This is a genomic window from Phytoamicus setariae (genome assembly GCF_016722925.1).
Classification (GTDB): Bacteria; Pseudomonadota; Alphaproteobacteria; order Rhizobiales; family Rhizobiaceae; genus Rhizobium_E; species Rhizobium_E setariae.
In genome coordinates, this window is sequence record NZ_JAEQNC010000008.1 from 227,304 (window position 1) to 271,156 (window position 43,853).

At 60.2% G+C, this 43,853-nt stretch carries 42 protein-coding genes; 22 read left to right on the forward strand and 20 right to left on the reverse strand.

What is annotated here, in order from left to right; genetic code table 11:
• Nucleotides 1-15 precede the first annotated feature (15 nt).
• Entirely contained in the window at nucleotides 16-1,206 is a 1,191-nt protein-coding gene (locus tag JJB09_RS16140) for an NAD(P)/FAD-dependent oxidoreductase (protein ID WP_201660187.1), read from the reverse strand.
• A 487-nt stretch (nucleotides 1,207-1,693) separates the two neighbouring features.
• Between JJB09_RS16140 and JJB09_RS16145 the strand changes: the two genes are divergently transcribed.
• Both JJB09_RS16145 and JJB09_RS16150 read left to right on the forward strand, forming a co-directional pair.
• A complete protein-coding gene (locus tag JJB09_RS16145) occupies nucleotides 1,694-2,374 on the forward strand; it encodes a hypothetical protein (RefSeq protein WP_201660189.1) in 681 nt (226 codons plus the stop codon).
• A gap of 241 nt (nucleotides 2,375-2,615) precedes the next feature.
• Nucleotides 2,616-3,383, forward strand: coding sequence for a pyrroline-5-carboxylate reductase (locus tag JJB09_RS16150; protein ID WP_201660192.1), 768 nt, complete (start codon nucleotides 2,616-2,618; stop codon nucleotides 3,381-3,383).
• A gap of 57 nt (nucleotides 3,384-3,440) precedes the next feature.
• Here JJB09_RS16150 and JJB09_RS16155 read toward each other — a convergent pair whose 3' ends face one another.
• The 3 genes from JJB09_RS16155 to JJB09_RS16165 all read right to left on the reverse strand — a co-directional run bounded on the left by JJB09_RS16155 (nucleotide 3,441) and on the right by JJB09_RS16165 (nucleotide 4,863).
• Nucleotides 3,441-3,887 (reverse strand): pseudoazurin, encoded by a 447-nt coding sequence (locus tag JJB09_RS16155; RefSeq protein ID WP_201660195.1) that lies wholly within the window; start codon nucleotides 3,885-3,887, stop codon nucleotides 3,441-3,443.
• Nucleotides 3,888-3,992: 105 nt separating this feature from the next.
• Nucleotides 3,993-4,679 carry an NnrU family protein gene (locus tag JJB09_RS16160; protein ID WP_201660198.1) on the reverse strand — a complete coding sequence of 229 codons (687 nt, stop codon included), beginning with the start codon at nucleotides 4,677-4,679 and terminating at the stop codon, nucleotides 3,993-3,995.
• Between the two features lie 22 nt (nucleotides 4,680-4,701).
• On the reverse strand, nucleotides 4,702-4,863 hold the full coding sequence (locus tag JJB09_RS16165; protein ID WP_201660365.1) for a hypothetical protein: 162 nt from the start codon (nucleotides 4,861-4,863) through the stop codon (nucleotides 4,702-4,704).
• A 109-nt stretch (nucleotides 4,864-4,972) separates the two neighbouring features.
• On the opposite strand from JJB09_RS16165, the gene JJB09_RS16170 reads away from it, so the two are divergent.
• The 6 genes from JJB09_RS16170 (at nucleotide 4,973) to JJB09_RS16195 (ending at nucleotide 10,549) form a co-directional block, all read left to right on the forward strand.
• On the forward strand, nucleotides 4,973-5,518 hold the full coding sequence (locus JJB09_RS16170; RefSeq protein WP_201660201.1) for a cytochrome c oxidase subunit 3: 546 nt from the start codon (nucleotides 4,973-4,975) through the stop codon (nucleotides 5,516-5,518).
• Nucleotides 5,519-5,521: 3 nt separating this feature from the next.
• Nucleotides 5,522-5,803 carry a cytochrome C oxidase subunit IV family protein gene (locus tag JJB09_RS16175; protein WP_201660204.1) on the forward strand — a complete coding sequence of 94 codons (282 nt, stop codon included), beginning with the start codon at nucleotides 5,522-5,524 and terminating at the stop codon, nucleotides 5,801-5,803.
• A 149-nt stretch (nucleotides 5,804-5,952) separates the two neighbouring features.
• Nucleotides 5,953-6,405 (forward strand): c-type cytochrome, encoded by a 453-nt coding sequence (locus JJB09_RS16180; protein WP_201660207.1) that lies wholly within the window; start codon nucleotides 5,953-5,955, stop codon nucleotides 6,403-6,405.
• 24 nt (nucleotides 6,406-6,429) lie between these two features.
• A complete protein-coding gene (locus tag JJB09_RS16185; protein WP_201660210.1) occupies nucleotides 6,430-7,773 on the forward strand; it encodes a nitric-oxide reductase large subunit in 1,344 nt (447 codons plus the stop codon).
• 60 nt (nucleotides 7,774-7,833) lie between these two features.
• A complete protein-coding gene (locus tag JJB09_RS16190) occupies nucleotides 7,834-8,646 on the forward strand; it encodes a CbbQ/NirQ/NorQ/GpvN family protein (RefSeq protein ID WP_201660211.1) in 813 nt (270 codons plus the stop codon).
• A 7-nt stretch (nucleotides 8,647-8,653) separates the two neighbouring features.
• The gene (locus JJB09_RS16195) at nucleotides 8,654-10,549 is read left to right on the forward strand and encodes a nitric oxide reductase activation protein NorD (RefSeq protein ID WP_201660214.1); all 1,896 of its coding nucleotides are present in this window, start codon (nucleotides 8,654-8,656) and stop codon (nucleotides 10,547-10,549) included.
• A gap of 81 nt (nucleotides 10,550-10,630) precedes the next feature.
• Here the strand turns inward: JJB09_RS16195 and JJB09_RS16200 are convergent, their stop codons facing one another.
• Nucleotides 10,631-11,122 carry a cupredoxin domain-containing protein gene (locus JJB09_RS16200; RefSeq protein WP_201660216.1) on the reverse strand — a complete coding sequence of 164 codons (492 nt, stop codon included), beginning with the start codon at nucleotides 11,120-11,122 and terminating at the stop codon, nucleotides 10,631-10,633.
• 44 nt (nucleotides 11,123-11,166) lie between these two features.
• Nucleotides 11,167-12,516 (reverse strand): oxygen-independent coproporphyrinogen III oxidase, encoded by a 1,350-nt coding sequence (gene hemN / locus JJB09_RS16205; protein ID WP_201660219.1) that lies wholly within the window; start codon nucleotides 12,514-12,516, stop codon nucleotides 11,167-11,169.
• A 189-nt stretch (nucleotides 12,517-12,705) separates the two neighbouring features.
• On the opposite strand from hemN, the gene JJB09_RS16210 reads away from it, so the two are divergent.
• Genes JJB09_RS16210 through JJB09_RS16225 form a run of 4 tightly spaced genes read left to right on the forward strand, consistent with a single transcriptional unit; the run spans nucleotide 12,706 to nucleotide 15,150 of the window.
• Complete coding sequence (locus tag JJB09_RS16210; RefSeq protein WP_201660222.1) at nucleotides 12,706-12,978, forward strand: DUF2249 domain-containing protein; 273 nt, start codon at nucleotides 12,706-12,708, stop codon at nucleotides 12,976-12,978.
• A gap of 43 nt (nucleotides 12,979-13,021) precedes the next feature.
• Nucleotides 13,022-14,347 carry a hypothetical protein gene (locus JJB09_RS16215; protein ID WP_201660224.1) on the forward strand — a complete coding sequence of 442 codons (1,326 nt, stop codon included), beginning with the start codon at nucleotides 13,022-13,024 and terminating at the stop codon, nucleotides 14,345-14,347.
• Between the two features lie 3 nt (nucleotides 14,348-14,350).
• A complete protein-coding gene (locus JJB09_RS16220; protein ID WP_201660228.1) occupies nucleotides 14,351-14,863 on the forward strand; it encodes a DUF2249 domain-containing protein in 513 nt (170 codons plus the stop codon).
• Nucleotides 14,863-15,150 (forward strand): metal-sulfur cluster assembly factor, encoded by a 288-nt coding sequence (locus tag JJB09_RS16225; protein WP_201660363.1) that lies wholly within the window; start codon nucleotides 14,863-14,865, stop codon nucleotides 15,148-15,150. The genes JJB09_RS16220 and JJB09_RS16225 overlap by 1 nt, the downstream gene beginning before the upstream one ends.
• Before the next feature lie 193 nt (nucleotides 15,151-15,343).
• Here the strand turns inward: JJB09_RS16225 and JJB09_RS16230 are convergent, their stop codons facing one another.
• The gene (locus tag JJB09_RS16230) at nucleotides 15,344-16,570 is read right to left on the reverse strand and encodes an NnrS family protein (RefSeq protein ID WP_201660231.1); all 1,227 of its coding nucleotides are present in this window, start codon (nucleotides 16,568-16,570) and stop codon (nucleotides 15,344-15,346) included.
• Nucleotides 16,571-16,757: 187 nt separating this feature from the next.
• Between JJB09_RS16230 and nirK the strand changes: the two genes are divergently transcribed.
• The 3 genes from nirK to JJB09_RS16245 all read left to right on the forward strand — a co-directional run bounded on the left by nirK (nucleotide 16,758) and on the right by JJB09_RS16245 (nucleotide 19,644).
• Entirely contained in the window at nucleotides 16,758-17,894 is a 1,137-nt protein-coding gene (gene nirK, locus JJB09_RS16235) for a copper-containing nitrite reductase (RefSeq protein WP_201660234.1), read from the forward strand.
• A 70-nt stretch (nucleotides 17,895-17,964) separates the two neighbouring features.
• Nucleotides 17,965-18,873, forward strand: coding sequence for an SUMF1/EgtB/PvdO family nonheme iron enzyme (locus JJB09_RS16240; RefSeq protein WP_201660237.1), 909 nt, complete (start codon nucleotides 17,965-17,967; stop codon nucleotides 18,871-18,873).
• Nucleotides 18,874-18,948: 75 nt separating this feature from the next.
• Nucleotides 18,949-19,644, forward strand: a complete 696-nt coding sequence (locus JJB09_RS16245; RefSeq protein WP_201660240.1) for a Crp/Fnr family transcriptional regulator — start codon at nucleotides 18,949-18,951, stop codon at nucleotides 19,642-19,644.
• A gap of 102 nt (nucleotides 19,645-19,746) precedes the next feature.
• Here JJB09_RS16245 and JJB09_RS16250 read toward each other — a convergent pair whose 3' ends face one another.
• The 12 genes from JJB09_RS16250 to JJB09_RS16305 form a co-directional block, all read right to left on the reverse strand.
• The gene (locus JJB09_RS16250; protein ID WP_201660243.1) at nucleotides 19,747-20,658 is read right to left on the reverse strand and encodes an ABC transporter permease; all 912 of its coding nucleotides are present in this window, start codon (nucleotides 20,656-20,658) and stop codon (nucleotides 19,747-19,749) included.
• On the reverse strand, nucleotides 20,655-21,755 hold the full coding sequence (locus JJB09_RS16255; RefSeq protein WP_201660246.1) for an ABC transporter permease: 1,101 nt from the start codon (nucleotides 21,753-21,755) through the stop codon (nucleotides 20,655-20,657). Before JJB09_RS16255 ends, JJB09_RS16250 begins: the two co-directional genes overlap by 4 nt.
• On the reverse strand, nucleotides 21,752-23,275 hold the full coding sequence (locus tag JJB09_RS16260; protein ID WP_201660249.1) for an ABC transporter ATP-binding protein: 1,524 nt from the start codon (nucleotides 23,273-23,275) through the stop codon (nucleotides 21,752-21,754). The genes JJB09_RS16255 and JJB09_RS16260 overlap by 4 nt, the downstream gene beginning before the upstream one ends.
• A 3-nt stretch (nucleotides 23,276-23,278) precedes the next feature.
• The gene (locus JJB09_RS16265; RefSeq protein WP_201660251.1) at nucleotides 23,279-24,379 is read right to left on the reverse strand and encodes a BMP family ABC transporter substrate-binding protein; all 1,101 of its coding nucleotides are present in this window, start codon (nucleotides 24,377-24,379) and stop codon (nucleotides 23,279-23,281) included.
• A 21-nt stretch (nucleotides 24,380-24,400) separates the two neighbouring features.
• Nucleotides 24,401-25,780, reverse strand: coding sequence for an amidohydrolase (locus tag JJB09_RS16270; protein ID WP_201660254.1), 1,380 nt, complete (start codon nucleotides 25,778-25,780; stop codon nucleotides 24,401-24,403).
• Entirely contained in the window at nucleotides 25,780-26,439 is a 660-nt protein-coding gene (locus tag JJB09_RS16275; protein ID WP_201660257.1) for a glutathione S-transferase family protein, read from the reverse strand. The genes JJB09_RS16270 and JJB09_RS16275 overlap by 1 nt, the downstream gene beginning before the upstream one ends.
• Nucleotides 26,436-27,275: an aromatic ring-hydroxylating oxygenase subunit alpha gene (locus tag JJB09_RS16280; protein WP_201660260.1), complete on the reverse strand. Its 840-nt coding sequence runs from the start codon at nucleotides 27,273-27,275 to the stop codon at nucleotides 26,436-26,438. Before JJB09_RS16280 ends, JJB09_RS16275 begins: the two co-directional genes overlap by 4 nt.
• A complete protein-coding gene (locus JJB09_RS16285) occupies nucleotides 27,272-27,922 on the reverse strand; it encodes a Rieske 2Fe-2S domain-containing protein (protein ID WP_201660262.1) in 651 nt (216 codons plus the stop codon). The genes JJB09_RS16280 and JJB09_RS16285 overlap by 4 nt, the downstream gene beginning before the upstream one ends.
• A 168-nt stretch (nucleotides 27,923-28,090) precedes the next feature.
• Complete coding sequence (locus JJB09_RS16290) at nucleotides 28,091-28,360, reverse strand: acylphosphatase (RefSeq protein WP_201660265.1); 270 nt, start codon at nucleotides 28,358-28,360, stop codon at nucleotides 28,091-28,093.
• A 195-nt stretch (nucleotides 28,361-28,555) separates the two neighbouring features.
• Nucleotides 28,556-31,015, reverse strand: coding sequence for a phosphoketolase family protein (locus JJB09_RS16295; protein ID WP_201660268.1), 2,460 nt, complete (start codon nucleotides 31,013-31,015; stop codon nucleotides 28,556-28,558).
• 157 nt (nucleotides 31,016-31,172) lie between these two features.
• The gene (locus JJB09_RS16300) at nucleotides 31,173-33,674 is read right to left on the reverse strand and encodes a glycogen/starch/alpha-glucan phosphorylase (protein ID WP_201660270.1); all 2,502 of its coding nucleotides are present in this window, start codon (nucleotides 33,672-33,674) and stop codon (nucleotides 31,173-31,175) included.
• Between the two features lie 90 nt (nucleotides 33,675-33,764).
• Entirely contained in the window at nucleotides 33,765-34,433 is a 669-nt protein-coding gene (locus tag JJB09_RS16305; RefSeq protein ID WP_201660273.1) for a CBS domain-containing protein, read from the reverse strand.
• A gap of 336 nt (nucleotides 34,434-34,769) precedes the next feature.
• Here JJB09_RS16305 and JJB09_RS16310 point away from each other — a divergent pair, with 336 nt between their 5' ends.
• From JJB09_RS16310 to JJB09_RS16340, 7 genes are all read left to right on the forward strand, one after another.
• Nucleotides 34,770-37,013, forward strand: a complete 2,244-nt coding sequence (locus JJB09_RS16310; RefSeq protein WP_201660276.1) for a DUF3141 domain-containing protein — start codon at nucleotides 34,770-34,772, stop codon at nucleotides 37,011-37,013.
• A 90-nt stretch (nucleotides 37,014-37,103) separates the two neighbouring features.
• Nucleotides 37,104-38,069 carry a phosphate acetyltransferase gene (locus JJB09_RS16315; protein ID WP_201660279.1) on the forward strand — a complete coding sequence of 322 codons (966 nt, stop codon included), beginning with the start codon at nucleotides 37,104-37,106 and terminating at the stop codon, nucleotides 38,067-38,069.
• 4 nt (nucleotides 38,070-38,073) lie between these two features.
• Nucleotides 38,074-39,264, forward strand: coding sequence for an acetate/propionate family kinase (locus JJB09_RS16320; RefSeq protein WP_201660282.1), 1,191 nt, complete (start codon nucleotides 38,074-38,076; stop codon nucleotides 39,262-39,264).
• A gap of 58 nt (nucleotides 39,265-39,322) precedes the next feature.
• A complete protein-coding gene (fabI, locus tag JJB09_RS16325) occupies nucleotides 39,323-40,105 on the forward strand; it encodes an enoyl-ACP reductase FabI (protein ID WP_201660285.1) in 783 nt (260 codons plus the stop codon).
• Nucleotides 40,106-40,278: 173 nt separating this feature from the next.
• Entirely contained in the window at nucleotides 40,279-41,214 is a 936-nt protein-coding gene (locus tag JJB09_RS16330) for a LysR substrate-binding domain-containing protein (protein WP_201660287.1), read from the forward strand.
• 92 nt (nucleotides 41,215-41,306) lie between these two features.
• A complete protein-coding gene (locus tag JJB09_RS16335; protein WP_201660290.1) occupies nucleotides 41,307-42,470 on the forward strand; it encodes an adenosylhomocysteinase in 1,164 nt (387 codons plus the stop codon).
• 20 nt (nucleotides 42,471-42,490) lie between these two features.
• Complete coding sequence (locus JJB09_RS16340) at nucleotides 42,491-43,486, forward strand: Gfo/Idh/MocA family protein (RefSeq protein WP_201660293.1); 996 nt, start codon at nucleotides 42,491-42,493, stop codon at nucleotides 43,484-43,486.
• Between the two features lie 27 nt (nucleotides 43,487-43,513).
• Here the strand turns inward: JJB09_RS16340 and JJB09_RS26520 are convergent.
• A partial coding sequence (locus JJB09_RS26520; protein WP_210341752.1) for a hypothetical protein occupies nucleotides 43,514-43,853 on the reverse strand: 340 nt, incomplete at its 5' end.

Sequence of the window (43,853 nt, forward strand, 5' to 3'; positions counted from 1 at the left end):
TTTTGGATTGTTGAGTCATGTATCTCCTTCCGCTTGAACTCCAGATGGGGATGCTGCCGGCGTTGAGATGTGCTGGCGATCATTGCAATTCGCCAGCCGACACGCATAGTTTGCGATCGCAAGTGAAGCGGTGATGCCCGGTGATTCGATACCGAAGAGATTGATGAGCCCAGGGGCGCCGTATTCCTCGCCCGACTGGATCATGAAATCTGCCGCTGGCGTGCCCTGGCCGTGAAGCTTCGGCCTGACTCCGCTATAGTCCGGTGCCAGTGCATTCGATGGTAGGCCCGGCCAGTAGGTGCGTATTGCATCTTCGAATAGCGGCAGGCGTGTTTCGTCGACGCGATAGTCGATGTCTTCCACCCATTGCACATCCGGCCCAAAGCGGGCACGCCCGGCAAGATCGAGCGTCAGGTGAATCCCCAAGCCGCCATTGGATGGCATCGGATAGACCAGATGCTTGAACGGTGGGCGGGGCGCAAGTTTGAAATAATTCCCCTTTGCCAGATACTGGCGCGGGATCGCTTTGGCCGCATAGCCCTCGATCGAGGAGGCCACCTTTTGCGCAGACAGTCCTGCGCAGTTGACGACCGTGCGGCAGGACAGCACCGATTGACCATTCTGGTCTATCAGCAGCGAGACGCCGCGATCCGTTACCTTGCCGGCAACAACCGTGGCACCCAGAATCAGCATGCCGCCCGTGTTCTCCAGATCGCCCTGATAGCTGAGCATCAGTTCATGCACGTCGACGATCCCCGTCGATGGGGAAAGCAAGGCAGCATGACATTTCAGTTCAGGCTCCAGTTCTTTGGCCTCCGCACGCGAGAGCATGACAAGATCGGTTACACCGGCACCGATCGCATTCTCGCTGATCTGGTGAAGCTTGGCGATCTGATCCTCATCGCTGGCGACCAATAGCTTTCCCGGCTGCGCATGGCCGATGCCGCGCTCGCGGCAATAGTCATAAAGGGCGGACTTTCCTTCTACGCAAAGCTGCGCCTTCAATGACTTGGGCGGATAGTAGATGCCTGCATGAATGACTTCGGAGTTTCGCGAGCTTGTTGCGGAACCGATGATTTTCTCAGCTTCCATTACAATGACTTCGCGCCCGGACAGCGAAAGCGCGCGGGCCACCGCAAGCCCCACGACGCCGGCACCGATGACCACGGCGTCGACACGATCTTCGCTATTCGCATTCCATTCCATGTGAAAATTACCCCTCCGCAGGATGATTTCTACACAATAAGGGATTGTCGACAAGTAACCCCGCGGACGGCTTGGCGATGGCGTCGCTCGAACCAGCACATAGGCGCTACCGGCATAGTACCTTTGAATGACCGAGCAATCCTATCCCTCGGCAGTCCTAACTTCGCGTATGGAAACATGTGTGCAGCCGTCCGAATTTTGGGCACATCTCGGCGCGTATGTTACCGTTACGTACTTGCAGTTGTTTAGCATTGTGCAAAGCTTGGTATCCGACCTGAAAGTAAGAGCGTGCCAATGCCATAATCGAGGCGCTCACAACGGCTTTTACCATCGCCTCGGGCCGTCACGTTGCGATCGGTGTGGACGAGGAGCGGTTCGTCGATCCCGCCAACCCGCAGGCCGCCGGCAATCGGCGGATTCAGCTCGTGTACATTGGACTGTTGAAGTAACGAAACGCCCGCAGGCGGGCAAACCGGGAGTGTTCCTCATGGTTCGGAAGTTCAATATTCGCATCCTTGCATTCGCAACAGGCCTGCTGTCCTGCACCGGAGTGGTGCTGGCCCAAGACGCGATCAGCACGCCAGGGCAGAAGACCATTGGCGCGACCCAAACGAAAATGATTCCCTCGCTGGCCGTTCTCAACTCGGGAGGCGCGACACTCGCCAACGGCAAGCTGACAATGACCAGCATGTCGGCCAACACAATCGTGTTTGCCGACCGCCCGGTGAGAGCGGCCGGGCATGTGCTGACCTCCGATTTCATCAAGCAGTGGGACGAGGGCAAGGACAGCTTCGCAACCGACCCGCCCAACGCAACCATCTCGGTACTGAACAGCGATGGAAAAGCGATCGAGGATGCCGTCGTCGTTTTGAACAAGCCGAAGCTTGAGGGCGGCACCCTGACATTCGACGTTGAGGTTCTGGAAGGTGAACTCACCAGCGCCAACGGCCCGGCTTCGCTCTTTATCGACTGGTTTGCAGCCCGCGGCGGAATGGGACGCGTCGGGTTCGTCGGGGGCGTCCGTGCTCCAGTGTGGCGTGGGGGCTGGTACGCGCATCCTGCCGCGGGCTACGGCGCGGCGGTGGCGGCAGGCGCCGTTATCGGAGCGGCGGCACGGCCCTACTATCCCCCGGCATGCGGTTATTATCCGTATCCGCCATGCTATTGAAACGGTGTGACCGCGATGCCGCTGGTTTGTAGCCAGGCTTCGTAGAAGTGGGAAGAAGGTGGCGGCAACCTCTGCCGCCGCCTCCGCTGATCTGAGAGGCGATGATCCGGTCGATACCTCGCAGAGCGATATCAATCCGCTGATGTTCAATGCCACGCGCACTGCCTCGTGTCTTGCGCCAGCGGACGCGCGAGTTTACTGAACTGTTGTTACATCACTCGCGTTTGCATCGGAGACGAGTTTGAAACTTGGTTTTGTAGGTACCGGTGCTATCACCGAAGCAATCATTCGCGGAGCTTTGGCGTCGGAGCTTTCCATTGAGACAATTCACATCTCGCCGCGCAATGCCGAGGTTGCCGGGCGATTGGCGCAGTGCTCAGCGCTTGTCCATGTCGGGACTGACAACCAGGCAGTCGTGGACGCCGCGGAAATCGTCTTTCTAGCAATCCGCCCGCAGATCGCCCGCGAAGTCATCGAGGCGTTGCAGTTCCGACCTGGCCAAAAAGTGGTCAGTCTGATTGCTGCCGTTGAGATCGACACGCTCCATGAGTGGATTGGTGTGCCTTTGTCGATCACTCGTGCGATCCCCCTTCCGTTTGTCGCCGACCGCAAAGGCGTAACGGCGGTGTTTCCTCCGGAGAAAGAGGTCGCTGGTTTCTTTGATGCATTGGGGAGTTCTGTCGAGGTCGCGTCCAAGCAAGAATTTGATCTTTTGGGTGCAGCAAGCGCCCTGATGGGGACCTATTTCGGAATCTTGGAAACAACGGCTCGCTGGCTGGAGCAGAAAGGCATGGCGTACGATCAGGCAAAAGCCTATCTCGCGCCACTTTTCGTCAGCCTGTCAGAGGCGGCAAGCAAGCCAGGTTCCCCGACATTCGAGCAACTGCGGCTGGAGTATTCGACCAGCGGTGGCCTTAACGAGCAGGTCCACGAGGATTTCTCTCGAGGTGGCTCTGAAGCGCTGACGACTGCGTTGAACAAGGTTCTGGCCCGCATCGAGGGTCGCTGAGACACGTGTACCCGCGTGTGGCATCACCAGCGGGTACAAAGCCTGATTTGTTCAGGGTCAGATGCCGGCGGCGGCGATGTCCGCATCCATGCGTTCGCGCGCTTTTTTCGGCATCTTGGCAGCCTTGAGGGCGGCAACGTTGGCAGGCGTATCTCCGACCACCACGAGAGCGACCATGCCCATGCCGACGTGCGGGGTGCACTTGATCGCGTATGCGCCCGCGACGTCGAAGGTGAATTTCACGGTTTCATTCATCTTGCCCTTGAATGGTGTCGCACCCTCCGGGATGAGGTCCTTGAAGGTTTCGGCATTGTGCGATTTGTCCGTGGGGATGAACGTGACGGTGTCGCCCTTGGCAACCTTCGTCAGGCTGGGTTCGAACACCATTGCTCCGTCCTTGCCCTTGTTCAGCATGTGCACTTCGAAATCGGCCGCCTGCGCTGCCGTAGCCGTGGCGGCGGCCATCGCTGCGATGCCAATCACGAGTTTCGTCAAACGATTCATTCTCTTGCTCCTTCTAAAGATCCGTACTTGATGGACATCAACTTACGCTCTTCCCGAACCGCTTCTTTGACTTTCCACAAACAAACGGTCGATGTCGGGCGGGCGTCAGATCGCCGACGCCATCAACGGATCGACGCCGAAGAAGGCGAGATGGGCGCCGACCAGCAACCAGATGACCACCGTTAAGGTTGTCAGCAAGCCGACAACGATCGGCACATCCCAGCGAAGGGAGCGCGGATTGCCGAAAACTTTGGCGAACGGTACGATGCTGGTGCCGTCGATGGCCACTGCCCAACGGCTTCTCAGTCGTTTCCTGCTTCTGCGTTCCTGCAGAACGATGCCCGCCAGCGAAAACAGTGCGAAGCCGCCGAACAGGATCAAAGACCGCAAATCGCCGTTCGGAAAGACGTGGCCGAGCGACCAGAAAAAGAAGCCCCACAGCACAGGATGACGGGTGATCCTCACGATCGCGCCAATCTCCTCTCCATCGCGCCTGAGCGTAACTGAAAAGGGGTTCACGCTGAAAAGGCCCGTCAGAACGAAGAACAGTCCCAGCGGCGCGAACACAAAGGTGATCCACGACTGCCAGGCGGATGGTTGCCAAAGTTCGATGTAGTCAGTGTTCATGGCCTCGTGGAAGAGCCAGCCGATCGCCGCCAGTGAAACCAGTGAGTAAGCAGCGAGGTAGGGCCCCCTCCCGAGCAGCCGGATAAGCCCGTTGCGCAGCCGCGGTATCGCCGGGATCGAATGCAACGCCACGAATATCAGGAATGCGAGCAACAAGCCGGACATCGTCATCAACTCCAAATGCCGGCTATTGCTGGAAGAATAGGACGCCTGCGATGACCACGGACGCGGCCACGGCGATGCCTGCGCTATAGCGTTGAAGCACTCCCATCCTGTAAAGCGCGATCGAGAAGCCCACGATGATGGGGGTGGCGACTGCTAGTCCTGTCTGGGCATCGGTCATGAGCATGCTCCTTTTCGATGCCGTTATCACCCGTTGAACCGACACGGTCTTTGTCAAAGCGCAAAGAAGTCTGTCGCGCGCCACCATAATGCTCTGATGAAAAAGGAGACAGCGCATGGCGGTGATAACGGGCGAAGGCGAAGCGAGGGGAGAAAGCGGAGACTTGATCCTGTGGATCCTGGTCTGGAGCGAACTGGCCGCTTTCGGCATCCTGATCGCAGGGTTCATGGTGATGTCCTTTCTTCACCCGGAGAGCTTCTCGATCGCCAAGCTGCACCTCGACGGACGGTTGGCGAGCCTGAACACCATCGTATTGATTGCCAGCGGTTGGTTGGCGGCCGAAGCTGCACGCGCTGTGTCGGAAAAGAAGCGCCGCATCGCCCTTATCGCTTCCGCCACGCTCGGTTTTGTCTTCGCCGCGGTGAAACTCATCGAATACCAGGGGGAGTTGCGGTTCATGGGAGACGCGACTTTCAACGCGTTCTTCGAACTTTATTTCCTGATCACCGGGTTTCATCTGGCGCACGTCGTGTTCCTGGCCCTCGTGATGTTGCTCGTCGCCCGCCGACCGGAGCGGTCCAATGTCACGCTGGTCACCACGGTCTGGCATGTGGTCGACATTGTCTGGCTGGTCATATTTCCCGTTGTCTACTTGGGGTAAGTCATGGAACGTCGTCAAACCTGGCTGCTTGGCAGCGCCATCGGACTCACGCTCGCCGCCTGCGTGGCAGCGCTGATTGCCGCCCAGTGGAAGCACGAAGCTGTGCCGGTCGCTGCGCTCGCGATCATACTGGTCTTGACCGTCGTAAAGTCGCGCATCGTCATCCTGGATTTCATGGGCTTGCGCGGCCTGCGTCCCGGATTGTCGACCGCGCTGCTCGTATGGTCGGCGTTCTTCGCTGTCGCCACCGTGGCGAAAGCGATGGTGCAGCTGTTCGCCGCCTGATGGCCCTGTCCCTTCTTGGATTTGTTTGCATTTTCACAAAGAGGGGCTCCGCGAACTGCGACAAAGCTTGGCCGGCGGCGCATGCGACGCCTTGCATAGCCTGAAACAATTCGACCCCGCCTTTGACACGGGTATCGAGAGGGAAACCAATGTCGGAACACCTGACAAAAACCGGAGCACGGAACGTCTTCTACGGCGGTTCCGCTTTCTTCTTCGCGATCTTCGTCGCGTTGACGGCGCATAGCCACTACTACATCAAAACCACCTCCACGGACGAAACCGCGCTGACGGACGCGGTCGCGCGGGGCAAGCACGTCTGGGAAAAGAACGCCTGCATCAACTGCCACACGCTGCTCGGCGAGGGAGCGTACTTCGCGCCCGAACTTGGCAATGTCTGGACCCGCATGGGCGGCGACGAAGACGTGGAGAGCACCCGCGAAACCTTCAAGGCGTGGATGGCGGCGCAGCCGTCCGGCATCGAGGGACGTCGGCAGATGCCGCAATTCCATCTGACAGGTCAGGAACTCAACGATCTCTCAGAATTCCTGCGGTGGACGAGCAAGATCAAGACCCAGAAGTGGCCGCCGAATGATGCCGGCTGATATCCAGGGGGAAGGACTACCATCATGAAATATCAAACACAGAAGGTCGCGATGCTGTATTTCTACGGCGCGCTTGGCCTTTTCGTCGCCCAAGTCCTGTTCGGCGTCCTTGCGGGCACGATCTACGTATTGCCCAACACGCTTTCCGAGCTCTTGCCGTTCAACATCGTACGCATGATCCACACCAACGCGCTGATCGTCTGGTTGCTCATGGGGTTTATGGGGACGACCTACTATCTGCTTCCTGAAGAAGCCGAGACCGAGCTCTACAGCACCAAGATAGCGATCGCACAGTTCTGGATCTTCCTGATTGCGGCTGCCATTGCCGTGGTCGGCTATCTCTTCCACATTCATGAAGGTCGAGAGTTTCTCGAGCAGCCCTTTGTCATCAAGGTCGGCATCGTCATCGTCGCCCTGATGTTCCTGTTCAACATTACCCTCACTGTCCTCAAGGGACGCAAGACGGTGGTCACGAACATCCTGATTTTCGGACTATGGGGCGTGGCGATCTTCTTCCTGTTCGCGTTCTACAATCCGTCCAATCTCGCACTCGACAAGATGTACTGGTGGTATGTCGTCCATCTCTGGGTCGAGGGCGTCTGGGAGCTGATCATGGCCTCGGTTCTGGCCTTCCTGATGATCAAGCTCAACGGCATCGATCGGGAAGTCGTCGAGAAGTGGCTTTACGTCATCGTCGGTCTGGCGCTGTTCTCGGGTATCCTTGGAACCGGCCACCACTTCTACTGGATCGGTGCGCCGGGCTACTGGCAGTGGATCGGCTCGATCTTCTCCACTCTCGAAGTCGCTCCCTTCTTCACTATGGTCGTCTTCACATTCGTGATGACCTGGAAGGCGGGTCGCAAGCATCCGAACCGTGCCGCCATTCTCTGGTCGATCGGTTGCTCGGTCATGGCTTTCTTCGGCGCGGGCGTCTGGGGCTTCCTGCACACGCTGTCGTCGGTGAACTACTACACCCACGGTACCCAGGTCACCGCAGCCCATGGCCATCTCGCGTTCTTCGGGGCCTATGTCATGCTGAACCTTGCCGCGATGGCCTATGCTGTGCCCGAAATCAGGGGTCGTGCCCCCTACAACCAGATGCTGTCGATGGTGAGCTTCTGGATCATGTGCACGGCGATGTCGGTCATGACTTTCGCGCTAACCTTCGCAGGCGTCCTCCAGGTCCATCTGCAGCGCGTGCTCGGCGAGAGCTACATGGACGTCCAGGACCAGCTGGCCATCTTCTACTGGATCAGGCTCGGTTCGGGCGTTTTCGTCCTGATCTCGACCCTGATGTTCCTCTGGGCTCTGTTCGTGCCGGGCAGGGAGCGAATCCCCAACGTCAGCTCCCTGCACGCGGCCGAATGAGCCCATGGTCCCGCCGGCTCCCGGCGGGACCGCTTTTCAGACATCAGAAGGATTGGAACCATGGCTTTACTTTCAACATCGGCCGGAAGCACCCGCTTCGACGTGCCCCCTTACGTACCCAACGGCAACGAATGCCAGCTGTTTGAAACCGCCTGGACCCGCCAACTGCCATTGCTGCTGAAAGGGCCTACCGGATGCGGCAAGACCCGCTTCGTCAGCCATATGGCGGCACGCCTCGGCTTGCAGCTTTCCACGGTATCCTGCCATGACGATCTTGCCGCGGCCGACCTGACCGGACGCTATCTGCTGAAGGGCGGCGACACCATCTGGGTGGACGGCCCGCTGACACGCGCGGTGCGCGATGGCGGCATCTGCTATCTCGACGAGATCGTCGAGGCCCGGAAGGACGTTGCGGTTGTTCTGCACCCGCTGACGGACGACCGACGGATGCTGCCGCTGGAGCGCACCGGCGAACAGATCGAAGCGCCGCCCGGCTTCATGCTGGTCGTCTCCTACAATCCCGGTTACCAGAACATCCTCAAGGCGCTGAAGCCATCCACCAAGCAGCGCTTCGTGTCCATCGAGTTCGATTTCCTGCCGAAGGCGCAGGAAGTTGCAGTCGTCTCGGTCGAGAGCGGCCTCGACGAGGCGCGGGTGGCGCCTCTCGTGGAACTGGCGAACCGCCTGCGCAAACTCAAGGGCAACGATATCGAGGAAGGTGTTTCCACGCGCCTGCTTGTCTATTGCGCGAGCCTCATCGATAGCGGCATGGACAGGCGCGAGGCTATCCGGGCGGCGATCATCGAGCCTCTCACCGACGACCCCGATGTCAAGACGGCCTTGGCCGAAGTCGCCAACGCCCTGATCGTCTGAGGCGGCCATGTTCGAATTCCTGGAACTCGAAGAAAGCGTCGGAAAATTCTGGCACCGGCTCGTCGGTACGACTTCAAGCATGCCGCGCTATGGCGAGCATCAGGTGACGTTCGAAGAGGTGAAGCCGTTCCTGGCCACCTGCTTTCGCGGTTTCGGCGGAGAGGCCACAGCCCAGCTTGGCCCGGCACATGCAAGAACCGCGACACACCGCCTGAGGCTGCGTCAGCTTGTGGGGCTGGGCGAAGAGAAGGCCGCTTGGGCGGGCAGGGACGGCGGCGCGGTGATGCTGCCGCCCCAGATCGACATCTTCCCGGACCAGGCACTGAACCGGGACCTCTATATCTGGCTCGCCGCCTTCATGGCTGCAATGCCGCTGGTGCCCGTGACGGTGGCCGATCCTCTGAACGCCGATCTCAGGGCGCTCGATGCGGCGAAAGCGAGTGTTCGCGCCGTGTTGAAGGCATTTCCCGGCCTCGACGCCAAATATACAGGCCTTTGCCGGGCGATCCTCAAGGAAAGAACGAGGGGAACTCTACCCCCTGTCGAGCGACTGGTTGAAAACCGGATCGTCGGCATGCTCTCGGAGGGGGCGGGATGGCGCGACGAGAATCCGCCGGCGATCTTCCCGAAAGGCGCCCCGGCCGGATACCAGCGAATGATGATCGTCCCCCTGTGGCCGGGCTACGAACCGCGTTCGGAAGTGTTTTCCGGCGACGGCGACGAGCATCCCGGTGATGCGTCGACAAACGCTCTCGACGGCGCGGGCAAGTTCCGGGCCGATCGTGACACCAGCCGGTCGACGGGCGAGCGCAGTCCGTTCATCCTCAATCGTTTCGAAAAGATCCTGGCGATGGCCGAGATGGTCAATGTCGATCGGCCGACGGATGACAAGGACGACGCCGACAAGGACGCGGCGCGCGATCTCGAGGAAATCAGGCTGGGGCGGAGGAAGGAGCGCCCATCCTCCAAGTTCCGTTTCGATCTCGACCTGCCGCCCGAGGCAGTCGATCCGGCCTCGATCGATGGCGAAACGACCTATCCGGAATGGAATTACCGCAAGGGCGAATACATGCCCTCCTATTGCCGGGTGATTTGCGGCATGGCGGCGATGGAGGTCGCCAGTGTCTCGCATTCGGACGAGGAGAGGGCTCTCATTCGATCTGTGCGCAAACAGTTCGAAATTCTTCGGCCAAAGCAGGAGGTGCTGAAGGGGCAGCTTGACGGCGCGGAGCTGGACCTCGGCGCCGTCGTGAGAATGCGGGCGGACCTGATGGCCGGCGGCGAAGGTTCGGACCGGATCCACATGCTGTCGCGACCCCAGGGCCATGATCTGGCCGTGACCACGCTAGTCGACGTATCCTTGTCCACCGACGCATGGTTCGATGACCACCGCGTGCTTGACGTCGAGAAACAGGCCCTGTCGGTTCTTGCCAATGGTCTGGCGGCCTGCGGAACCAATCATTCGATCCTGACCTTCACCTCGCGCCGTCGCGCCTGGGTGCGGATCGAGACGGTCAAGGCTTTCGGCGAGGAGATGAGCGGCGATGTCGAGCGGCGTATCGCGTCCCTCAAGCCCGGATACTATACCCGGATCGGTACGGCCATCCGCCATGCCGCCGCCGGACTGGCAAAACAGCCCAACCGAACCAAACTGCTGCTGGTGCTGACCGACGGCAAACCCAACGATATCGATCACTACGAGGGCCGCTTTGCCCTGGAGGACTCCCGGAAGGCGGTCATGGAAGCGCGCCGGAACGGCGTGTCCGTCTTCGCCGTGACCGTCGACAAGGATGCAAGGAGCTACCTGCCGTCCATGTTCGGCCGCAATGGCTTTGCGATCGTCGGCGATATTGCCAAGTTGCCGAGAATGCTTCCTTCCATCTATCGCAGTCTGACACGCTAAGGGGTAGAGCGTGCCGGAGAAAGGCCCGGTGGAGGTGGACCACCGGGCCTTTCGTTTTTACATATGGCGAACAGGCAGGATCTACTTTGCGCCGATATCAACCCGCCCATGCATTCCTGCTTCGTAGTGGCCTGGAATGAGGCAAGCGAAGTCAATGCTTCCCGACTGCCCGAACTTCCAGATGATCTCGCCAGAGCTTCCGGGCGCGAGACGTATGGAATTGGCATCTTCATGATGCATATCAGGAAATTCCTTCATCATTTCCCGGTGTTCTTCGAGTTCCTCGGGGCCGGCGAGGATGAATTCGTGATCCGTTTCGCCGTTGTTCCTGAGAAGCAGGCGCAGCGTCTCGCCGGCCTTCGCAGAGACGATGGCGGGCTCGAACAGCATTCCGCCTTCGGGCGTCTCCTTCATGCTGATCACCACTGTTTCGCTGACGTCCGAAGCATCGCCGGGGACCCCAAGCATGACTTCATCCTGCACGGGTGCCACGCCGTGTTGGTGATCGTGAGCGAGAGCGGTTGCGGAGAGCAGTGACAAAGCGAGTGCCGTCGTCCAAAGCTGTTTCAGCATGTCTATTCCCTTCAATTTCGATGTTCGCGATACGCCGATGACACTCAGGCGGCCTTGCTGAAGGTTCGTTGCGTATCGGCCAGATACGCGTCGAACGCAGAGGCCACTGCGCGGATCATGAACCGATTTGCCTCGTCCATCGAGATGACGCCGTCCTTCTCCGTGATGACGCCGTCCTCGACCATGGCGAAGAGTCTGGCGTTGCCTTGCAGCAGGAAATCCGGCTGGAAGCCGTGGAACACGGATATGGCCGGAACGTCGACCGCGAAGTCGCACATCAGCCTTTCGATGACATGGGCGCGCAGCCGGTCCTCGGCGGTGAGCCGATACCCCTTTGCGGTGGCAAGCGATCCCGATGCGACCCGCTTCGCGTAGAGGCCCGGAGGCACTTCGTTCTGGACGTAGCCGTCATGAAGACGCCCGATTGCCGACGCGCCGAACCCCAAAAGATTCTCGCAGTCGTCGGTGGTGTATCCCTGAAAATTCCGGCGCAGCTTCCCGGTATCCGAGGCTCTGGCCAGTTCATCATCAGGCAGCGCGAAGTGGTCGAGGCCAATACGCCGGTAGCCCGCCGCAATCAACGCTTCGGCAATCGCTTCAGCCTGCTCGTTTCGGGCCTCGGCGCCGGGCAGGGCATTCTCGTCGATCAGGCGCTGGTGCTTTTTGAAGGTTGGGATATGCGCGTATCCGAATACGGCGAAGCGGTCCGGCCGCATGACCAGAGACGCCCGGACGGTTTCGACGCAGGAATCCACTGTCTGGTGGGGGAGACCGTAGATGAGGTCGAAATTGATGCGGGCGATGCCGCTGTCGCGCAACAGACGCACGGTAAGGTCAGTGGTCTCCTCGGACTGGATGCGGTTGATTGCCTTTTGGACAACGGGGTCGAAGCTCTGGACACCGAGGCTCGCGCGGGTCACGCCCGATTCCCCCAGGGCGCTGGCCATATCGGCTGTCAAGGTTCGCGGATCGATCTCGACGGAAACGTTTGAATCCGGTCTCACAGCGAATCTCCCTCTCAGCCGTTGCATAAGCGCGGCGAACTCGTGGGGTTTGATGATGGTGGGAGTGCCCCCGCCGAAATGGATTTCCTTGACGTCGAGCGGGGAGGAGGTCGCTTGCGACACCAACTCGATCTCGCGGTGGAGGACATCGAGGTAGTCCAGGATGGGCTGGTCGCGTTCGGTAATCGTGGTATGGCACCCGCAATACCAACACATGGACCGACAGAACGGAATGTGGAGGTAGAGCGATGTGGCGCCGGCCCCAATGCCCTTGATCCAATCGACATATTCCGTCGACCCGATCGTATCCGAGAATTTCGGGGCGGTCGGGTAGCTCGTGTAGCGCGGCAGCCGCGCGTCGCCGTATTTGGTAACGAAGTCGTTTGACATCCGATTCATCCTCTTTTTTCCAGCAGACAGTATCCGTTGACGAGATGTGTCTCTTTGCCTTGGCGCAAACCAGCGCGCTGACAATTTGGAAGGTCTTTGCTCCGCGACAAAGTACCGGATGACGACGTCGCCTACCTTCGACACCATCGGCGCATAGCGCTGCGATGATTAAACGTCACAGGAGACAATATGCTCAATTCCTCCAACATCCCCGAAGTCGACGTGCGGCTGATACCCCCGCCCCATCGCCATCCGACCATATTCGGCGTCCTTACCGCGCTGGCACCGGGCGGTGCGATGCATGTGACGAGCGATCATGATCCCCGGCCGCTGCACTACCAGATCGAGACCAGATATCCCGATGAGTTCGGCTGGCTCTACCTCGAGCAGGGACCCGAGGTGTGGCGCGTGCAGATCACCCGCGCCGACAGCTCCGGCTGCGATTGCTGCTGCGGGCACTGAGGTCAACTTAGAGATGCCCGGGGCTTCGATATCGCGATGGACAATGGCCTATTTCGCGGCCTCGCTCGCCTTCTTCGTGGCGGCGCTGGCGCTGATGGGCTTCGGGTTTGGTATTCCGTTCCCGGTGATCGATGCTCCGGATACTCTCGTCGTCGTCCACTTGATTGCAGTGGGGTGGCTTGGATTGTTGTTCAGCGGTGCGCTGTTGCAATTCGTTCCGGTATTGGCGGCCACCCATTTGCGACTGCCGGGTCTTGCGGTGCCAGCTCTTGTCGCGATCGCAGCTGGACTGTCCTTGCTTCTAGCAGGCTTCCTCGTCCTGGGCGGGCATCTCGATCTCGACCCGGCAGCGATGTTTGTCGGGGGCATTCTTCTCGCCATCGGGTTCCTCTTCCTGATCACCTCGTTTGCGGCGACGATCGTTTCCCAGAAGTCATTCGCCGTCTCCGGCTCGCTTGTGCTCGCGGGGCTTTTCGCCCTTGGCGTCACCGCCGTAATGGGTGTCGTGTTTGCCGGATTGCTGTCGGGCATGGTGGAGGCGCCATTCCTGTCCTCCCTTCTGCCACTTGCCGTGCCATATCATGCCGCATCCGGCACCCTGGGCTGGATGACGCTCGCCGCCATCGGTGTCAGCTACCGTCTGTTTGCCATGTTCATGCTTTCCCCGGAAACCAAGGGTCGGGACAGGTCGATCTTTGTGCTTGCCGCCAGTGCTCTTGCAGCACTCTATCTGTCGCTGGTTGTGGTCGGCCTGGATGAACGGCTTTCGGCCGCAACGATGGCGCTCGCCATCGCCCTGGCGCTCGTGCTGATGGTTCTATATCTTCGGGATGTGGCCCTGATGTTGAAAGCCCGGCGCCGAAGGCAGCTCGAGCTCAACTCCCTGGCAGGGATGGCAGCATTGGTGTTCTTGGGCGTGGGCATGGCGTTGCTTGCGAGCAGCACTCTGTTCGGCGACCACTTGCCCCTGGGTCCGACCGCCTTCTACATACTGGGCCTGGGGTGGCTGTCCGGCCTTGGACTCGCCCAGCTCTACAAGATCGTGCCATTTCTGACATGGCTGGAGACCTATGGTGCCGTGATGGGGAGGTCGCAGGTTCCCAGGGTGCAGGATCTTGTGGATGAAAGAGGCGCAAAAGTGTGGTTCGTCGTTTACTATCTAAGCGTCTGCCTCGGGGGCGCAGCGATCCTGCTAGGGTGGGAACCGGCCTTCCGTGCGGCAAGCTGGCTGCAATGTGGGGCAGTCATAGTCCTCTCGGTAGAATATGTCCGGGCGAGGAGACTCGCCTACGCTCCGAGCCACATCAGGCTGCCCACAGGCACCGTGCGACCGTATCTCATCTGCGCCAAACCCGATTCAAAGGAGTAATCGATGGTAACCGAATTCAAAGAGTTGGATGTTCGCCCGATCCTGGCGAGTGGGGACGAGCCGTTTCAGGCAATCATGGCGGCCGTGGAGGCATTGGCTCCCGGGCAAGGCCTGACCCTTCTTGCTCCCTTCAAGCCGCAGCCGCTGTTCTCGGTCATGGAAAAAAAGGGTTTTGCCCATCAGGTCTCCGAGCTTGAGGGAGGAGACTTCGAGGTCAGGTTCCTGCCGCGCGGCACGGAGGTTCTCGCATCCGAGGATGCGCTGGCGGCCGATGTCTGGCCAGAGCCAATCCGTGAATTCGATTTTTCGGACCTTGATCCGCCGCAGCCGATGGTCCGCATCCTGTCCGAACTTGAGACGATGTCGCCGGGCGAGGTGCTGTTCGTGGTCCTGGCGCGCGAGCCGATCTTCCTTTTTCCGGAGCTGACGAAACGGGGCCACCAATGGGTAGGAAACTACGACAAAAGCGGCGCGGCATTTCGCATGATGGTGAAGCGAGGGAGTGCTGACGCGTGATGCCGGATGATGCAGGACGACTGACGAAAAGCATCCGGGAGGTCTTGCAGGATGTGATCGACCCGGAGATCGGCGGAAGCGTGGTCGACATCGGTCTCATCTACGCTGTCGAAAAGCGGGGTGAAGCCCTCCACGTGCTAATGACGACAACGACCCGTGGCTGTCCCGCCGCGCAATTCCTTGTCGACGCGGTCAAGCAGCGCATTCTTGACGCGGGCCTTGCCGACCGGGTGGAGGTCGAGTTGACCTATGATCCGCCGTGGTCTCCGGACATGATGCGCAAGTGACGGCTGCCTGCCGTTGCCGTTCCAGCCGTGGACACGTTGCTGCCAATTGTCACGTGTCGCGATCCTTCAGATTCCACAGCGTAAGCGTCGTTTTCACCCCACTCCAAGTTCGTCCAACCAATCGGCTTCGCCTCTTGGGGACGAACGATCCTCTCCCACAAGGGGAGAGGTAGGGCCCACGCGAAGCCATGGCTCATTGCGTTCGGGCTGACGGTTTCCGCCGCGCGACCAGCATCGGTCCGTATTCGATCAGGTAAAGGCCGAAGGCAGCGAGCCAAAGAATGCCGGCGACGGCGTAAATGGCTGGCGCATGATCGGGCATGAAAGCCGTCGAGGGTCGCGCAAGGGCGCATGCGAAGATGGCGGCGTAGCTGATGCATGTCGTCACCGACGCGGTGAGCTCCCGCCCGGTGTGACCGCGTGTGGCTCGTGTCATCACCGCCAGCATCATCGACGTAATCGTTCCGACCGTCAGCACGTGCAATACGGCGGTGCTTTCCATCAGGCCAAGGGCTGCGGCCGAAATCGCCGCGAATCCCGCCGGGACCAAGGCATAGGACAGATGCAGGACGACGACCAGAGGTTCCCGCCACGTGGTCCATCCCCGCCATCTCCAGAGCCGCACACCCTGCAGAAGCGCCGCGGACGCAGTGACGCCAGCAGTCAAACTACTCTCGGGCAGCACGATCCAGAGCGCGAACGCCGGAACCGACAGCAGGATCACCGTAAGGTCGAAGCCGTTGTACGGCACCGGGAAATCCGTCCGTCCGGATTTGTTGAGCCAGTTCCTGGTGAAGCTCGGCAGGATGCGTCCGCCGACGATCACGATCATCATCGTATATGCCGCAATTGCAAGCCGTTGGGAATAATCGGGTCCACTGCCTGCCAGGGTCTCATAATGGTAGCAGATGTTCGCGACGGTTAGCGCGCCCAGCCCCGCGATCACCTTCAGGTCGGCCCATTTCCGCCCGGCGACGATCTCCCTGACGCAGACGACGAGGATCGTCGGCAGGAATGCGGCCTCCACCAAAGCGGCTGGCAGGAGCCCGATCAGGTCGGTGGACACCAGGGCCAGCCGTCCCGCAAACCAAAGCAGAAACAGGACGAGGAGGGGAGGCCCGGAAACCGGTAGCCGCCCGGTCCAGTTGGGAACGGCCGTCAGGAGGAAGCCCGTCACAATGGCGGAGCCGAATCCGAAGAGCATTTCGTGGCCGTGCCACGCGCTGGCTCCGTAGTCGCCGCCGATGCCGATGAACCCCATCATCGCCATGATCCACAGGATCATGGCGAGGCAGGCACAAAGCGCGCCGCCGAGAAAAAATGGACGGAAACCATAGGAAAACAGGACCGGCCCAGTTGCGGACAGTCCTCGGGGTATCCCGCCTTTCCTGCGTGTCTGTTGAACTATCGCTTCGGTCATATCGCGCTCCTGTCATTTTGATCGAAGCATAGAGCGCATGCGCATTTTGCTCTTTGCGGAAAGGCAAGCTGCGGGTCGTCGAATTGTGGCGGAATATTGTTTTGGAACAAAGAGGGTCGGCGTCATCAGGCATACCGTCATCCTCAATGGAGCGGAGAGAGCTTCGCTCCCAATAAGGAGAAGTCAAATGACCAAGCAGTTCGAAATCACCAGACGCTCGGTTCTCGCAGGCGCGGCGTTCGCAGGTGCCTTGATGCCAGCTGTTGTCGCCACGGTCGCGAACGCGAACCAGGAAGTTAGCGCCGTCAAGCCAGCTCCAGTCGATCTGGCAGGGCTCCAGCGGGTGAAGCTGGAACTGGTAAAGCCTCCTTTTGTCCACGCGCACACCCAGAAAGCCGTGGGCGGCCCGAAAGTCTATGAAGTCACGCTGACGATCGAGGAAAAGAAGCTCGTTATCGACGACGCAGGAACGGAGGTCCATGCCATGACCTTCGACGGTTCGGTTCCCGGTCCCATGATGGTGGTCCATCAGGACGATTATGTGGAGCTCACCCTCGTCAATCCAGAGACCAACGAACTCCAGCACAATATCGACTTCCACTCGGCTACAGGGGCCCTCGGGGGCGGCGCGTTGACAGTTGTAAACCCCGGCGAAAAGGCGGTCATGCGCTTCAAGGCCACTAAGGCGGGTGTCTTTGTCTACCACTGCGCACCTCCGGGAATGGTTCCCTGGCACGTGACCTCGGGCATGAACGGCGCGATCATGGTGCTGCCGCGCGATGGCCTCAAGGACCACAAGGGCAACGAGCTGGTCTATGATCGGGCCTACTATGTGGGCGAGCAGGACTTCTATGTGCCTCGTGACGAAAAGGGCGAATACAAGAAATACGAGACCGTCGGGGATGCCTATGCCGACACTCTCGAAGTCATGAAAACGCTCACCCCGAGCCATATCGTCTTCAACGGCGCCGTCGGCGCTCTCACAGGCGCCAATGCGCTGAACGCAAAAGTCGGCGAGAAAGTGCTCATCCTGCATTCGCAGGCTAACCGCGACACTCGCCCGCATCTCATCGGCGGACATGGCGACTATGTCTGGGCCACCGGCAAATTCGCCAACCCGCCGGAGCTCGATCAGGAAACCTGGTTCATCCCCGGCGGTGCGGCGGGCGCAGCCTTCTACACGTTCCATCAGCCCGGCATCTATGCCTATGTGAACCACAATCTGATCGAAGCCTTCGAGAAGGGCGCTGCCGGTCATTTCAAGGTCGAGGGCGAATGGAACAATGATCTGATGACTGCGATCGTGTCGCCGAACAGTCATTGACGAACAAGGCCGCCTGCGCGGACACCCGCGCAGGCGGCGAATTTGGAGTTTCGTTTGGAAGGAGGCCGCCATGGCGGCCCATAACGCAAGTACCAACGCGGTATCGCTGTTTTCCTTGATGCTGCCGACAGTCGTGGCCCTCGGCTTCGCATTCGGCATTGCATCGCAACTCGGACTTGTCGGCACACCTGACGTCGACAGCAGCCTCGCTCCGCAGACGATTACCATACCAAGGCATGAGTTCTCCTATAGGGCGGACGGCGAGTTCTACAAGGACGGGTTCGCTGTCGACGCCCCCATGGTTACAGCGCGCGATCTCGGTCCGCTTGTGATCATGAAGTACCAGGTGTCGGAAGCGGAATACGCCCGGTGCGTCAATGAGAGCAAATGCGCTCCGCTGGCAGCCGCCGATGTTCACGGTGACGATAGGCCGGCCACGGGTGTGAGCTATGACGATGCGGTCAAATACGCTCTATGGCTAAGCGAGATGACGGGCGAGGTCTGGACATTACCCCGGCACGAAGAGATCGCGTATGCCGCAGCGGATCGTTTCCTGGATGATGCGCTCGGCGTTGATCCGGACAGCAGGAACCCAGCGCTGCGCTGGCTTGCCGACTACGATCGCGAGACAAGGCGCAAGGCGGAAAGCGACCCGGTGCCGAAGCCGAGGGGGCATTTCGGCGAGAACGAATACGGCTTGGCCGATTTCGCCGGCAATGTCTGGGAATGGACGTCGACCTGCCAGCGGCGGGTGGATCTGGCTGAAGCGGAAGCGCCGGTGTCGTCGGTTTCCACCTGTGGGATCTACGTGACGGTCGGCCAGCACCGCTCTCCGATGAGTTCGTTCGTGCGTGACCCGAAGACGGGCGGTTGTGCAGTCGGCGCACCACCGGCGAATCTTGGTTTCAGATTGGTCCACGACGACCGATGGATTGCCAACATGCTGATGAAGCTGCGGGACCGCGGCATAATATCCTGAGCCTGTTGCGCTAGGTCAAAATGCGGTAATGTACGGTGCGGTAACATTACTTTTGACAACGCACCGGAGGCTGACTTGAAGATCGACAAAAGCGTGGTTCGCCGTTTCTCGCTGTTCGACAAAATGCCGGATTCCGACCTCGAAGCCCTGCTTGCGCAAGCAACGCCTAGGCGGGCTGCCGCAGGGGAGGCGATGTTCGAACAGGGAGCCGAGGCGACCCACTTTTTCCTTCTGATCAACGGGCGTCTCAAGGTCACGCAAGTCACGGCCGATGGGCAACAGATCATCGTCCGCGTCGTCCATCCGGGCGATCTCTTCGGATTTGCAAGGGCCCTGCGGCGGGCTGACTATCCCGGAACGGCGCTGAGCGTGATAGAAAGCCTGGCCTTGACCTGGCCAACCGAGCTCTGGCCGCAGTTTCTCGACCGAAGTCCCTATCTGGCGGTGAGTGCTCTGAACACGATCGGACAACGGCTGGATGAGGCCCATACCCGGATTCGGGAGATGTCGACGCAGGAAGTCGAACGGCGCGTGGCGCATACCGTCTTGCGCTTGAGCCAGCAGGCCGGACGCACGGAAGATAACGGCGTTCGGATCGACTTCCCGATTACGCGTCAGGACATCGCGGAGATGACCGGGACGACACTTCACACGGTGTCCCGGATCTTGAGCGCCTGGGAGTCGAACGGCCTTGTCGAAGGGGGGCGTCAGAAACTGCTGGTACGCGACTCGGTGCGTCTTCAGGCATTGGCGGACAGTTCAGACTCTTGACAGGTGTTTATTAAACTCCTGATTGCGTGCGCCGAGAATTGCCAACATCACTTGCGACGATGCCTTGCCAGTGAACCGCGTGGTGCCGGCCTTGCGTTGTCGCTAACGCTCGAAAGGTTCGCCCAGAGAGGCGACGCCGTTCAGTTTCAGCAGGCGGCGGTCGGCCGAGATGATGCCGAGCACGATGATCGTGACGAGATAGGGCAGGCTCGACAGCAGTTGTGAGGGAACGTCCAGCCCGGTTGCCTGGGCTGCAAGCCCCATCAGTGAGACTGCGCCGAAGAGGCAGGCGCCAAGGAAAATGCGGCCGGTGAGCCACGTCCCGAAGACGACAAGCGCGATGGCGATCCAGCCGCGCCCGGCGATCATTCCGTCGGCCCACAGCGGTGTGTAGACCACTGCCGCGTAGGCGCCGGCAAAGCCTGCCATCGCACCGCCGAATGCGATGGCCAGCACCCGGACGGTGATGACGGAATAGCCGATGGCGTGAGCCGCCTTGGGATTCTCGCCGACGGCCCGTATAACGAGGCCGGTCTTGGTATAGGTAAACATCGCCCAAATGCCGAGGGTCGCGGCGAGCGAAAGCCAAACGACGATGTCCTGGATGAACAGGCCGCCGATGACAGGGATGCTCGAAAGCCCCGGAACAGCGATCTTCGAGATGCCCTGGATGGTGAGGGCCTCGTAAGGCTTGCCGAAAAGCGCGGACAGGCCTTGGCCAAGGATGCCGATCGCAAGGCCTGTCGCCACCTGGTTTGCCCGAAATCCAAGCGCGACAACGGCGAACACGAGGGAAAGGGCGGCGCTGGCAAGGCCGGCGACGACAAAGCCCAGAAGGTGTCCGCCCCCCTGATAGACGACGATAAAGGCGAGGACCGCGCCAAACGCCATCAACCCTTCGACACCGAGGTTGAGAACACCGGCCCGCTCCACCACCAGTTCGCCGAGCGCCGCGAGCAGAAACGGCGTCGCAGCCGCGAGCATGCCGGCAAAGATGAACTCTATGGCGTTCATGATGGGCTCCGATGGGCGGCGTGCGGCCATTCGAGACGGTAGCGCACGAAGGCGATGGCGATGAGGTAGGCGAGCAACAGGCTGCCCTGGAAGACGCGAACCGCGGCGATCGGCAGATTTGCCGAGACCATGGCATTGTCGCCGCCGATGTACAGAGCCGCCATGAACAGGGCGGAGACGACGATGCCGATCGGATGCAGGCCGCCGAGATAGGCGACGATGATGGCTGCATAGCCATAGCCGGTCGGAATCGAACGTTGCAACTGGCCGAGCGGACCTGCGACTTCGGCAGCGCCGGCGAGGCCGGCTGCAAAGCCGCCGATCAGTAGCGAAAGCCAGATCGCCCATCCTTCGTTGAAGCCGGCGTAACCGGCCGCGCGCGGCGCGAGACCGCCGACCTGGAGCTTGTAGCCCATGAAGCTTCGCTGCATGAAGACCCAGGCCACGACCGACAGTACCAGCGCCAGCAGAAGCGAGACGTTGACGCGCGTGCCGGGGATCAAGATCGGAACCATGGCGTCATACTGGAACATCACGGATTGGGGGAAATTGAAGCCGTTCGGGTCCTTCCAGGGGCCGAGCAGCAGGTAGTAGAGGAGTTGCGCCGCCACCAGACTCAGCATCAGCGAAACGAGGATTTCGTTGGCGTTGAGCCTGACGCGCCAGAAGGCGGTCAACGAGGCCCAGAGCGCACCGCCGACTGCGCCAGACAAAAGCATCGCGGGCCAGATCCACTGACCTGTCGCCTGCGGAAACCAGATGGGGATGGCGGAGGCGAAGATCGCGCCGAGAATAAACTGGCCCTCAGCGCCGATGTTGAAGACCTTGGCGCGAAAGCCGATCGCCAGGCCCTGCGCGATGAGGAGAAGCGGGCTCGCCTTCAACAGGACTTCCGAGAAGGACGCCCAGGAAAGGAAGGGCTCGAGAAGCATCGCATAGACGACGGCAACCGGATCGCGGCCCATCAGCATGTACAGCCCGAGATTGAGAATGATGGCCACCGCCAGCGCGACGACTGGCGCGAGCAGCATCGCCGCGAGCGAGGCGCTTTCCCGGCGTACAAGAGTGGGAATAAAGGGGATGGAGGAGGCTCTCATGCGTGGGCTTTCTCAGGCGTAGGATGCGCTCCGATCATGTATCGGCCGATCTCCTCGGGCTTCGTATCCCGCGTCACAAGCGGCGGGCTGAGGCGGCCGTGATACAGCACCTGGATGGAATCACTGAGTTCGAAAAGCTCTTCCAGTTCTTCCGAAATGACGAGGATGGCCATGCCTTCATTGCGCAGCGCGACCAGGCGGTTGCGTACGGCGGATGCGGCGCCGATATCGACACCCCAGGTCGGTTGGGCCACGAACAGCAGTTTTGGGGCCAGCATGATCTCGCGACCGACAATGAACTTCTGGAGATTGCCGCCCGACAGCGTGCCGGCTTCCGCATCCGGGCCGGGCGTGCGGACGTCGTATTGACGGATGCAGTCGTTGGTGAACGCCGTCGCCTTCGCTTTATCCACGAGACCATGCCGCAAGAGGTTGAGCGGATGGGCCGTCAGCAGGCTGTTGAGGACGAGCGACATTTCGGGTACAGCGCCGCGGCCAAGCCGGTCTTCCGGAACAAAGGCAAATCCCAGTTGCCGGCGGGCGGCGGCATCGAGCCTGCCCACGTCCTTTCCCATCATGAGAATCCGGTCGCTCTGTTCACGTCGCAGCACCGTCTCGCCTGAAATCAACGCGGCAAGCTCGCTTTGTCCATTGCCCGAAACCCCGGCTATTCCGAGTATTTCGCCGGCACGCACCTGAAGATTAATGCCGGAGAGCGGCACGGCAAAGGGATCGTCGGGCCGATAGTCGAGACCGATGATCTCCAGCCGCTTTTCCCCGCCGGAGAGCTGCACTGCGGGCATGGGGGGCGGCATGTCGCGGCCAATCATCATGCGGGCAAGGTCATGGGCATCGTGTTCGCGCGGATCCACATCGCCCGTCACACGCCCGCTGCGCAGGATGGTCGCCCGGTCGCAGATCGCCCGAATTTCCTCCAGCTTGTGGGAGATGAACAGGATGGAAACGCCCCCGTCGCGCAGGCGGCGCAAGGTGTCGAAAAGCTTGTCCACCAATTGCGGCGGCAGAACCGAAGTGGGCTCGTCGAGGATCAGCAGCTTCGGATTGGTCATCAGGCATCGGATGATTTCCACCCGCTGCCGCTCGCCGACGGACAGCGTGTGCACATGCGCCAGCGGGTCGACTTCGAGGGCAAACTCCCGTCCGAGAGTTTGGATGCGTTTCTTGAGATCGGCCTTGCTGCCCGGCACGACCAGTTGAATATTTTCCACCACCGTCAGGGTCTCGAACAGCGAGAAGTGCTGGAAAACCATGCCGATCCCCTTGCGCCTGGCCTCCGCGGGGGAGGCAAGGCTCAGGGGTTCTCCTTCCCAGATGACGCTTCCATCGTCCGGTTGCTCGACCCCGTAGATCAGCTTCATAAGTGTCGATTTACCCGCCCCGTTTTCCCCGAGGATGGCATGGATCGACTGGGGAGCGACGTCCAGATCGATTGCCTGATTGGCATGGATCTGGCCGTAGCTTTTCGAGATGCCGCGGAGCGACAGGAGCGGGGCGGTCATGGCTTACTTCGGCAGCGGCGTGGTGATGCCCTTGACATGCCAATCCATCGCAATGATCTCGGCATCGGGCATGGTTGCGCCGGAGGCCACCGCTTCACTACCGTCGGCCTTGCTGATCGGTCCGGCGAACGGCGAAGCGCTGCCGTCGGCGATCTTGGCTTCGACTTCCTTGATCTTCGCCATCGTGTCGGCCGGAATGTTTGGGTTCCAGTCAGCGACGTGGACGACCTTTTCCTTCATGCCGAGGAAGGCATTGGCACCCTTGAACGTGCCGGCGAGATGGGCATCGACCGAAGCCTTGAAGAAAGGCGACCAGTCCGTCGCGGCGCAGCCGAGATAGAACTTCGGAGCGTATTTTTTCATCGAAGAGTTGAGGTTGAGCGAGTAGACCCCAGCTTCCTCGCAGGCCGCGACGACGGACGGCGTGTCCTGCGCGTTGGAGAAGATCACGTCGCAATTCTGTGCGATCAGGGCCTTGGCGGCTTCCTGTTCCTTGGCCGGATCGAACCACGAGTTCACCCATACAACCGACACTTCGGCCTTCGGATTGACCGCCTGGGCACCCAGCGCGAAGGCGTTGACGGAGGCGATCAGTTCCGGAATGGCAAAGGCGGATACAGAACCGAGCTTGCCGGTCTTGGAGACGGCAGCGGCAGCCATGCCGAGCAGGTATGTGCCCTCGAAATTCTTGGCCGCGAAGGGCGAGAAATTCGGAGCGACCTGGTAGCCGGACGCATGCAGCACAGTGACGTTGGGGTTACGGCGGGCGATCTGCAGGGCGCCGTTCTGATAGCCGAAGGAGCCGGCGATCAGGAAGTTGTTCCCGTCTGCGACGGTTTTGGTCATGATGCGGTCGGCATCGGGGCCTTCCATGATGTTCTCGAGGACCGTGACCTTCACCTTGTCGCCGTAGGCGGCCTTGATCGGCTCGAGGCCGGCGCGAAGCGCGTGGCCCCAGCCGACGTCGCCGATCGGCGAAGGCACGACGAGCGTGATTCCGAGTGGCGTGTCGGCGGCGAATGCGGAGCGGCCGCTCATCACGGTGGCGAGGCCGGTGGCGGCAACGCCCTTCATCAGCGTTCTGCGGGTCAGGTCTTTGAGCATTTCAGTTCCCCTGTTGATGTCCTAGAATTCCACGGTTGCGAGAGCGGCTTCGGCATCTGCTGCCAGCTTGGCCTCGTCGAGCCCGACGAATTCGCCCTTCTGCCAGACGATGCGGCCGTTGATCATGGTCAAGTCGGTCGGCATGCCGATACCCACTTTGGCAATGAGGCTGAGCGGATCATGCCGCGTACCGACATAGTCCATGCGGCGCGTGTCGATGGCGAAAAGGTCGGCAGCCATGCCGGGCGCGAGCCGGCCGATGTCGCTGCGGCCGAGAAGGCTCGCGCCGCCCGTCGTCGCATAGCCCAGGAAATCGACCGGAGGCGGGACCGGGTAGTCGCGCGTCGAGGAAACGAGGCACTGCAACATGTAGGCGGAGTGGATGCAATGCATCAGGTTCGAATTGTCATTCGAGGCGGCGCCGTCGCAGCCAAGACCGACGCGCAGGCCGAAAGCCGACATCGCCGGGATATCGGTCACCTCGGCACCGACCAGATAGACCGGCTCCGGGCAATGCGAGACGCCGGTACCGCTTGCGGCCATCTTGCGCAATTCGTCGTGGGTAAGTTCCCAGCAATGGGCGTAAAAGGCATCGGGGCCAGCAAAGCCCAGTTCTTCGAGATAGTCCACCGTCCGCATGCCATGACGGGCCTCGATGACAGGGCTTTCGCCCTCTCCGACATGGGTATGCATCTGCACGCCGCGATCGCGCGCCAGCGCCACCGACTCCACGAACGTCTCGCGATAGCAGTTGACAGGCTGACAAGGCGCGACCACGACCTGGCGCATGCTGTAGCGGTCCTTGTCGTGGTAGGTGTCGATCAGGCGGGCGCAATCGGCAATGAATTCGTCGGTCGTTTCCAGCATCTCGTCCGGTATGGTCGAGCCTTCCGACTTGGGCAGCGTATTGCCGCCACGACCGGCATGGAAGCGCATGCCGAAGAGATCGGCCGCCTCGAACTGACGGTCGATCAGCCGTTTGCCCGCATGCCGGGGGAAATTGTACTGGTGATCGAAGGCCGTGGTGCAGCCGTGCTTGATCATCTCGGCCATCGCCGTGACCGAGGAATGGTAGAAGCAATCCTCCGTCAGCCGCGAGAAGATCGGATAGATCCGGTCGAGCCATTCGATGACCGACAGCTTTGTCCAGTCGAGATCCGCGCGGTTGCGCACGAAACACTGGAAGAAGTGATGGTGGGTGTTGACGAGGCCGGGATAAACGAACCAGCCGGTGGCATCCTGAATGATGGTTCCGGCCGGCAGTGCGCCAAGGTGAAGATTGTTGCCGATGGCCGCGATCGCCGGCCCGTTCGTTAGCAGGTCGACGTTGCGATGAACTGATGGACCCATGCCATCGTCAACGATAACGGCGGCACAATTCCTGAGCAGGTAGCCCGTCATTACGCCTCGCCCGCTTCTATAACAGGTTCGGGCTTCAACTCATGCAGGCGGTGGATGCCTGGCATCTCGATGAAGCTATCGAGGCTGCGAAGTGCACGCGACCAGAGCCGGATCGCGGGGTAGGGGTCGAGCGATACGCCGCCGTCCGGTGCGAGTGCCACGTAGGGGAAGCAGGCAATGTCGGCGATCGTCGGCCGGTCCGACGCAAGGAACCGCATGCCAAGCAATCCCTGTTCGACCAGACCCGCCTCCAGCTCGCGGAGGGCCGCGATGCCCTGGGCCTGCAGTGCGCCGATGTTGCCGGGACGCAGCAGCATCTCATGAAGCCGCGCGCCGCCGAGGCTGGCGGTCAGACGGCCCGAGAACGAGAGCCATTGCTGTATCCGCGCCGTTTCTTCCGCCGAGCCGCTGCCAAGCCACTCCGGCGCGGCCTTGGCGGCGAGATAGGCGAGAATGGCCGAGGATTCGGTCAGGATCAGATCGCCATCCTCCAGGATCGGGATGGAACCCGCCGGATTGAGCGCCAGGAGCTCGGGGCCGCGATGTTCGAGACCGGGATGGAAATCCACCGGCCTTGTGTCCAGCTTCACGCCGGTCAGTGCCGCCATCAGGCGCACCTTGTAGCAGCTGGGCGAAAGAATGTAATCGTAGAGCTTCATTGTGCCACCAACTGCGCGCCATAGGTATAGTTGTGGCGTTTCAGCCAGCGTCTGTAGGCGATCGAGGTCATATCGGCCTTCGTGGGGATTTCCATGCCGGGATCAAGCGGCAGCAGCCGGGGAAGCTGGTTTTCAAGGATCGACCGGTCCTGAAGAAAGATTGTCTGCTGAAAATGGATGAGGTCGGTCATGGGCGATTCATCGTCGAACAGCGCCATCCACGGCCAAACGTCGCACAAATCTTCCGCGAGCGGCTGGACGAAGAGCGTGATGACGTCCCATTCGCTGGGGCGCGGTGGGCACGTCTTGTAGAGGACGGAGCAGGTCGGTGCCGGCACGCGGTACATATATTCCGTCGTGATGCCGCCGCTTGCCGATTTTGCCGCTTGCGGCTGATAGAACTTCACCTGCGTTGCCCAGACCTCGTCATCGCGGATCTCGGCTTTGTAGTTCTGAACCTCGGTGTGCGGTTCCGCCCCAAGGATATCCGTGTGCACGAAAGGAAAATGCGCGATATCGAGGAAGTTCTCCACGGCGCGTAATGGCGAGCAGCGCACCCGGACCACGCCGACATCGACGTACCGGCGGCCGGGCTGATCAGCCTCGGGGATTGCAAAGAGCGGCTTCTGCGGGGTGCCGAGAGAGGACCAGACGTGACCGTAGCGGACACACACGGGCAGGGCGCGCCCGTCTGCGCCTGTCACGATCGCATTGCCCCCGGCATCGCATGCGACGTCGATTGGTTCACCCATCAGGGCCGTTCTGCGTCCGTCGGTGTCGAGCTGGCTGAAGAGGCCGACCGGATACCACTCGTCGATCATCGCATTGGGCGTCATGGCGCGATCCCTTTCGCCTGAAGGTTTTCGGCCAGCCGCCGCAACGTTTCGGCAGCGCGCGAGGCAGCGATGCGCTCGGACGGGTCACATTTGCCGTCCATAAGAACATGCACCAGCGTCTGATCGTCTCCCTGCGGGTAAAGCAGTAGCCGGACCTGCGGATTGTCGGCTGGCGCCACAACACCGTCGGTATCAGCCTTGGCGCCGGCGGCAGCCTCGATGGTCGCAACACCGGCCTCAGCCAGCAAAGAGCGTAGGGGAACGAGACCGCCAAGCCGTGGCGGTTGGCCGAGCGGCTGCCCCTCGGCAACCCAGATAACTCCGCCAGATTCCTCGATCGCATGGGTCGCCACCCGGATCGTGTCCGGCGGCGTCAGCCCCGGATGGGCTGGTATACGAACACAATTTCCGGCCTGGGCATAACTCCAGCCGTGATAGATGCAGGAAAGCGCTTCGCCACGCACGAAGCCGAAAGACAGGCGCATCCCTCGATGCGGACAGCGATCCGCCGATGCCGCTGCGCGCCCCGAATCGCTTCGCCAAAGGGCAATCGATCCGGCTGATGTCCGTGCCGGCATTACTGTTCCCGCCGGCAAATCAGCGGAAAGGGCAACTGGAGCCCAAGAGCCGGTCGTATCGGATGGCATGACTAGACTTTCTATACAATTTCAATGTCTTGCTGGGCAACGAGTGCTGCGTCACCGCCCGCAGCCCGATGTTCGGTTTCCATCACGTTTGCATAAGTGTTCCGCATTGGCAAGAATGATCGAATAAATTGGATAGCTTGTTCACGCAAGGAAAAGCGTGCGTGGTTATCATGCGTTTTCACGGCCGATCGGCCTGCGTTCTATAGACTCAACCCAAACGTCTATCGGCCCGAGCGAACACCCCATTTCCATCATGCCAATCAACTCTTCCGGCCCTGCGAGCTCGAGTTCGATCCGGTCGGCACTGGTGTGGGATATCGCCTGCGACAGCCCGAGCTTAGCGGCATGGCGCTGTATCCAGGGAATGAAGGAGGCAGCGTCAAGCTCACCAAGGATCGTCATCCGCTCCCGGAAATGGTTATGATGTCGCTCCGTCATAATTAGCCTCGCACTTTTTGCTAGTCCTCCAGCAGAACGCCTGAATGAACCTGCGAAAGGCAATCGTCAAGGCGAACCGGCTCAGGTCACTCATTGTCGCCCGGCAATGAAGTGCCGTTCTGCTTGCCCCAACAATGGCTGCATTCGCGCAGTTGCAAGGCGTTCATGCGCAATCAGTTGCAGATTGAGCACGATCTATAGATTGTCCCCTTCGGTCGAGGTTCTGCCCGTCACTCGTGGCGAAGCTTGGGTTCCCCATTTCCATCCGCTTATCTCGGGCATGTCATCACCGTATTTTTCGATATATTGGCGGTGCTCTATCAGCCTCTCATGGACGGCCTGCTTGAAATAGGCTGCGCGGGCGCCCAACTGCGGCAGGCGGTCTATGACATCCTCGACGAGGTGGAAACGATCGAGCTTGTTCAGCACCACCATGTCGAAAGGCGTGCTCGTCGTTCCCTCCTCGTTGTAGCCGCGAACATGGAAATTGGCGTGATTGGTCCGGCGATAGGTCAGGCGGTGGATGAGCGTGGGGTATCCGTGAAAGGCGAATATGACCGGCTTGTCCTTCGTGAACAGCGCGTCGAAATCATGGTCCGATAGCCCATGCGGATGCTCCCGCTCGGGCTGAAGCTTCATCAGATTTACCACATTGATGACACGCACCTTCAACTCCGGCAGATGCTGGCGGATCAGTTGAACAGCGGCAAGCGTCTCCAGCGTCGGTATGTCCCCGCAGCATGCCATCACCACATCAGGCTCGAAGCCCTTGTCGTTGCTCGCCCACTCCCAGATGCCGAGCCCTTCGTTGCAATGCTTTATCGCCGCGTCCATCGTCAGCCATTGCGGCGAGGGCTGTTTGCCCGCGACGACGACATTGACGTAGTTGCGGCTGCGCAGGCAGTGGTCCGTGACCGATAGAAGCGTGTTGGCATCCGCTGGCAGATAGACCCGGATCACATCGGCCTTCTTGTTCACGACGTGGTCGATGAAGCCCGGATCCTGGTGGCTGAAGCCGTTGTGATCTTGCCGCCAGACATGCGAGCTGAGGAAATAGTTCAACGATGCCACAGGCCTGCGCCAGGGAATCTCATTGCACACCTTCAGCCATTTCGCATGCTGGTTGAACATCGAGTCGATGATGTGGATGAAAGCTTCGTAGCAGGAGAAGAAGCCGTGCCGTCCGGTGAGCAGGTAGCCTTCCAGCCATCCCTGGCACTGGTGTTCGCTGAGGACCTCCATCACGCGCCCGTCCGGAGACAGGTGGTCATCCTCAGGGTAGATTTCCGCCATGTAGCAGCGATCGGTAACCTCCAGAACATCCTGCCACCGGTTTGAATTGTTCTCGTCCGGACTGAACAGGCGGAAGTTTTTTGCCTCCATGTTGAACTTCATGACATCGCGCAGGAATTTCCCCATCGCGCGCGCGGATTCGGCAATCGTCTCGCCGGGAGCGGGAACCGGCACCGCATAGTCTGCGAAGTCCGGCATCTTGAGGTCGCGAAGCAGGAGCCCGCCATTGGCGTGCGGATTGTCGCTCATCCGGCGGCGTCCCGTTGGGGCCAGAGCCGCCAGTTCCGGTTTGAACCGGCCGTTGTCATCGAACAGTTCCTCTGGGCGGTAGCTTTTCATCCACTGTTCCAGAATGCGGATATGCTCCGGCTTGTCCATCTCGCCCATGGGTACCTGGTGCGCTCGCCAGTAGCCCTCGCATTTCTTGCCGTCTATCTCCTCGGGGCAGGTCCAGCCCTTTGGTGTCCGGAAGACGATCATCGGCCAAGCTGGACGCCTGACATTTCCATTCGCCCGGGCATCGGTCCAGATCGCCCTGATTTCTGTAACAGCCGTGTCGAGTACGTGAGCAAGTTGTTGATGCACAGCGGCGGGGTCGCTGCCTTCGACAAAGTAGGGCTTGTAGCCCATGCCTTCGAAGAATTTCCTCAGTTCATCTTCGGGAATGCGGGCGAGGAAACATGGATTGGCGATCTTGTAGCCGTTCAGGTGCAGTATCGGTAGCACGCAGCCATCACGGGCCGGGTTCAGGAACTTGTTGCCGTGCCACCCTGTTGCCAGTGGTCCGGTTTCGGCCTCGCCGTCACCCACCACGCAAGCCACGATCAGGTCCGGATTGTCAAATGCCGCACCATAGGCATGACTCAACGCATATCCGAGTTCGCCGCCCTCATGAATGCTGCCGGGGGTTTCTGGCGCGACGTGGCTTGGGATCCCTCCCGGGAAGCTGAACTGCTTGAACAGTTTCTGCATCCCCTCGATGTCGCTGCTGATATTCGGGTAGAATTCGCTGTAGGTGCCTTCGAGATAGGCATGTGCAACCAGTGACGGCCCGCCGTGCCCCGGGCCTATGATGTAGATCATGTCCAGATCATTGCGTTTGATGACGCGGTTCAGGTGGGCATATAGCATATTGAGCCCGGGCGACGTGCCCCAATGTCCCAGCAGGCGCGGCTTTATATGTTTGCGCGTCAGTGGTTCCCGGAGCAGGGGATTGTCGAGAAGATAGATCTGCCCGACCGAAAGGTAGTTCGATGCCCGCCAGTAGGCGTCGATGAGCTTGAGTTCCGCTGCCGACAGCGGCTTGTCGGCCGTCTGGCTGCTGGTTGCCGATGCGTTCCTTGCGGTCTGAAGCGAAGCCATGGCGGGTTCCTCACCTTGTTTGAACTGTTGCTACAAGTGCGGTCTGACATTGTGGTAACAGACTGTCCCCTGCGCGCATCGCTGCGGTTGTGCTGGTGGCCGGTCCACTCCGTTTGCTAAACTCGACCCATACCCCGCGCCTGATTTTGCATGCGCCTCACGTGACCGGGCAGGGCTTGGCATTCCAGATTTCGTCCGCGTATTCGGCAATGGTCCGATCGCTTGAAAACCGCCCTGAACTGGCAATGTTGAGGATCGCATTTTTTGACCATTCGTCCGGGCGACTGTAGAGCGTTTGAAGGCGCTGGTCGGCGTCGAGGTAAGGACCCAAATCCGCCAGGTGGCGATATGTGTCGCCGCCCGCCAGCAGGACGTTGCGCAAGGCATTGACGACCTCCGGCTCGTTCCGGCAGAAGTGGCCCGAAAGGAGCAGGTCGAGAACGGCGCGGGTTTCGGCCTCGTTTTCATAGTGCCACCACGGATTATACCAGCCGCGGCTGCCGGCGACTTGCTCGGCGGTCAGGCCGAACAGGAAGAAATTCTCTTCGCCAGCCGCTTCCGCCATTTCGATCGTCGCGCCATCTCGTGTGCCGATGGTCAGTGCGCCGTTCATCATGAACTTCATGTTGCTCGTGCCGCTGGCTTCATATCCTGCCGTCGAGATCTGGTTCGACACATCGCTTGCCGGGATAAGGCGTTCGGCCAGCGAGACGTTATAGTCCGGCAGGAAGACCACCTTCAGCCGACCGCGCACGTCGGGGTCGCCATCAATCGTAGCAGCGACATTGTTGAGAAATTTGATGATCAGCTTGGCGACATGATAGGCGGGCGCGGCCTTGCCGGCAAAGAAGAACGTGCGAGGCTGAATATCAAGTTTCGGGTTGGCCTTCAGTCTGTTGTATAGGGCAACGATCCGAAGTCCGTTCAGCAATTGCCGCTTGTATTCGTGGATGCGCTTTACCTGGCTGTCGAAGATGCTCTCGGGATCGACTGCGATTCCGCTAGTTGCCTGCAGCCAGTCCCGGAACTGCAGTTTGGCCTCGCGCTTGGCGCTCCGGATCGACGCCACGAAGCTCTTGTCGTCGGCGAGCGGCAGTAACCCGCGCAGTTGCGAGGCATTGGTGATCCAACTGTCTCCAATGGCTTCCGTGATGCAATGCGCCAGCCGAGGGTTTGCAAGCAGCAGCCATCGTCGCGGTGTGATCCCATTCGTCTTGTTGTTGAACCTTTCCGGGAACAGTTCAGCCAAATCCCTGACCGTGGCCTCGCGCAGTAGCCTCGAGTGAATTGCGGCGACGCCATTCGTGCTGTGTGAACCCGCAATCGCAAGATTGGCCATGCGTACCAAGCCGCCACCCAATATGCCGACACAGGCCGCACGACCTTCATCGCCCGGCCAGCGGTCGGCGGCCTCCTGCCTGAGATGACGATCGATCTCGACAATGATTTCCAAATGGCGAGGCAGGAGCAGTTCGAACCAACGCATTGGCCACGACTCCAGCGCTTCGGGAAGCAGCGTATGATTTGTGTATGCAAGGGTCCGTTTCGTAAGGTCCCATGCAGACACCCACTCCAGTCCCGCCTCATCGAGCAAGATGCGCATCAGTTCGGCGACAGCAAGGCTCGGATGGGTGTCGTTCAGCTGGATTGCCACCTTGTCAGGCAGGCTGTGCCAGTCGGGGTTGCCGCTGCGAAACCGCCGAATTAGATCCGCGAGGGAACACGCAACAAGGAAATACTCCTGTACAAAGCGCAATCCGCGACCTTCTGCCGTCGAGTCGTCGGGATAAAGAACGCGTGTTACGGTTTCCGCCGTAAGCCGTTCTGCGAGTGCGTCGACGAAGTCGCCACCACTGAACTCCTGGAAATCGAAATTGTCCGGTGTTGCCGATGCCCAGAGTCGCAACGTGTTGATCGTCTTTCCGCCGTATCCGACGATCGGCCTGTCGTAGGGTATTCCGATCAGGCTTGACGGAATGCCTTCGATCGCGCGCAGGCTGCCCCCGCGAATTTCGAACGAGCATCCAAGCCGGATCTCCACGGCTTCGCCGGGACGAGCGACTTCCCAAGGGTCCGGCCGCCGGAGCCAGTTGTCGGGCTGTTCTCGCTGCCAGCCGTCGACGATCAACTGCTTGAACATGCCATACTCGTAGCGCAACCCGTAACCCATGGCGGGCAATTGCATCGTCGCCATAGAGTCCAGGAAGCATGCCGCAAGCCTGCCCAATCCCCCGTTGCCAAGTCCGGCATCCGGCTCTTCCTCCAGGATGGCTGCCTTGTCGAGTTGGTGTCGAGTGAAGAGTTTGGCGGCAACCGGATCGAGCTGAAGATTGACAATATTGTTGCTCAGCGAGCGGCCGATAAGGAACTCCATGGAAAGATAATAGATCCGCTTCGGGTTTTCGCGCCGATACGTCTGGTCTGTTCGTTGCCAGTGATGAGAAAGGAGGTCACGCACGGAACGCGCCATGGCTTCGTAGCGCTCCCGATTGCCGACCTCCGACGGCGGCAGGACATGGTCGAACAACAGGTGGCTCTCGAAGAGTGAATCCGGGTATTCAGCCTGTGCGATCGAGTCAGCGACGCCTTCCGACGAGTGGTCGCGGGGCGTAGAGGGCTGCGCGCGATGCGCCTTAGCTGCTACGCTCTCGTTGACCATGCTACAGACCTCTCGTTGACAACTGGCCTCTTCACAGCGAGTGTCCCGGTAGGGTTTCAAGCTGCCGCGCGTTGTGCCTTCTGATGTCAGTTATGGCGACTGCTGCGAGAAGTGCTCAACAACACCTCGTACGCCGCGGACGTTTTCTGCCACGATGCAAGCTGCCCTCCTGCAATCCTCTGTCGTGACGTCACCCCAGAGATGCACAATTCCATCCGAAACCGTGACTTTCAGATCGAAACCCTCGAGGCCCGTGTTCTCGCCCAAACGTACGGTGATACTGCGACGGAGAGCCTCGTCTCCCGCAGCAATTTCGTCCAGTTCGGCCATGATGATGGCTTTCAGCAAGTCTGCGCGGCTGACGATGCCGATAAGCTCGCCATTCCTCGTCACCGGAATCCGCTTGATGCCGTGTTCCTGCATAAGCCTGGAAATGCGCGCGAGCGAGGTATCCTCGTCGATCGCAATCGGATTGCGGCTCATTGCGTCGCCGATTTTCCAAGAAGAGCGCCTGATAAATGCATAGGCCCTTTCCTCTGCCGGCAGCACACCATCGGATAGCGAGGTTATGGCCTCGCTTCCGAGCTCCGTTCTTCGGATCAGGTCACCTTCGCTGATGATGCCGACGAGAAGGCCGCTGTTGTCGATCACGGGAAGGCCGCTGACATGGTTTATCAGCATTATTTCGGCCGCGTGCCGGACACTGTTTTCCGGCGAAACGCTGACGATCGTTGTCGTCATTACATCTTTTGCCTGCATCTCGGTTTCAACTCCAAAATGTTCCTAGGCATCAATCTCAGCTGCCGACCAGAGTAAACCACTTGGCAGGCTTCGACAACCGGAATGGCCACGGACTTGCCCTGCTCATGGCAAGGGTGCTGTCGTTGCCGTAAAACGCCGAGACTCTTCACCCAACTGACACAGTGCGGTGCTAGTCGTTGCCGGAATGGATGCCGAAAAGACGCAAAGTCTAGGCGAAGGGTTGAACCGGCTCGGCAGCTCTGATACGCATATTATGCTGCACCGCAACGTAAAGCGACGCATGCATGTGAATGAGATCTTCTAACGCAACTCCACTCCCAAGGAGGTCGTAGAATGAGTGCTTCTCCTGTTTCGCAAACCGCCAGCCGCCAACTGTCCGAAATCGTCAAATCGTCGCCGGCGGTCGAATATGTGGTCGATGCCGCTCAGAGAACCGTGCTGTTCTGGGATGTGATGCACCAACGGGGCAACCAGTACCGCGAACATATCGCCAGTTCTGCGCCGCATGTTCTTTCCTTCACCCCCGAGATCGTGCTGGACGGCCGCACGCTTGAACGACCCGTCAACTATGGACTTGTGCGGATTGTCCCGCCCGATGGCGTCACCATCGATGAAGACCTGAGGCCTTTCGTCGTGGTCGATCCGCGCGCCGGCCACGGACCCGGCATTGGCGGCTTCAAGGCCGACAGCGAGATTGGCGTTGCACTCAAGGCCGGCCATCCCTGTTATTTCATCGGTTTCCTGCCTGAGCCGGTACCCGGCCAGACCATCGAGGATATCTGCCTCGCCGAAGCGATATTCCTCGAGAAGGTCATTGCGCTACATCCCAGAGCGGATGCCAAGCCCTGCGTCGTCGGCAATTGCCAGGCCGGCTGGGCGGTCATGATTCTGGCGGCGCTGCGCCCGGAACTCTTCGGCTCCATCATCATCGCAGGTGCGCCGCTCTCCTACTGGGCCGGCGTGCATGGCAAGTATCCCATGCGCTACAGCGGCGGTCTTCTCGGCGGCAGCTGGCTGACCGCGCTTACCAGCGATCTCGGCAGTGGCAAGTTCGACGGCGCATGGCTGGTGCAGAACTTCGAGAACCAGAACCCCGCCAATACGCTCTGGACGAAGCAGTACAACCTCTATTCCAAGATAGACACCGAAGCGCCGCGCTACCTTGACTTCGAGCAATGGTGGGGCGGTCATGTCAACCTGAACGCGGAGGAAATCCAGTTCATCGTCGACGAGCTGTTCATCGGCAACAATCTTGCCGCCGGGCGGATCAGGACCACGGACGGCAAGACGATCGATCTGCGCAATATCCGCTCGCCCATCGTGGTGTTCTGCTCGCAGGGTGACAATATTACCCCGCCGCAGCAGGCGCTTGACTGGATCCTCGACCTCTATGATGACATCGATGAAATCCGCTCGCACGGCCAGACGATCGTCTATACCGTCCACGAAACGATCGGCCATCTCGGCATCTTCGTGTCAGCCGGGGTGGCGCGCAAGGAACATGGCGAGTTCTCCAGCAACATTGACCTGATCGACGCGCTGCCGCCCGGACTCTACGAGGCGATCTTCGAAGCGCGAACCGATGACAATGCCAACGGGGATCTCGTTACCGGCGACTGGATCATGCGCTGCGAGGCAAGGACGCTCGACGACATCCGGGCGCTTGGCGGCAACGACGGCGCCGATGAAAGGCGCTTCGCGACAGCGGCGCGTGTTTCCGAGATAAACCTGGCGCTCTACCAAACCTTCATGCAGCCTTGGGTCAAGGCGATGATGCCGGAAGCATTCGCCGAAAACTTGCGGGCGTTGCATCCCCTGCGGCTGCAGTACGAGCTGTTCTCCGACGCCAACCCCTTCATGGCGCTGGTGGACGATGCGGCGGAAGTTGTTCGCGAGGGCCGGGTACCCGTAGCCAAGGACAACCCCTTCCTTCAGTTCGAACAATTCATGTCGAAGCAGATCGTTGCCGGGCTCGATGCGTGGCGGCAGATCACGGAAACGGCAGCCGAACAGACGTTCCTGTCGGTCTACGGCTCGCCGTTGCTTCAGGCAACGGTCGGAATAGATCCCGCCGACGATAGCCCTCGCCGTCGAGCCGGCAAGACGGGGCTGCACCAGCAGGTCCTCGGCGAACATGTCGCCGAATTGAAATCGCGTATGTCCAAGGGCGGATTGCTGGAATGCCTGGCCCGCGGCCTGATCTATGTCGGCATGGTGCGCGGCAGCGTGGACGAACGGGGCTTTGCTGCCATCAAGCGATTGCACAAATCCCACGACAGCGCATCGACAATGACGCTGGCAGGCTTCAAGGAGCTTATACGGGAACAGTTCCTCATGCTGCTGATTGACGAGGAAGCCAGCCTTGCAGCCATTCCCGCCCTGTTGCCGGACGATATGGAAGCGCGACAGAAGGGACTCTCTGCTTTGCATGAAGTGCTCACTGCCCCCGGCGAATTGCCGCCCGAAGGTGAAGAGCGCTGGCAGCGCTTGCAGGCTCTCTTCGGAACTGATGTTACGGGGTCAGACGCGACCAGGGCACCGGCCAAGGCAAGGCTGGTCAGGTCCGGCGGACGCTGATTTCTTGTCCAGCTGGAATTAGGCAGCCACCGGGGTTACGCTCGAGGCTGCAGGCGTCACGAGTGTGCGAAACCACGAGGAGTATTGCGGATGTCTGTTTCTGAAGAGGCCTATCCAGCCAACCTGCATCAGAAATACGATGCGCTGATCGCACGCGCCGCCGAGGCTCCTTCGGCAAGAACTATCGTCGTGCATCCCTGCGACGAGACCTCGCTTCGCGGCGCCGTCGAAGCTGCCGAGGCCGGCCTCATTGTCCCGGTGCTTGTGGGGCCTGCGCAAAAGATAAAGGCCGTTGCCGACGCCCATGGGCTCGACATTTCCAAGTTCAAGTTAATAGATACAGCGCACAGCGATGCGGCTGCATCAAAGGCCGTGGAACTCATCCGGGAAGCCAAAGGCGAACTGCTAATGAAGGGCAGCCTTCATACTGACGAGCTGATGCGGGCCGTTACGTCTTCGACGACGGGTCTGCGCACCGCGCGCCGGATCAGCCACGTCTTCGTCATGGACGTTCCGACCTATCCGGATCCGCTCTTCATCACCGATGCCGCCATCAACATCGCGCCCGATCTCGATGTGAAGCGCGATATCATCCAGAATGCGATAGATCTCTTCACGCAGATTGGGCTGGGCACGCCGCGCGTGGCGATCCTCTCAGCCGTGGAGACCGTAACGTCCAAGATTCCTTCAACCATCGACGCCGCCGCACTCTGCAAGATGGCCGAGCGCGGCCAGATTACGGGCGGAATCCTGGAAGGGCCGCTCGCTTTTGACAATGCGATCGATCCCGAAGCTGCGAAGATCAAGGGTATCGACTCTCCGGTTGCCGGCCATGCCCAGATCCTCGTCGTACCCAATCTCGAGGCGGGTAACATGCTGGCAAAGAACCTGTCCTTCCTCGCAAGGGCGGATGCTGCCGGTATCGTGCTGGGTGCCCGCGTGCCGATCGTACTGACTTCGCGCGCCGATTCCGTCCGCACGCGGCTCGCTTCGTGCGCGATCTCGGTTCTCCTCGTTGATGCGCGCCGACGCGCATCCGCCCTGCCGAAGGCATAGAGCCATGGATGCAATTCTCGTCATCAATGCTGGATCGTCCAGCCTCAAATTCGAGGTTTTCGGTATCGAGCGCGGCCTCAGGAAACTGGTCAGGGGCAAGATGGAGGGGATCGGCACCACGCCGCATCTCAGCGCCAGGGACCATGCTGGCACCACGATGATTGATCAGGCCTTTTCCCCATCCGAAGTGGCCGATCTGACCGCGGCCACCAGAATGGTGGGTGGCTGGCTGCGTGAAAAGCTGTCCGGCAATCTGGTCGCAGTCGGCCACCGCGTCGTCCACGGAGGCCCGGACTATTCCAAGCCAATACGGGTCGACGAAAAGGTCCTGGCCGATCTTGAGCGCTTCATCCCACTGGCGCCTCTTCACCAGCCGAACAACCTCGCTCCCATCCGCGCCTTCGTTGAACAGATGCCGCAAATTCCACAGGTCGCCTGTTTCGATACGGCCTTTCACCGCGGCCATAGTGCCGTGGCGGATCATTATGCGATCCCCGAGCATTATTTCGCCGAAGGCGTGCGACGATACGGTTTTCATGGACTTTCCTACGAATACATCGCCAGTCGCCTGCCGGAGGTCGCACCGGAGATCGCCGCCGGGCGGGTGATCGTTGCCCATCTGGGAAGCGGTGCCTCGATGTGTGCGTTGCGCGACGGCAAAAGCATCGAAAGCACGCTCGGCTTTACCGCGCTCGATGGCCTGCCGATGGGCACCCGAAGCGGCCAGATCGACCCCGGCGTGGTGCTCTACCTGCTCAGCGAAAGGGGAATGTCCGCTCAGCAGGTCCAAGACATGCTCTACAAGGAATCCGGCCTGAAGGGACTCTCGGGGGTCAGCAACGACGTGCGTGATCTGCTTGAAAGCAACGATCCTCGCGCGGAATTCGCGCTCGATCATTTCGTCTATCGCATCGGCTTGTATGCCGGACAGCTGGCAGCGGCCCTCGGCGGGCTGGACGCCTTCGTCTTTACCGCAGGGATCGGTGAAAACTCGCCGGTAATGCGAGCCCGGATTGCCGAAAAGCTGGGCTGGCTGGGCGCCCTGATCGACGCAGATGCAAATGCGGCCGGAAAAACGCTTCTGTCTCAGCCGGGCAGCAAGCCGCTGCTGTTCGTCATTCCCACCGACGAGGAACTGATGATCGCACGGCATGCGACGGAGGTCGTTCGCATCCACGGATTGGGAGCGGCGTGACCCTGCGACCAGCGCCTGCCTGCGAACTCACAACCAACATCAAGGGAGGTCCGTGCCAATGATTCCGGACGTGAAGGCAAAGTTGCTCGAAGGAAAGAAGGGGCTCGTCGTCGGCATCGCCAACGACCAGTCGATCGCCTGGGGCTGCGCCAAGGCCTTCAGGGCCTTTGGCGCAGAGCTGGCAGTGACCTATCTCAACGACAAGGCGCGTCCGCATGTAGAGCCGCTGGCAGCGGCGCTCGAAGCAGCGATTGTCCTGCCGCTGGACATGGCTGTCCCCGGTCAATTGGAAACGGTCTTCGCAAGGATTGGCGAAGAATGGGGCGAGCTCGATTTTCTCGTCCATTCCATTGCCTTTTCCCCCAAGGACACGCTGCAGGGCCGCGTGGTCGACGTGCCCCGCGACGGGTTCCTGACGACCATGGACATTTCGTGCTGGTCCTTCATCCGCATGGCGCATCTCGCCGAACCGCTGATGAAGCGCGGCGGTACGCTCTTCACGATGACCTATTATGGCAGTCAGATGGTGGTGAAGAACTACAACGTCATGGGCCTCGCCAAGGCGGCCCTCGAAAGCGCGGTCCGCTACATCGCCGCCGAGCTCGGACCCAAGGGGATCCGTGTGCATGCCATTTCGCCTGGACCGCTCGCGACGCGCGCTGCGTCCGGAATACCCGAGTTCGACGAACTCCTTCACAAGGCGCAGGAAACCGCCCCGACGCGAAGCCTCGTCAGCATCGACGACGTCGGCATGGCCACTGCCTTCCTGGCGCATGACGCCGCGCGGCTCATTACTGGTGACACGCTGTATATCGATGGCGGCTATCACATTATCGATTGACGCGGGACTTGATCCTCAAACCCACTGCGGCAACCGTTGACCATCAACGTGGATTTTCGTGTGTCCAATAGTTTGTAGGTCCAGACCTTCTGCGACAAGCTTGGGGATCGCGGAATCAACTATACCGAACATCTGCCGCGATACGATTGGTTCGTCCCGGAGGAAGGACAAGCATGCCGACTGCAAGTGAGAAACGCCTGCCTGCCTTGCCGCCATTGAATGCCTTGCGGGCGTTGGACGCACTGGCGCGGTGCGGCAGCCTCAGGACCGCCGCGTCTGATCTTGGTGTCGTTCCAGGTGCCGTCCGCCTGCAACTCGCGGGCCTTGAAGAACATTTCGGCATCGCGTTGCTCAGCAGGCAAGGCGGTCGTGTGACACTCAATCCAGCCGGCCAGCGGCTGGCCGATGCTGTAGGTGTGGCCTTTGCCATCATTTCCCGGGCAGCCGAAGAGGCGGTCTCGCAAGGTCTCAGGGTGCGGCTGAGGGTGGGCGTGCCCGTGCCGATGGCCGCAGCCTGGTTCGTGCCGCGCCTGCCTCGAATGCTGACGGATATGAAGGCACTGGAAATCGACATCGTGCCGATTGCGGTGACGTTGTCGCTCACGGATGCCCCCGATATCGATGTGATGATCGTCGGCGGGGAATACAGGCCATTGCCTGATATTGATGCGACCATGTTCCTGGATGACGAGTTTGGTCCTGTCATCAGTCCCGGCCTGACAATGCCGGCAGAGGCTGGCGTTGCTGATATGGCGGAGCTGGACGCGCTGGTTCCGCGCAATGTCGGCTATCTCTGGGACGACTGGTTTCGAGAGAGCGGCAACACCCCAGTGCGCTTTCGCAGGCGCATCGAGTTCGAGGACCTGACGCTCAGTGTTGCTGCAGCAAAGGCTGGACTCGGCGTTACCATTGCTCCCCGCGCGTCGATAGAAGCCGAACTTGCCTCCGGCGTTCTCGTCGCGCCGTTCGGCTTTGTCCGCCGCCCTGCCGGTTTTCGCATCTGTTGCAGGATCGCCGACAGGGATCACAAACCGATCGCCGCGTTGCGAAGCTGGCTTGTTGCTGAAGGTCGAAGCTCGGCCAGAAGCGAAGAAAAACTGCTCACATAGTGAGTATTATGTCTCTAGGAGCAGTTTTTCATATGTCCTAAACAGTCTCATGGCGCGACAGGCGTGCAGAGCCTCCTTAGGAACATATCAACATGACATCTTCCCAATCGCTTTCCCGCATCGAATGGACAGGCAATTCCTGTCGTCTTCTCCGCGCCACCGCGGCGGAATTTGCCAGGACACAACCCTTCCGTGGGCTCACCATCGGCACAGCAATTCACCTCGAGCCGAAGACGGTGGCACTGTTGATGACCTTGAGGGCCGGTGGTGCGAACCTCGTCGTGACCGGCAATCTCAACAGTACCCAGCCCGATACGGTGGACTATCTGCGCGCCAAGGGCATCGAAGTGATCGGCGGCCAGACTCAGGACGCTGGTGCTCACGGTGGGTTCATCGACACACTGTTGGCACGTGAACCTGACCTTTTGCTCGACAACGGTGGCGATCTCTTCGCCAGAGTGGTGGAACATCCCTATCGGGCGCTGCTTGGGGGGACCGAAGAGACAACTTCTGGCCGGACACGGCTGCTGCCGATGCGCGAAGCGATCGGCGTGCCGGTTCTCGTCATCAACGACAGCCCCATCAAGCAGTTTGCGGAAAACCGCCATGCGGTCGGCCAGAGCCTGTTTGAGAGCTACATGCGCTTCACGAACCGTTCGACCAATGGCAAGCGGGTGAGCGTGTTCGGCTACGGCGCATGCGGCAAGGGGACGGCTGCGTGCTTCCGCAATGCCTATAGCGCTGTCAGCGTGGTCGATACGGATCCGGTCACGGCGCTCGAAGCGCATCTAGATGGATTTTCTACGCCGCTGCGAGAGGATGCCATCCGGTCGGCCGATGTCATTGTAACGGTAACCGGCGCCCCGGCGGTTTTGACGGCGGCGGATCTGCCGCTTCTCAAGGATGGCGTCATTCTTCTCAATGGCGGGCATGTCCCGCACGAAATCCTCGTCGAGGATCTGCGCAATGACCCGTCGACCACAAGTATCGACCGCTATGTGCGCGAGAGCATCGAGACGCTGAATTTGGCGGATGGTCGGAAGATCCACATTCTCGGCGGCGGCCATATGGCCAATCTCGCAGGCGTCAATCCGCTCGGCAATTCGGTGGAGTCGATGGATCTCGGCTTTACGCTCCAGGCACGATGCCTGGAGCGGGTTGCGAGCGGCAAGCTGGACAAGTCCATGTGCGTCGTACCCGTTCCAGCCGACATCGATGCGATGGTGGCATCAGCTTATCTCGACCTGAACCGCTGAAAAAGATGAAGGAACGGCCTATGCTGCGTTGGGGAATTCTCGGCACGAGCTTCATTTCAGACACGATGGCTGCGGCGATTGCCTCAAGCGAAGGCTCCTGCATCGCGGCGGTGGCGGGGCGCGATACCGGCCGCCTGCAAGCCTTCGCCGATCGGCATGCGGTATCGAGGAACTATACGAACTACGACCTGCTGTACGATGATGCCGATATCGACATCATCTATGTCGGCTTGCCGAACAACGTCCATCACGAGGCAGTGATCAAGGCGGCGGCACGCGGCAAGCCCGTTCTTTCGGAAAAGTCCCTGACCACAACAATGACTGACGCCGAGGCGCTCGCCGACGCGGTGCGAACAAGTGGCATCTTCTTTCTCGAGGGGCTGATGTATCTCAGCCACCCGATCATTGCTGAGCTTGGAATGATTACTCGTTCGGGCCGGCTTGGTACGGTTCGGTCGGTGAGCGGACTTTATGCGGCCGATATCTGGCAAGTGGTCAACCCGCAGGGCAACGGCACGCTGTTTAATCTCGGCTGCTATCCGGCATCGCTACTGCACTATGTTATCCAGACCGCTTTTGGACCGAATGCCTTCAGGCAACGCGCGACCCATGGATTCGGTAATCGCTCAAGCAAAGACGGCAATATCTGCGACGCCGCGCTTTCGGTACGATTCGGCAATGGCGTGCTTGCGACGCTGCAATCGACCGACAGCTATGGAATGGCGTTTGAATTCTCCGTGTACGGCGACAAGGGCTCCGCACGCTTCAAAACAAATCCGTGGCTGCCCGTCGCAGGTGACAACGTCATCGAGCTTTCGACCTATGACGGCAAGACGGAAGATATCGTCGTTTCGACAGGCCTCGATGCCTTCCAGCACCAGGTGCACACAGTAGAGCACTGCCTGAGCGATGGCTACAGTCAAGCGCCGCGACCATCCCCTCGACTGGAGGATTCGCTCGAGATCATGTCGCTGCTTACAGAATGGGAAGGCCACTGTGCTCGCCCGAGGCGCTGAGCGGCCCATTTTGTAGCATTTGTGGCTTCATTTGCCGACGCAAGGGCTGCCGACGGACGAGGCTTTGAGCTTGACGGCATGGAAGTGCTGCGGCGAGGCTCGGGTTTTCGGGTGAAACGGCTGCGTTCCGGCCCGCTGCCTTTGGGATTTTTCTCTGATGACGGTGATGTGACGGGAAGTATTGTTTAAAATCAATGTCTTGTGCGATTTTCTGGAATCTTGTGATAATAGGGTTTGACAGTGCGAGGAGTGGGGCCTATAACCCGCTTCATCGAACGGGGCGGCGGTTGCTTCTGGCGGCCAACGAGCTCGCTCCTGAGATTGGACTGAAAGGTTCGGTTTTAGGGGAACGAAATTTGAGTGATTT

What these genes read in the sequence shown, in the direction of transcription:
- JJB09_RS16140 (WP_201660187.1), bottom strand. Translation starts at nt 1,206, where the DNA reads ATGGAATGGAATGCGAATAGCGAAGATCGTGTCGACGCCGTGGTCATC.
- JJB09_RS16145 (WP_201660189.1), top strand. Translation starts at nt 1,694, where the DNA reads ATGGTTCGGAAGTTCAATATTCGCATCCTTGCATTCGCAACAGGCCTG.
- JJB09_RS16155 (WP_201660195.1), bottom strand. Translation starts at nt 3,887, where the DNA reads ATGAATCGTTTGACGAAACTCGTGATTGGCATCGCAGCGATGGCCGCC.
- JJB09_RS16160 (WP_201660198.1), bottom strand. Translation starts at nt 4,679, where the DNA reads ATGTCCGGCTTGTTGCTCGCATTCCTGATATTCGTGGCGTTGCATTCG.
- JJB09_RS16165 (WP_201660365.1), bottom strand. Translation starts at nt 4,863, where the DNA reads ATGCTCATGACCGATGCCCAGACAGGACTAGCAGTCGCCACCCCCATC.
- JJB09_RS16170 (WP_201660201.1), top strand. Translation starts at nt 4,973, where the DNA reads ATGGCGGTGATAACGGGCGAAGGCGAAGCGAGGGGAGAAAGCGGAGAC.
- JJB09_RS16175 (WP_201660204.1), top strand. Translation starts at nt 5,522, where the DNA reads ATGGAACGTCGTCAAACCTGGCTGCTTGGCAGCGCCATCGGACTCACG.
- JJB09_RS16180 (WP_201660207.1), top strand. Translation starts at nt 5,953, where the DNA reads ATGTCGGAACACCTGACAAAAACCGGAGCACGGAACGTCTTCTACGGC.
- JJB09_RS16185 (WP_201660210.1), top strand. Translation starts at nt 6,430, where the DNA reads ATGAAATATCAAACACAGAAGGTCGCGATGCTGTATTTCTACGGCGCG.
- JJB09_RS16190 (WP_201660211.1), top strand. Translation starts at nt 7,834, where the DNA reads ATGGCTTTACTTTCAACATCGGCCGGAAGCACCCGCTTCGACGTGCCC.
- JJB09_RS16195 (WP_201660214.1), top strand. Translation starts at nt 8,654, where the DNA reads ATGTTCGAATTCCTGGAACTCGAAGAAAGCGTCGGAAAATTCTGGCAC.
- JJB09_RS16200 (WP_201660216.1), bottom strand. Translation starts at nt 11,122, where the DNA reads ATGCTGAAACAGCTTTGGACGACGGCACTCGCTTTGTCACTGCTCTCC.
- hemN (WP_201660219.1), bottom strand. Translation starts at nt 12,516, where the DNA reads ATGTCAAACGACTTCGTTACCAAATACGGCGACGCGCGGCTGCCGCGC.
- JJB09_RS16210 (WP_201660222.1), top strand. Translation starts at nt 12,706, where the DNA reads ATGCTCAATTCCTCCAACATCCCCGAAGTCGACGTGCGGCTGATACCC.
- JJB09_RS16215 (WP_201660224.1), top strand. Translation starts at nt 13,022, where the DNA reads ATGGCCTATTTCGCGGCCTCGCTCGCCTTCTTCGTGGCGGCGCTGGCG.
- JJB09_RS16220 (WP_201660228.1), top strand. Translation starts at nt 14,351, where the DNA reads ATGGTAACCGAATTCAAAGAGTTGGATGTTCGCCCGATCCTGGCGAGT.
- JJB09_RS16225 (WP_201660363.1), top strand. Translation starts at nt 14,863, where the DNA reads ATGCCGGATGATGCAGGACGACTGACGAAAAGCATCCGGGAGGTCTTG.
- JJB09_RS16230 (WP_201660231.1), bottom strand. Translation starts at nt 16,570, where the DNA reads ATGACCGAAGCGATAGTTCAACAGACACGCAGGAAAGGCGGGATACCC.
- nirK (WP_201660234.1), top strand. Translation starts at nt 16,758, where the DNA reads ATGACCAAGCAGTTCGAAATCACCAGACGCTCGGTTCTCGCAGGCGCG.
- JJB09_RS16240 (WP_201660237.1), top strand. Translation starts at nt 17,965, where the DNA reads ATGGCGGCCCATAACGCAAGTACCAACGCGGTATCGCTGTTTTCCTTG.
- JJB09_RS16250 (WP_201660243.1), bottom strand. Translation starts at nt 20,658, where the DNA reads ATGAACGCCATAGAGTTCATCTTTGCCGGCATGCTCGCGGCTGCGACG.
- JJB09_RS16255 (WP_201660246.1), bottom strand. Translation starts at nt 21,755, where the DNA reads ATGAGAGCCTCCTCCATCCCCTTTATTCCCACTCTTGTACGCCGGGAA.
- JJB09_RS16260 (WP_201660249.1), bottom strand. Translation starts at nt 23,275, where the DNA reads ATGACCGCCCCGCTCCTGTCGCTCCGCGGCATCTCGAAAAGCTACGGC.
- JJB09_RS16265 (WP_201660251.1), bottom strand. Translation starts at nt 24,379, where the DNA reads ATGCTCAAAGACCTGACCCGCAGAACGCTGATGAAGGGCGTTGCCGCC.
- JJB09_RS16270 (WP_201660254.1), bottom strand. Translation starts at nt 25,780, where the DNA reads ATGACGGGCTACCTGCTCAGGAATTGTGCCGCCGTTATCGTTGACGAT.
- JJB09_RS16275 (WP_201660257.1), bottom strand. Translation starts at nt 26,439, where the DNA reads ATGAAGCTCTACGATTACATTCTTTCGCCCAGCTGCTACAAGGTGCGC.
- JJB09_RS16280 (WP_201660260.1), bottom strand. Translation starts at nt 27,275, where the DNA reads ATGACGCCCAATGCGATGATCGACGAGTGGTATCCGGTCGGCCTCTTC.
- JJB09_RS16285 (WP_201660262.1), bottom strand. Translation starts at nt 27,922, where the DNA reads ATGCCATCCGATACGACCGGCTCTTGGGCTCCAGTTGCCCTTTCCGCT.
- JJB09_RS16290 (WP_201660265.1), bottom strand. Translation starts at nt 28,360, where the DNA reads ATGACGGAGCGACATCATAACCATTTCCGGGAGCGGATGACGATCCTT.
- JJB09_RS16295 (WP_201660268.1), bottom strand. Translation starts at nt 31,015, where the DNA reads ATGGCTTCGCTTCAGACCGCAAGGAACGCATCGGCAACCAGCAGCCAG.
- JJB09_RS16300 (WP_201660270.1), bottom strand. Translation starts at nt 33,674, where the DNA reads ATGGTCAACGAGAGCGTAGCAGCTAAGGCGCATCGCGCGCAGCCCTCT.
- JJB09_RS16305 (WP_201660273.1), bottom strand. Translation starts at nt 34,433, where the DNA reads ATGCAGGCAAAAGATGTAATGACGACAACGATCGTCAGCGTTTCGCCG.
- JJB09_RS16310 (WP_201660276.1), top strand. Translation starts at nt 34,770, where the DNA reads ATGAGTGCTTCTCCTGTTTCGCAAACCGCCAGCCGCCAACTGTCCGAA.
- JJB09_RS16315 (WP_201660279.1), top strand. Translation starts at nt 37,104, where the DNA reads ATGTCTGTTTCTGAAGAGGCCTATCCAGCCAACCTGCATCAGAAATAC.
- JJB09_RS16320 (WP_201660282.1), top strand. Translation starts at nt 38,074, where the DNA reads ATGGATGCAATTCTCGTCATCAATGCTGGATCGTCCAGCCTCAAATTC.
- fabI (WP_201660285.1), top strand. Translation starts at nt 39,323, where the DNA reads ATGATTCCGGACGTGAAGGCAAAGTTGCTCGAAGGAAAGAAGGGGCTC.
- JJB09_RS16330 (WP_201660287.1), top strand. Translation starts at nt 40,279, where the DNA reads ATGCCGACTGCAAGTGAGAAACGCCTGCCTGCCTTGCCGCCATTGAAT.
- JJB09_RS16335 (WP_201660290.1), top strand. Translation starts at nt 41,307, where the DNA reads ATGACATCTTCCCAATCGCTTTCCCGCATCGAATGGACAGGCAATTCC.
- JJB09_RS16340 (WP_201660293.1), top strand. Translation starts at nt 42,491, where the DNA reads ATGCTGCGTTGGGGAATTCTCGGCACGAGCTTCATTTCAGACACGATG.